General features: G+C 51.7%; 59 protein-coding genes and 2 pseudogenes (1 of these 61 only partly in view). 12 read left to right on the top strand and 49 right to left on the bottom strand.

What is annotated here, in order from left to right:
• From C9914_RS05620 to C9914_RS05390, 47 genes and pseudogenes are all read right to left on the bottom strand, one after another.
• Positions 1–1,241, bottom strand: partial view of a recombinase family protein gene (locus tag C9914_RS05620; RefSeq protein ID WP_106763998.1) — the 5' portion only. Its footprint begins 61 nt before the window's first position; the window shows 1,241 of its 1,302 coding nt (coding positions 1–1,241); its start codon is at positions 1,239–1,241; the stop codon falls past the left edge of the window.
• On the bottom strand, positions 1,226–1,462 hold the full coding sequence (locus C9914_RS05615) for an SHOCT domain-containing protein (protein ID WP_106763996.1): 237 nt from the start codon (positions 1,460–1,462) through the stop codon (positions 1,226–1,228). Before C9914_RS05615 ends, C9914_RS05620 begins: the two co-directional genes overlap by 16 nt.
• The gene (locus C9914_RS05610) at positions 1,455–1,856 is read right to left on the bottom strand and encodes an RNA polymerase subunit sigma-70 (protein WP_106763995.1); all 402 of its coding nucleotides are present in this window, start codon (positions 1,854–1,856) and stop codon (positions 1,455–1,457) included. The genes C9914_RS05615 and C9914_RS05610 overlap by 8 nt, the downstream gene beginning before the upstream one ends.
• A 119-nt stretch (positions 1,857–1,975) precedes the next feature.
• A complete protein-coding gene (locus tag C9914_RS11755; protein WP_158707341.1) occupies positions 1,976–2,923 on the bottom strand; it encodes a peptidoglycan recognition protein family protein in 948 nt (315 codons plus the stop codon).
• Between the two features lies 1 nt (position 2,924).
• Entirely contained in the window at positions 2,925–3,338 is a 414-nt protein-coding gene (locus C9914_RS05600; RefSeq protein ID WP_106763993.1) for a phage holin family protein, read from the bottom strand.
• A gap of 56 nt (positions 3,339–3,394) precedes the next feature.
• On the bottom strand, positions 3,395–5,476 hold the full coding sequence (locus C9914_RS05595) for a DUF859 family phage minor structural protein (RefSeq protein ID WP_106763991.1): 2,082 nt from the start codon (positions 5,474–5,476) through the stop codon (positions 3,395–3,397).
• 12 nt (positions 5,477–5,488) lie between these two features.
• Complete coding sequence (locus C9914_RS11475; protein WP_158707340.1) at positions 5,489–6,571, bottom strand: hypothetical protein; 1,083 nt, start codon at positions 6,569–6,571, stop codon at positions 5,489–5,491.
• A 12-nt stretch (positions 6,572–6,583) separates the two neighbouring features.
• The gene (locus C9914_RS05585; protein ID WP_242972064.1) at positions 6,584–7,741 is read right to left on the bottom strand and encodes a hypothetical protein; all 1,158 of its coding nucleotides are present in this window, start codon (positions 7,739–7,741) and stop codon (positions 6,584–6,586) included.
• A gap of 14 nt (positions 7,742–7,755) precedes the next feature.
• Entirely contained in the window at positions 7,756–9,570 is a 1,815-nt protein-coding gene (locus tag C9914_RS05580) for a phage tail spike protein (protein ID WP_106763987.1), read from the bottom strand.
• 95 nt (positions 9,571–9,665) lie between these two features.
• Positions 9,666–10,574 (bottom strand): radical SAM mobile pair protein B, encoded by a 909-nt coding sequence (locus tag C9914_RS05575; RefSeq protein WP_106763986.1) that lies wholly within the window; start codon positions 10,572–10,574, stop codon positions 9,666–9,668.
• The gene (locus tag C9914_RS05570; RefSeq protein WP_106763984.1) at positions 10,562–11,251 is read right to left on the bottom strand and encodes a radical SAM mobile pair protein A; all 690 of its coding nucleotides are present in this window, start codon (positions 11,249–11,251) and stop codon (positions 10,562–10,564) included. Before C9914_RS05570 ends, C9914_RS05575 begins: the two co-directional genes overlap by 13 nt.
• The gene (locus C9914_RS05565; protein ID WP_009219716.1) at positions 11,248–11,685 is read right to left on the bottom strand and encodes a radical SAM mobile pair system MarR family transcriptional regulator; all 438 of its coding nucleotides are present in this window, start codon (positions 11,683–11,685) and stop codon (positions 11,248–11,250) included. The genes C9914_RS05570 and C9914_RS05565 overlap by 4 nt, the downstream gene beginning before the upstream one ends.
• Before the next feature lie 164 nt (positions 11,686–11,849).
• Positions 11,850–12,584, bottom strand: a complete 735-nt coding sequence (locus C9914_RS05560; protein WP_106763982.1) for a distal tail protein Dit — start codon at positions 12,582–12,584, stop codon at positions 11,850–11,852.
• Positions 12,581–15,064 (bottom strand): phage tail protein, encoded by a 2,484-nt coding sequence (locus tag C9914_RS05555; protein WP_106763980.1) that lies wholly within the window; start codon positions 15,062–15,064, stop codon positions 12,581–12,583. The genes C9914_RS05560 and C9914_RS05555 overlap by 4 nt, the downstream gene beginning before the upstream one ends.
• 208 nt (positions 15,065–15,272) lie before the next feature.
• Complete coding sequence (locus tag C9914_RS05550; RefSeq protein ID WP_106763978.1) at positions 15,273–15,656, bottom strand: hypothetical protein; 384 nt, start codon at positions 15,654–15,656, stop codon at positions 15,273–15,275.
• 15 nt (positions 15,657–15,671) lie between these two features.
• Entirely contained in the window at positions 15,672–16,268 is a 597-nt protein-coding gene (locus C9914_RS05545; protein ID WP_106763976.1) for a major tail protein, read from the bottom strand.
• 3 nt (positions 16,269–16,271) lie between these two features.
• Positions 16,272–16,613 carry a hypothetical protein gene (locus C9914_RS05540; protein ID WP_106763974.1) on the bottom strand — a complete coding sequence of 114 codons (342 nt, stop codon included), beginning with the start codon at positions 16,611–16,613 and terminating at the stop codon, positions 16,272–16,274.
• On the bottom strand, positions 16,610–17,041 hold the full coding sequence (locus C9914_RS05535) for an HK97 gp10 family phage protein (RefSeq protein WP_106763973.1): 432 nt from the start codon (positions 17,039–17,041) through the stop codon (positions 16,610–16,612). Before C9914_RS05535 ends, C9914_RS05540 begins: the two co-directional genes overlap by 4 nt.
• Positions 17,028–17,369: a head-tail adaptor protein gene (locus C9914_RS05530; RefSeq protein WP_106763971.1), complete on the bottom strand. Its 342-nt coding sequence runs from the start codon at positions 17,367–17,369 to the stop codon at positions 17,028–17,030. Before C9914_RS05530 ends, C9914_RS05535 begins: the two co-directional genes overlap by 14 nt.
• Positions 17,366–17,677 carry a head-tail connector protein gene (locus C9914_RS05525; RefSeq protein WP_106763969.1) on the bottom strand — a complete coding sequence of 104 codons (312 nt, stop codon included), beginning with the start codon at positions 17,675–17,677 and terminating at the stop codon, positions 17,366–17,368. The genes C9914_RS05530 and C9914_RS05525 overlap by 4 nt, the downstream gene beginning before the upstream one ends.
• 17 nt (positions 17,678–17,694) lie before the next feature.
• The gene (locus C9914_RS05520) at positions 17,695–18,876 is read right to left on the bottom strand and encodes a phage major capsid protein (RefSeq protein ID WP_106763968.1); all 1,182 of its coding nucleotides are present in this window, start codon (positions 18,874–18,876) and stop codon (positions 17,695–17,697) included.
• A 6-nt stretch (positions 18,877–18,882) separates the two neighbouring features.
• A complete protein-coding gene (locus C9914_RS05515; protein ID WP_158707339.1) occupies positions 18,883–19,626 on the bottom strand; it encodes a head maturation protease, ClpP-related in 744 nt (247 codons plus the stop codon).
• Positions 19,511–20,887, bottom strand: a complete 1,377-nt coding sequence (locus C9914_RS05510; RefSeq protein ID WP_106764304.1) for a phage portal protein — start codon at positions 20,885–20,887, stop codon at positions 19,511–19,513. The genes C9914_RS05515 and C9914_RS05510 overlap by 116 nt, the downstream gene beginning before the upstream one ends.
• Positions 20,888–20,900: 13 nt before the next feature.
• A pseudogene (locus C9914_RS05505) lies at positions 20,901–22,545 on the bottom strand (terminase large subunit).
• 113 nt (positions 22,546–22,658) lie between these two features.
• A complete protein-coding gene (locus C9914_RS05500) occupies positions 22,659–22,886 on the bottom strand; it encodes a DUF7678 domain-containing protein (RefSeq protein ID WP_022127118.1) in 228 nt (75 codons plus the stop codon).
• A 124-nt stretch (positions 22,887–23,010) separates the two neighbouring features.
• Complete coding sequence (locus C9914_RS05495; RefSeq protein WP_022403666.1) at positions 23,011–23,187, bottom strand: DUF5049 domain-containing protein; 177 nt, start codon at positions 23,185–23,187, stop codon at positions 23,011–23,013.
• Complete coding sequence (locus tag C9914_RS05490) at positions 23,180–23,407, bottom strand: DUF4314 domain-containing protein (RefSeq protein WP_022403667.1); 228 nt, start codon at positions 23,405–23,407, stop codon at positions 23,180–23,182. The genes C9914_RS05495 and C9914_RS05490 overlap by 8 nt, the downstream gene beginning before the upstream one ends.
• Complete coding sequence (locus C9914_RS05485; protein ID WP_106763964.1) at positions 23,398–24,078, bottom strand: virulence protein; 681 nt, start codon at positions 24,076–24,078, stop codon at positions 23,398–23,400. Before C9914_RS05485 ends, C9914_RS05490 begins: the two co-directional genes overlap by 10 nt.
• An 87-nt stretch (positions 24,079–24,165) precedes the next feature.
• Positions 24,166–26,358 (bottom strand): DNA cytosine methyltransferase, encoded by a 2,193-nt coding sequence (locus C9914_RS05480; RefSeq protein ID WP_106763963.1) that lies wholly within the window; start codon positions 26,356–26,358, stop codon positions 24,166–24,168.
• Complete coding sequence (locus tag C9914_RS05475) at positions 26,355–27,164, bottom strand: phosphoadenosine phosphosulfate reductase domain-containing protein (RefSeq protein WP_242972063.1); 810 nt, start codon at positions 27,162–27,164, stop codon at positions 26,355–26,357. The genes C9914_RS05480 and C9914_RS05475 overlap by 4 nt, the downstream gene beginning before the upstream one ends.
• Positions 27,165–27,166: 2 nt before the next feature.
• Positions 27,167–28,411 carry a site-specific DNA-methyltransferase gene (locus C9914_RS05470; protein ID WP_106763961.1) on the bottom strand — a complete coding sequence of 415 codons (1,245 nt, stop codon included), beginning with the start codon at positions 28,409–28,411 and terminating at the stop codon, positions 27,167–27,169.
• Positions 28,408–29,193: an S-adenosylmethionine synthetase N-terminal domain-containing protein gene (locus C9914_RS05465; RefSeq protein WP_106763959.1), complete on the bottom strand. Its 786-nt coding sequence runs from the start codon at positions 29,191–29,193 to the stop codon at positions 28,408–28,410. The genes C9914_RS05470 and C9914_RS05465 overlap by 4 nt, the downstream gene beginning before the upstream one ends.
• 291 nt (positions 29,194–29,484) lie before the next feature.
• A pseudogene (locus C9914_RS05460) lies at positions 29,485–30,033 on the bottom strand (terminase).
• A gap of 101 nt (positions 30,034–30,134) precedes the next feature.
• Positions 30,135–30,482, bottom strand: coding sequence for an HNH endonuclease (locus C9914_RS05455; RefSeq protein ID WP_106763957.1), 348 nt, complete (start codon positions 30,480–30,482; stop codon positions 30,135–30,137).
• Between the two features lie 92 nt (positions 30,483–30,574).
• Complete coding sequence (locus C9914_RS05450) at positions 30,575–31,024, bottom strand: hypothetical protein (protein WP_106763955.1); 450 nt, start codon at positions 31,022–31,024, stop codon at positions 30,575–30,577.
• Entirely contained in the window at positions 31,021–31,251 is a 231-nt protein-coding gene (locus C9914_RS05445; RefSeq protein ID WP_106763953.1) for a hypothetical protein, read from the bottom strand. The genes C9914_RS05450 and C9914_RS05445 overlap by 4 nt, the downstream gene beginning before the upstream one ends.
• Before the next feature lie 68 nt (positions 31,252–31,319).
• A complete protein-coding gene (locus C9914_RS05440) occupies positions 31,320–32,684 on the bottom strand; it encodes an SNF2-related protein (protein ID WP_106763952.1) in 1,365 nt (454 codons plus the stop codon).
• On the bottom strand, positions 32,665–32,946 hold the full coding sequence (locus C9914_RS05435) for a VRR-NUC domain-containing protein (protein ID WP_106763950.1): 282 nt from the start codon (positions 32,944–32,946) through the stop codon (positions 32,665–32,667). The genes C9914_RS05440 and C9914_RS05435 overlap by 20 nt, the downstream gene beginning before the upstream one ends.
• 134 nt (positions 32,947–33,080) lie before the next feature.
• Positions 33,081–35,339 (bottom strand): phage/plasmid primase, P4 family, encoded by a 2,259-nt coding sequence (locus C9914_RS05430; protein ID WP_106763949.1) that lies wholly within the window; start codon positions 35,337–35,339, stop codon positions 33,081–33,083.
• The gene (locus C9914_RS05425; protein ID WP_106763947.1) at positions 35,336–35,758 is read right to left on the bottom strand and encodes a DUF7768 domain-containing protein; all 423 of its coding nucleotides are present in this window, start codon (positions 35,756–35,758) and stop codon (positions 35,336–35,338) included. The genes C9914_RS05430 and C9914_RS05425 overlap by 4 nt, the downstream gene beginning before the upstream one ends.
• A 65-nt stretch (positions 35,759–35,823) precedes the next feature.
• Positions 35,824–37,806 carry a DNA polymerase gene (locus C9914_RS05420; RefSeq protein WP_106763946.1) on the bottom strand — a complete coding sequence of 661 codons (1,983 nt, stop codon included), beginning with the start codon at positions 37,804–37,806 and terminating at the stop codon, positions 35,824–35,826.
• Between the two features lie 67 nt (positions 37,807–37,873).
• Entirely contained in the window at positions 37,874–38,092 is a 219-nt protein-coding gene (locus tag C9914_RS05415) for a hypothetical protein (RefSeq protein ID WP_106763944.1), read from the bottom strand.
• A gap of 13 nt (positions 38,093–38,105) precedes the next feature.
• A complete protein-coding gene (locus tag C9914_RS05410) occupies positions 38,106–38,681 on the bottom strand; it encodes a DUF2815 family protein (protein WP_106763942.1) in 576 nt (191 codons plus the stop codon).
• 1 nt (position 38,682) lies between these two features.
• Entirely contained in the window at positions 38,683–39,807 is a 1,125-nt protein-coding gene (locus tag C9914_RS05405) for a DUF2800 domain-containing protein (RefSeq protein ID WP_106763940.1), read from the bottom strand.
• Positions 39,800–40,099, bottom strand: a complete 300-nt coding sequence (locus tag C9914_RS05400; RefSeq protein ID WP_408003189.1) for a DNA ligase — start codon at positions 40,097–40,099, stop codon at positions 39,800–39,802. The genes C9914_RS05405 and C9914_RS05400 overlap by 8 nt, the downstream gene beginning before the upstream one ends.
• A complete protein-coding gene (locus C9914_RS05395; protein WP_106763937.1) occupies positions 40,044–40,253 on the bottom strand; it encodes a hypothetical protein in 210 nt (69 codons plus the stop codon). The genes C9914_RS05400 and C9914_RS05395 overlap by 56 nt, the downstream gene beginning before the upstream one ends.
• Positions 40,254–40,399: 146 nt before the next feature.
• A complete protein-coding gene (locus tag C9914_RS05390; protein WP_106763935.1) occupies positions 40,400–40,900 on the bottom strand; it encodes an RNA polymerase sigma factor in 501 nt (166 codons plus the stop codon).
• Between the two features lie 292 nt (positions 40,901–41,192).
• Here C9914_RS05390 and C9914_RS05385 point away from each other — a divergent pair, with 292 nt between their 5' ends.
• From C9914_RS05385 to mcrC, 12 genes are all read left to right on the top strand, one after another.
• A complete protein-coding gene (locus tag C9914_RS05385; protein WP_106763934.1) occupies positions 41,193–42,083 on the top strand; it encodes a hypothetical protein in 891 nt (296 codons plus the stop codon).
• Positions 42,076–42,702 carry a hypothetical protein gene (locus C9914_RS05380; RefSeq protein WP_106763932.1) on the top strand — a complete coding sequence of 209 codons (627 nt, stop codon included), beginning with the start codon at positions 42,076–42,078 and terminating at the stop codon, positions 42,700–42,702. Before C9914_RS05385 ends, C9914_RS05380 begins: the two co-directional genes overlap by 8 nt.
• A 33-nt stretch (positions 42,703–42,735) precedes the next feature.
• Positions 42,736–42,936 (top strand): helix-turn-helix domain-containing protein, encoded by a 201-nt coding sequence (locus C9914_RS05375; RefSeq protein WP_106763930.1) that lies wholly within the window; start codon positions 42,736–42,738, stop codon positions 42,934–42,936.
• A gap of 32 nt (positions 42,937–42,968) precedes the next feature.
• Positions 42,969–45,263, top strand: coding sequence for an AAA family ATPase (locus C9914_RS05370; RefSeq protein WP_106763929.1), 2,295 nt, complete (start codon positions 42,969–42,971; stop codon positions 45,261–45,263).
• Between the two features lie 72 nt (positions 45,264–45,335).
• Positions 45,336–46,529 (top strand): type I restriction-modification system subunit M, encoded by a 1,194-nt coding sequence (locus C9914_RS11905; RefSeq protein WP_276329543.1) that lies wholly within the window; start codon positions 45,336–45,338, stop codon positions 46,527–46,529.
• Positions 46,483–47,436, top strand: coding sequence for an N-6 DNA methylase (locus C9914_RS11900; RefSeq protein WP_276329542.1), 954 nt, complete (start codon positions 46,483–46,485; stop codon positions 47,434–47,436). Before C9914_RS11905 ends, C9914_RS11900 begins: the two co-directional genes overlap by 47 nt.
• Before the next feature lie 15 nt (positions 47,437–47,451).
• Positions 47,452–47,844, top strand: a complete 393-nt coding sequence (locus tag C9914_RS05360; protein WP_106763927.1) for a hypothetical protein — start codon at positions 47,452–47,454, stop codon at positions 47,842–47,844.
• The gene (locus C9914_RS05355) at positions 47,831–49,117 is read left to right on the top strand and encodes a restriction endonuclease subunit S (RefSeq protein WP_106763926.1); all 1,287 of its coding nucleotides are present in this window, start codon (positions 47,831–47,833) and stop codon (positions 49,115–49,117) included. Before C9914_RS05360 ends, C9914_RS05355 begins: the two co-directional genes overlap by 14 nt.
• On the top strand, positions 49,117–49,860 hold the full coding sequence (locus tag C9914_RS05350; protein WP_106763924.1) for a toll/interleukin-1 receptor domain-containing protein: 744 nt from the start codon (positions 49,117–49,119) through the stop codon (positions 49,858–49,860). The genes C9914_RS05355 and C9914_RS05350 overlap by 1 nt, the downstream gene beginning before the upstream one ends.
• Positions 49,861–49,875: 15 nt before the next feature.
• Positions 49,876–52,842, top strand: a complete 2,967-nt coding sequence (locus tag C9914_RS05345; protein WP_106763922.1) for a type I restriction endonuclease subunit R — start codon at positions 49,876–49,878, stop codon at positions 52,840–52,842.
• Between the two features lie 12 nt (positions 52,843–52,854).
• Complete coding sequence (locus tag C9914_RS05340) at positions 52,855–55,254, top strand: AAA family ATPase (RefSeq protein WP_106763920.1); 2,400 nt, start codon at positions 52,855–52,857, stop codon at positions 55,252–55,254.
• Positions 55,251–56,306: a 5-methylcytosine-specific restriction endonuclease system specificity protein McrC gene (gene mcrC, locus C9914_RS05335; RefSeq protein WP_106763918.1), complete on the top strand. Its 1,056-nt coding sequence runs from the start codon at positions 55,251–55,253 to the stop codon at positions 56,304–56,306. The genes C9914_RS05340 and mcrC overlap by 4 nt, the downstream gene beginning before the upstream one ends.
• A 299-nt stretch (positions 56,307–56,605) precedes the next feature.
• On the opposite strand, the gene C9914_RS11895 is transcribed toward mcrC, so the two are convergent.
• A complete protein-coding gene (locus tag C9914_RS11895; protein WP_276329544.1) occupies positions 56,606–56,941 on the bottom strand; it encodes a LysM peptidoglycan-binding domain-containing protein in 336 nt (111 codons plus the stop codon).
• Complete coding sequence (locus C9914_RS11890) at positions 56,863–57,060, bottom strand: hypothetical protein (RefSeq protein ID WP_181013443.1); 198 nt, start codon at positions 57,058–57,060, stop codon at positions 56,863–56,865. The genes C9914_RS11895 and C9914_RS11890 overlap by 79 nt, the downstream gene beginning before the upstream one ends.
• Positions 57,061–57,084: the final 24 nt, after the last annotated feature.

Raw genomic sequence — 57,084 nt, 5'->3', positions numbered from 1 at the left:
GTCCAGCTTTCACTACGGGAGCGGTCTTTCCATGTGCGTGTGACCTCCGAGCCATCTTTGAAGCAGAAAATTAGAATGTTTCCGTTGCATACCCGAATACTCTGTATCCGGCTGTGCAGCTGTTCCCGTGTAAAAGCCTTTACACCCAAAACTTCGGCTGTAACCTGTTGAAGCGTTGTTTCCGGTATCTGCTTGGAAGCACAGGCGGATTTGCCGAGTGTATTAAAGGTTCCGCATACCCAAACGATGCCCGTTTTGGTGGTCTTGCGGCGGTAGTTCTTTCCGCAGTTGTCGCATACCAGAAGGCTTGTGAATGGGTATGTGGTTCTCGGTGCTGGCTTCTTATTGAACTGAGCCGCCCGCCGTGCCTTCTCGGTCTGAACCGCATGAAAGGTCTTCATGTCAATAATGGCTTCGTGGGTGTTCTCTGCGTGGTATTTCGGCAATTCACCGTGGTTGATGACGGTTTTCTTCGTGATATGGTTCTCACGGAAGGTTTTCTGCAAAAGCAGATTGCCCGTATAGGTGTAGTTACTCAGTATCTTGGAAGCCACAGACTGGTTCCATTTCCCACCGAAGCGGGACGGAACACCTTCCTCAGTCAGCCGTTTGGCAACAGCCTGATAGCCGTCACCGGCAAGGTACTCGTTATAAATGCGGCGGACAAGTGCGGCTTCCTTTGGAACGATCTCGTACCGTCCGTCCTTTAGACGATATCCCAGCATGGCTCCGTTCCACGGCATTCCTTCCTCAAAGTTCCGCTTAATGCGCCACTTCTGGTTTTCACTTGCGGAGCGGCTTTCTTCCTGCGCATAGGACGCCAGAATGGTCAGCATCAGTTCACCGTCGGCGCTCATGGTGTGGATATTCTGTTCTTCAAAGAAAATGTCCACCTCCCAGGCTTTGAAGTCACGGACGGTCTGCAGCAGCGTGACCGTGTTTCGTGCAAAGCGGGAGATGGACTTGGTGATCACCATATCGATTTTTCCGGCATGGCAGTCGGCAATAAGCCTTTGAAAATCCGCTCTGGAATCCTTCGTGCCGGTCTTGGCTTCATCGGCATAGACGCCTGCATAGAGCCAGTCGCTATTTCTCTGGATAAGGTCGCTGTAATGGCTGACCTGTGCGGACAGCGAGTGAAGCATGGCGTCCTTGCCACTGGAAACACGGGCGTAGGCTGCGACTCGCTTTTTACGCTCCAGCTTCGGCGGTTTTGATACGGCGGTTATTCTTCCTGACATTGTGTCACCTCCTTGTAGTGTGACATATTACCTCTGAACTCACCGTATATCAAGTCAATCCCGCGGTATAAACTACACGAAGATATCCCATATTTTTCGGCCATAATTGTATCAATCGTGGCGTAATCCTTCGGGGTTAAAATCCCCATCGACAGCATTTGCTTTGCCTGGAGCATGGAGGCAAAATACTGCTCCAGCCGCTCTCTGTAGGCGTCATTCATCACAGCCACGCTCCCTTCCGAAGCGATCTGCAATATAGCAGGCGTGAGAGCAGTACCTTCTATGATTATTTCCATAGGCAGTAAAATGACGTCCGCAGCAGGCACAGGTGTACGCATAAACAGCTTTTCGGTTGACGCACTCCGGGTGTGACTTCCACCATGCAGTGCGGCAGGCGTCTGAGCAGAACTTTTTCGGCTTCTGCTTAGGGATGATTTTTATCAACTTCCCACACTGCTTGCAGGCAACGGCATTCTTTGCACTGTCACCCAGCCCGCTGCGGCGGCAAAAGGAGCGCACCGTATTATCCGAAATTCCGAGTTGCTCGCCGATTTTCACATAACTGACGCCCTGTAAGCGCAATATTCGTATTTGTTCTCTCTGCCAATCTGTCATAGAGTTTTCCTCCAGTCCGAGGGTTTGCCTCAGTACCGACTGGAGGGAAAACGCCTGTCTGGTCCGCAAAAAAATAACGCCCTCCACGGAAATGAATCCGCAGAGGGCGTATGCAAAGGTTACTTATTCGGGATCTTCAGCTTCATACCGCTGTAGATGACATTGCTTTTCAGCCCATTCAGGCTGACGATTTCCTTATAGCGGCTACCGTTGCCGAGATACTTCTTGGCAATCGCCCAGAGGGTGTCGCCATGCGCCACGGTATGGATACGGTAGTCATCGGCGGGTTTTGTGCTCGCCACGGCAAGTGCAGAGGTCTTGACCGGCGACATGATGGCGTACCTGCCGGATTCATCCTTGTTGATGACGGCACGGTCGCCGCTGACCTCGACCACATACCAGCGGAGCTTCTTCACCCAGCCGGGAATGGCTTTGCCGTTATAGTAGGTGCTGCCCGTGATGGTCACGAGGTCACCAACCTTGATAGACCCGGTGGGCTTGGCGGGTTCGGCAGGCTTTACATCACCGCCGAGAGCTGCCGTGACCTTCTCGGCAAGGTCGCCCATGCGGGAATACATCCAGTTGCCGGGGCAGGACTTGTTGGCGAACCACCTGTGGACGGTCAACACCATCTCGTCGGATTTCGGCGTGTAGTTCAGCGTTTTCGTTTTGTCTCCAAGCCAGAGTAGCTTGGTTTTGCCGTTGCGCTTGCAGATGTCGGTGCAAAGCTCGATGAGCCGCTGGTACACCACATCCTTGAACGCATACGGCTCGGTGTTGTCGCTGGCGCACTCAATGGTGACGGCTCTCTGGTCGTTGGCTGCGGAGGAGGAACACCAGGAGCGGTTCTTCTCTTCCACATACATCCCGACCCTTCCGTCTACACCGATGCCGTAGTTGCAGCTGGCCTGTCTGGAAGTTGGCAGAAAGATATTGCCCAGCGTCTCCACCGAGCACTGACCCACCACACAGTGAGGCGTGATGCGGTCAATGCTGTGGGTGCGCTGTCCAGAGTGGTTGGGACTGAGTTTGGTATAGGACACCAGAGGGCTGTTGGTATAAGCCATATTATTCATCCTCCTTTTCCGCACGGTCATGAAGGTGCTCCAGCACGGATTTCAGCTTCTGCGGAACAGGCAGTCCCAGGTATGCGGCGTTTTCCAACAGGGACACGCCCTCGTTCGACAGGTAGAAGAAAATGACGGCGGTACGCATCACCGAGCCGCTGCCGATGACACGGGTGTCGAGAATATGCCCGATGCCGACCAGAGCGAAGATGAGCACCTTTTTGAAAATGCCCTTGAAACCGACTTCGCTGGACAGCTTCTTATCCACCACAGCGCACATGATGCCGGTGATGTAGTCGATGACTACGAAAGCCAGAAGCGCGTAAAGCAAGCCGTCACATCCTCCCAAGAACCATCCGAGCCAGCCGCCGATACCGGCGAACACCACCTGAATGGTCGTCCAGAATTCTTTCATGTTGTTTGTCCTCCTTTGAAATTAAAAATGGGTATGAAAAAAGTGACGCCGGAGCGTCACGCTTTTCCGATAGCATAGATTGATACTTTGTAGGTTGCCGATGGTACCGTATTTGGTCTTACGGCAAATATCTTTCCGGGGTTGGTCGTTGTAGACCAGCTACTCGAACTGCCTCGCTCCACAAACATAGCGTAATTGCTGTTCTCCGTGGAGATATGGACATGAGGAATTTCCGCGAAGGTAAATGGAAAATTAGGGAGCGCAATTGCGCCGCTCTCATAGAGCACGCCCCATGCCGTCGAAATGGCGGTCGTAAAGGAATACTGACCCCAACATTCCGCTGTACCGCTTTTCCATTTGCGGTAATTCCAGATGCCGCTTGTCCCTTGCTGAATGACAAAATCTGCGAGGGGAGAGCCATCCACACGCATATCCCCAGCAACATCCAGCGTGGCCTGCGGCTCCGGCGTGTTGATGCCGACCTTCTTTTTCCGAAGCGCAATGAGCGGCGTGCCCTGCGGAACAGTAAAATACAGATCCAGACTGCTCAAGGAATAGAGCTTGTCTTGGATCTGCAAATGGAAGTCGTAGGAACTGTTGGCATCCAGATTGCACAGTTCCAAATTGGAGTAGCTGAAAGAAGTTCCGCTTTTTGTCGTGCCGGAATAGATGCTGGTGTAGCTGCCGTAACTGCTCTCACTGGTTTTCTTATACCGATACCGCACATAAACCACGCTGTTCTTCTGCGTCCCGTTTACTGTCACTGCGGAAATAGAACCGCTGAATTTGAGCTGCATTTCCGCTTCGATATCGTTGGTGCGCCGGAGCGTTATCGAGGATATCTTCGGCTTGGTGTACGGAATGACTGTCACCGTCCGTGAAGTTTCGGCGGTGTAGCCGCGGGAGTCCGTGACCGAGAGCGTGACCGTCACACTGCCGGACTTGGCGATCTTTCCGACTGTGATAGCAGACCCAGTTGAATTGGATGCGGATAAACCGTTGCAGGAAGCGGTATAGTTGGAAATGGACGCTCCGTTCTTCGCAGTCGCCGTTCCCGGTGTAACTTTGAGAGTCGAGTAGTCCTGTACGAACAGCTGATCGTTGCCCGTGAGGTTCTTTGTGGTCGTGTAGCTGTCGGCATAAGTGAATCCGCTTATGGTCGGAGCAGAATTGGTTGCCGTGGTCAGTACCGTGGCGGTCTTGCTTGAGGTGCTGCCGATCTGCGTAGACCCGCTGTAAGACGAAACCGCAAAGGTACCTATAAAGGACTTGATGGACGCCATAGCGTTCAACAGCGTTGTCCTCTGCGCCGATGTCAGCGTGACCGTGCGGTTCGCAGTGCCCTTCGACCAGGAAAGCCCGGAGATAGTCAGGATGGTCGCGCTGCCGTTTTTGAGCACCAGCGTATTGGTGTAGGAGGCTTCGTACACGGTCACATTGATGGTAATGGAAACCGTGGCATTGTCCGCCGTCACCGTGTTGACACTATTCACCACAGCACCGCCCAGCGTCTTGACCGTGGAACTGCCGGAAGTGCCGTAGACGTGGTTGTATTGCCGCCTTGCTCTGACTTTCACCGTATAGCTGGTGTTCGGTGAGAGCGAGGACAGTGTTACGCTGGCACTGGTGGATGCCGTCGTTGAGAACTGCGTCCAGCTCGAACCGCCGTTTGTGCTGTACTGCCAGATGTCCGCCGTGGCAGAGGATGTAGCGTAGATTTTGAACCCGTTTGCCGTGACATTCGATGTACTGAAGGTCACGGTAGGTGCGGAACGGTCGATGGTGGTCAGCGTCATACTGCCGCCGTACTCCTGGGGACCGTAGATATATACACGGGTCGAGAATCCGACCGCAATCGTTTTACTGCCGTTGCTGTCGTGCGCAACAGTGATCGTGCCGCTGACCGAGCCCTTCTTCGCCGGGAACACCTTGGAATCCCATGCGGTTCTTGCTTTGTAGTAGACCTGTGTCCCGTTGATGGTAACGGTGGTGGTGTCAATGGTATAGTAAGTGGAAGCACCACCGGCAGAGGTTAGTGTCCAAGAAAGCGTCGAGCTGTTACCGACCACATTCACGCTTTCTGAAATGTCCAGTTGAAGATAGCGCCCATCGTATGCCGCGCTTTTCCAAGTTGCCATAGCTTTCCCTCCTTAATCCAGAATGACGATGTTCAACCCCTCGGATGCCGTCGGCATCGGGACAAACTTCGTTTTGCCCACGGTCAGCTCGCCGTCCACCGTGGTTTTCTTGGTTTGCGTTTCGTCCTTGTTCAGGGTGAAGATCACCTCGTCGTTGTAGTAACCGGCGAACTCCGTGTTTGTGATGACCGTCCGCTGGGACGATGCGCTGTTGGATACCTCGATGCCCCGCTTGTCGATCTTGACCTCCTGCGTGTAGATCTCGTTGGGAGCGGGCGTCCACTTTCGGGGAATCGCTCCTTCGGAAATCATGATATCGGCGAGATAAATGGACGCATCCCGACAGTAGCAGTAAATACGCAAGGTGGGGTCGGTCACATCCGTGAGCGTTACGGAGTAATCCGTCCAGTCAAACGCCGTGGACTTATTGAACAGGTACTTGGTTTTGTTCCCGTTGTAGGTCACATAGAAATACCCGGACATGGTCGAGGATTTCTTTGCCCGAACCGAGATCGTATAGGTGCCGGGAACCACCCCTCGGATGTACTGCGACAACGAGGAGTATGCGCCCAGCACAAAGCAGGAGTCGGAAATGGTGTTGTTCTGGGTATCGGTGGAGGTATCTGTTTTTACCGTACCGGAGTAGCTCCAATCATCCGTGATGCCGTTCAGTCCGGAAGAGTTCTGCACATAGTTGATGCCGCCGATGTACTGCTCCTGCATGGTGACGGACAGTCCATCCACCGTGTGTTCCAATTCCGAAACACGGCTTTCGGAGTTCAGCACCCGTTCCTCCAGGATGCCTTGGTCGTTGGAGACCGATTCCACCGTTTCGGTAAGGGTCGCCACATAGCTGTTCAGCCCGTCGATGGTCTGTTGGAACTGTGCGTCCTTCTCGGTCAGAATGGAAATGGTGGTGCGGATCGTTTCAATGTCGTTCTGCACCACCCATTCGTTCCCGTCCCATATCTTCGTCTCCGGCGGGGTCACGGAGGTGTCCACCCAGAGCTGCCCCTCATAGGGGTTTTCCGGCGGCGTGTCCGAGGTGACCACATCGCAGAGACTGATAATCGTGAACTGTGCTGATGCGATCATCTCACCACCTCCTCAAAGCGCCACAACGACCATAAAGGTTGCCTTGGTATCCACATCGGCGCTGGACACCGACAGGGTCTTGCCGGTCTTGCTGCCGTTGGTTCCCCAAGAGGTATCGACTACACCGTCCTTGTTGTACTTCGTCCAGGTGTAACTGCCGTTTCCGGCTGCGTCCACCTCGGAGCCTGCCTGGTAGCAGACGGCGGTCAGCACGGTCGTGCCCTGGCCGTTCTTGAATACATCACCACCCGTGGAGGTGACGATGATCTGCAAAGGGTCGGAGTTGTCGATGAAGGTCGCCACATCGAAAAACTTCGTGTTATAAGAAGCGGATGCGGAATCCGTATCCTGGGCACAGCACTTGAATACGGCGTAGCTGTCCACCGCTGCGGCGTAGACCGTGAGGGTATTGGTGGCCGTGCCGGTGTACTTGTCAGCAGCGTCCGAGATCTTGCGCCAGCCGATACCGAAGTCTGCATCATAGCCGGTGGAAGAAGTAGCGGTGACGGAAGCGTCCATGACCGCCCACTTGTAGCTGACCTTGGTGGTGTCTACCGTAGAGCCGCGCCACAGCTCGGCCTTGGCGGTCAGACTGGCGACTTCCTCGTTCTTGAACACATTTCCGTTGGGTGTGGTGACCAGCAGGTCGACGATGCCGGAACCGTTGACCACACGGGAGAAGGAAATGGTCAGCGGATGGGTCAGCGATAGACCGGTGCTTTCGTCCTTGTAAGTGATGACACAGCGATAGTCGATGCCGGGCAGTTCCGCCATGACATTGGCCTTGACCGTGAGGATGTGGCTCTTGGCACCACTGAGGGCGTAGTTCGTGCCTGCGGTGATGGCGGTGTTGCTGTCGCCCACATACCACTTGACCGAGGTGACATTGGCGGTGGCGATCTGGTCGGCAGTGGTGCCGATGACATACAGACTGGGTGTCAGAACGAGGTTCTTCGTTTTCCAGTCGGGGGTGTAACTGCCGTTGTCGGGGTTATACATCTGAGTCTTGGCGAGGTTCGAGCCGATGTACCCCGTCAGCGTCAGTGCGTCATTGTAGTCGATGATGGTAAACTGGCCTTGTGCTTTGCTCATGTGAGAAGCCTCCTTTGAAGTTGTTGTATCTGAACCGGACACTGTGCCGGTTTCTGTTGTGGGTTCTGCGGTTGCCATAGTAAATTCCTCCGTTATAACAGGCTCTGCCTGGTCGTGGTGTCGATGAGGTCACAATAAAAAGTGGCGCGGACTTTGACATCCGCACCGGTGATGACCACGGACTTTGCGCCGCCGAAATGCTGTTCATTCCAGGCTTTGTCCGCTTCCGTATCCTCCGACACCCTTGTCCAAACAAACTGGTTGGCATCCAGCGTGTCGGTGATGTCCTCGTCCCAGGAGTAAACCTTGGCGGAAAGCAGCGTTTTCACATTGCCGTTTTTGAAGATGTTCCCGTTGGACGAGATAATGACCAGCCGGAGCATTTTCTGCTTCTCGATGGTGGTGATGCGGTCGCTGACCTCTGTGACCTCCTTGCTGGTGGCGTAGGCACGAAGCACGACCTCGCCGCTCTCCAAATCCCACCAGGACGAGCCGTCTTGCGACTGGATGACACCCGCCTTGATGATGTTCGCCACCAAAGAGCCGGAGGTGATGAAGTCTGCGACGATCTGTCCGTCTGCCGTGATAGCGGTTTCGTAGGGGCCGTTGTAGCCGTTATGGGAAAAGCCCAGGCCGCCCACATTCCACCGCCAGACATTCACGGCTTCGTCAACGGAGGGAGTGTCCAGAATGAGCAGCTCGTAGGGCTGCCCGCTTTCGCTGTCTGTGTTAATAACCACATAGCCGCCGCTCTGGCCGGTGATAAGCCCGGTGGCCTTGCCGATGGCGGTTTGGAGCAGCTTCGGAAAGCGTCCCACCGTGGACTCCACCTTGTCGACCGTGGACTGCACCTCGGAGATAGTGGTGATCATGCTGGACTTGCTCTGCCCAAGGGAGATGCTCTTGTACCGCTCGGCGAGGGTGTCGTACACGGTTTCGATGACCATAGCCGACACGCTGACACCCAATAGCGAGTGTCGAATGGTGACGGTATCGCAGAGGTTGACCCGCTCCAGCAGTGCCGAATACTCCGGCTGTTTCCAGAGCGGCTCAAAGGACACCTTCACCGTGGGGATAGTCGCTCCCAGCGGATTTGCCTTGATGTAACTGTTTGCTTTTGCTCTGAGGGCTTCCTCGGTCACAACTCCGTCAAACTGGTCGGAGAAATCCATGATAAGCGTTTTCGCCCGGACGATCTCCGAGGTCACAATGGGGAGCGTTATCTCCGGCAGCGAGATCACCGTTTCGGTGTCCGAGCCTTCCGGGGTGTACACGGCATACGGGAGCAGTGCGGTATACACGCCGCTGTTGTCCTCGTCCTGCTCCAGGGCGATGAGGTTCTTGCCGTATTCAATGACCACGCCGGTCTTCTGCCCACGGTGCGAATGGAACTTTACCGTGAAGTTGTCCCACTCAAACTCGCCGTGCCATTTGGAGAGCATGGAGCCTTCCGTACCGCCGAGGCAGGCTCGGACGCTCTTCGGCTGCGTGACGGAAAACGCCTTTGCATCCGAGTAGTTCGTCCAGCCCGTAAAGCGGGTATCTCCGGAAAGGAGCTGCGAGAGAATAAGCTGCGGAGAGCGGCTCTCGGTCGAAAACGGCAGCACCGGCACATTGGCAAGGTCATACGAAATATGCTGACCGTAGATCGTGATGATGCCGTTTAAGGGTTTCGTGATGCGGTAAATGCGGAATGCCTGGTCGGCGGCGGTGTCGTTGGGTTTTGCCTTGATAATGCACTCCTTGGTGATAAGCCCATAGTGCTGACTGCTGACAGGGTATTTGAGTAAGCACTCGAACACACCGTTTCGCTCTTCAGTGACTTCGCAGGAAATGGTATCCGTCATCACACCAAGGCCGAATGAGAAAAAGTCTGTTGTGTTAGGTGGATAAAGAACAGGAATCACGAACGCCACCTCCTTCCGGGCATAAAAATACCACCGGGGATTTCTCCCTGGTGGTTGAGTATAAATGATTTACTTGTAGCTCGACAAACCGGAAGTTAGCGATTTCTTTTTCCGGTATTCTCTGTCCCTCGGATTTCCTCATGATAGAAATAATCTACGATCACCGGATGTCCCTGCGGGACTCTGCCATAAGGCATTTCATTATCCACAAAGGGACAATCATACTTCTTAGCCATTTCCTCAGCTTTTACTTCAAGTGCTTCAAAATAACTGCGGTTATGCTTGTTATAGATCTCATCGTAAAGCGGTACAAGATCAAGATATTTTCCGGCGATATAATCCATGATCGTCTTTTTGAAGCCGCCTCGAAGATTGAGGTTTTCGAGCCAGAACAGATCACACTGATCCTTTACCCGCTCAAAGATGGATTCAAAATCCGTGATGCCGGGGAATACCGGAGATACGAAACAGACTGTACGGATACCTGCATCATATACTTGCTTCATAGCAGCGATGCGCCGCTCAATGCTCGAAGCAGAGTCCATATCGTTCTTGAAATTTTCATCCAGTGTGTTGATCGACCATGAAACGGTCACTCGTCCAAGGTTCTTCAGCAGATCAATATCCCGTACCACAAGATCAGACTTTGTGCAGATCAAAATATCTGCGTCACTGCCGATTAACTGCTCCAGAAGTTTTCTGGTATTCCCGAATTGCTCCTCCTGTGGATTGTAGCCATCCGTCACAGAACCGATGACCACACGCTGTCCGGCATATTTCTTCGGATTTTTAATTTCCGGCCAATGCTTCACATCAAGGAAAGTGCCCCATTCCTCCGTGTGTCCGGTAAAGCGCTTCATAAAAGAAGCATAGCAATACTTGCAGGCATGTGTACAGCCCACATAGGGATTGACCGAGTACCCGCCTACCGGCAGACTGGACTTGGTCATGATGTTCTTTGTTTCCACCTCACGAATGAGGATTCCATCGATTACTTCTGCCATGATCTCTGTACCTCTAACACTTTATTGAATTCCTCCGGCATTTCCTGAATCATATTTTCATCCCCTATGATAGGGACAAGGTCTTCCTTCATAAACACCGGAATGCCGAGTGCGTGTGCCTGATCCGTCAGAGACCATGCCCATTCCGGCTCCGTATGAATCTTCCTGCTCTGAGCCCCGGTCATAGTGCCGACAACGATCCAGTTGATTCCGGAAAGGTCAACTGTACCGGGATCGTCGAATAACGGTTCAAAGGTAACATGGTAATGCTTTGCTCTGATGTTTTTCCGAAGGGCGTCGATACGCCACAGTTCGGCTTTCCTCGTCACCGTAACGCCAAACCATGCGTTTTCCAGATCGGTATCAAAATCCAGCAGATCGGGGCGCTTGGTAAGAAACAAGAACTGATGCTGTGGATTTTCACGGATCTTTGCAAATACCTCGTCTCTCCATTCCGGCTTCCATCCGGAGAGATCGCTCATGCCGGTAAGAAGAAAGTTTTGCGGACGTTTCTTTTCCATCATCTTGAGCTTACCCGGAAAGAACTTAGGATCAGCGAAGTCATCGATCATATGCCAGCGTTTCACATTGTTGCGGGCATAGCAATATGCACAACCCACTGTGCAGCCGATGACGAGATTCATGTTCTGAATCTGATCTTTGATACAAATACTCATGACTTCTGCCACTCCTCAAGATTCTTTCTGATGCGGTCGAGGCATTCCTCAAACCGGGTAATTTCTTCCTCTGAAAAACCCTTGTAGTAAATGCTGCCCATCTCATCAGATACAGAATCGTACTCGCCCTTTAAGGCATGTGCTTTCTCAGTCAGAAACAGGAGTGTTTTCCTTTTGTCCGTTTCAGACTGAACACGGCTTATCAGTCCTTGATGTTCCATTCTTTCCAGCATCGTCGTAAGAGATGTTATCGCTAATCCGCATTTGACCGAGAGTGACCTGATCGAGATTCCATCCTCCTGCCACAGCACATAAAGAATGCGCCCCTGGGCTCCATTGAACGCATCAATATTCTTTTCGCTGAGAATCTTCTCAAAAATCCGGTCCCCAAGCTGTTTTATTTTGGTGACAAGAAATCCTCCATTTGTTTTCATGAAAAAGCTCCTATATAGTAGTTTATCAAATTATACTATATAGGAGCTTTATTGTCAAGAGCTTGTATGTTTGGATAGAGGTAAATTCCGACTTGTCGTTCTCATTTAAAAACATTATACCATACTTTTTTGAATTTTTCTACCGCTTACAATCGGGAACGACCTTACAAACAGCACCACCTCGGAATGACCTCGATCCGCTGCACATTTCCTGCACAGGCGATGGTGGTCGTTCCCGGCTTGAGCATAGGAAAGCCGTCGCCGGTAACGGTATCGTTTTTGAGGGTGGTATCCTTAAAGCAATTCATGAGTTCGCTGTCGATTTCGATGCACTCATCGACCTCTGAAATCGTCCACAGGCTCGCACCTTCGCCTTCCGGCTGAACCATGAGCCGAATCAGACCGCTACCATAGATTTTCATATATGGTCGGCTCTCAAAAGCGGTCGGATTGGTAATCGTCAGTTCGGAAGCGTCAGCCGACACCGTCTGCTGTCCCGCAAAGCTGTATTTGAAAGGCTTGCAGTTGAAGGTCACGGTGAAGCAGCCGATTTTATTCAGTTGCTCCTCAATATCCAGATTGCCGGATATGACTCCGTAACGGAAATACTCCGCATCGTAGGAGTCGGTGAGTTCGTGGTATCTGTCCGGCTCGGAGTACAGCCAGCCCTTGATGTCCCGCAGGACAGCGGCAAGTGCGGCTATATTCTTCCGTGCGAGGAACACCGTGTAGGTCACTTTGATGTTGGCAAAGCGGCGGTTCGGATTGATGATGTCACCGCTCCTGCCGGGAATGGAAATGAACTCCGCATCGTATTCCGGTGCGGAGAACACGTCCTTCTTCTCGATATGCAGACCGAAATCAGCGGAACTGCGGCCGTTGTAGGTAAAATAGGTCATGCGAATACCACTCCTTTCCGCTGGGCAAACTGGTTTGCCGTTTCCATGACTTCGGAGGTGAGCTGACGGATGTCCTCGCTGCTGTAATTGTTGAAGGTGGCGATGTTCAGAGCGATAGTGAAAGCGGACGCCGCCTTGCCGACCACGCCGTCCACCGCAGAACGGATCGAGCCGTTCACATCAAAGTCGATAGGCAAAGCCGTCTGCATATCGTGGGCAAGGTCGCCCATGACGCCGTTGATGTCCTCGGCCATTCCTTCTGCGGCTTTGACCGCTTCATCGCCGTTGTCGTCAATGGAGCCTGCAAGACCCTTGACCAGCATTTCACCGACCCATGCCATCTCCTTCGAGGGCGAATGGATACCGAAGAAATCGCAGATGCCGTCCCAGATGGAAGAGATCCACCCGGACACCTTGTCCCACAGCCACGAGGCAAGCTGGGTAATACCGCTCCACAGTCCCTTGACGATGTTGCCGCCGATTTCTACGATCTTATACATCAGAGAGCCGAAGGCTTTCACGATGCCCGCAATGATCTGCGGCACGGCCTTGACGATTTCCACGATGATGGTGGGCAGGTTTTCAATCAGCGCAACGAACAACTGAACGCCTGCCATGATGATCTTATCGATGTTCCCGACCAGTGCATTGACAATGCCGGAGATGATCTGCGGAATGGCCTGCACGATGGTCGTGATGATCTGCGGTAAAGCCTGTATCAGCGAGATCAGCAGGTCGATGCCCGCTTGGATGATTTGCGGAATGGCGTTAAGCACGGCGGTAATAATGCCGTCTATGATTTTCGGGATAGCTTCCACGATTGCCATAATGATATCCGGCAAGGCAGTCACCAGCGAGGTCAGAAGTTGAATGCCCGTTTCAATGATCTGCGGGATGGAATCCAGCAGAAAGGTAATGATACCGTTGATGATTTCCGGCAGGGCGGCGATCAGTACGGGCAGCGCATCGAGAAGTCCTTGCGCCAGTCCTGTGATAAGCTGCAGCGCGGCATCCAGAAGCATCGGCAGACTGTCCACCAGACCTTGTACGATGGTAACGATAGCCTGCACCGCCGCCGGGATGAGCGTGGGCAGTGCATCCGCAATGCCTGTCACCAGTGTAGACACCAGCTGAACCGCAGCCTCAATAAGCAGGGGCAGATTCTCGATCAGCGTATTCACGATGGTCATGAGCGCGGACACCGCCGCCGGGATAAGCTGCGGAAGCAAAGAAAGCAGCGTTTCCAGCACCTGCGAGAACAGTTCGGTGACTGCTTCCAGCAGTGTGGGCAGCAGTTCACCCACAGCCGTCAGCAGGGCATCCAGCGCCGCCACGATGTTCTCAATAACCGGGGTGATGTTCGCCACCACGGTCTTGAAGGCATCCACCATGTTGTTGCACAGCAGCTCCATGTCAGCGTCCGCATCACCAAAGCCTACAATGAGGTTCGAGACGGCGGATTTCAACGCATTGACAGAGCCGGAAATGGTGGCTTCCGCTTCTTTTGCGGTCGTACCGGCAATGTCCATGCTCTCCTGCATGACATGGATGGCTTCCACCACATCTGCGTAGGAGGAGATGTCGTACTTGACGCCGGATATCTTCTCCGCATCGGCAAGCAGTCGCTCCATTTCCTGCTTTGTGCCGCCGTAGCCCAGTTTGAGGTTGTCGAGCATCGTGTAGTTCTGCTTGGCAAAACCCTGGTAGGCATTCTGAATGGAGGACATATCCGTACCCATCTTGTTGGCGTTATCGGACATATCCGTAATTGCCATATCCGCATACTTTGCGGCTTTCTCGGTATCACCGCCGAGAGACTGGATGAGGCTTGCGGAGAAGCCCGTGACCGTTTCCATGTACTCGTTGGCAGAAAGCCCTGCCGTTTTGTATGCGTTGGCGGCGTACCGCTGGATCTCCTGCGAGGACCCCTTGAACAGAGTGTCAACACCGCCGACCAGCTGCTCATAGTCCGCATAGGCGGCGATGACTTCTTTGCCGAGCTTCACGGCGGCGGCTCCTGCGGCAACAGCCACGGCACCGAGTGCCACACCTACGGTTTTGAGAACCTTGCCGAAGCCTTCAAACTTACTGCCGGATTCCTCCGCAGCCTTGCCGCCCTCCTTGATGGCTTTCTCGTTCTCGTCCAGCTCACGGTTCATATCGTTGAGGGCGGCTTCGGCATTGTTGAGTTGGATCTGCCAGTTCTGGGTGCGGCGGTCGTTCTCTCCGAAAGAGGTGGCGGCATTCTGCAGAGCCTTGCGAAGGGTGTCGATTTTTGTTGTCTGCTCATCGATCTCTTTTCGCAGCACCTTGTTCCGTGCGGCGAGTGCCTCCACGGATTTATCGTTCTTATCGAACTGAGAGGTGGCGAGCTTCATTTCGGAGCCGAGCACCTTGAAGGATTGGTTGATATCCGCCAGTGCCTTTTTGAACTCCTTTTCTCCCTCAAGGCCGATCTTCAGTCCGAAACTATCTGCCATGTACCGTCACCTCCTTAAATGCCGTCCGGGATAATATCGTCAATGTAGTGTTCGTGAGCAGGAACAGCCTGTCCGTTATACTGCTTGTGACACTCCCATAAGTCCAAAAGCAATCCAAACGGCATCAGCCACACCTCATCCTGGCTGAGATGAAGGTGGGCAAGGCCGTAATAAAGAAGCCGGGTAAACAGTTCCGCATCGGAAACCGTTACCCGACTTGTGCGTTTTTTGAGTCTTTCTCGCTTTCCACATTCCGCTTGGTGCCCTTATAGAGAGCTTCCGTAATGGCGGTTTTGTATCCGGCAAGATCGAGCGGCGTGGTCAGAAGCTCCACCACATCCTCCGTGAGCAGCTCCTTGGGATGCTCTTTATCCTTGAGGTTGTGGACAAGAATACTCTGATTCGCCAGAAGCGTGATAAGCCACACAATCTCTCCGATGGCCATTTCAAAGTTCTCGGACTTCATCAGCTTCTCGCCGAGGTTTTCCAGTCCGCCGTAGCGACCGGCGATCACCTTGGTAGCCTTGGTGGTAAGCAGGAGTGTGTATTCCTCGTCACCGATGGTGATGACTGCGGTTCTTTCGTTATCCATTGTGCGTTACCTCCGTTAACCCTGTTTTTCGGGTGCCGTGGTATAGGTCGGCTCATAGACTTCCTTATACCAGTTCGTGATAGTCGCAGCGGTCACATCGCCCTCCAGTGCCTCCGCTTTCCACGGGTGCTTGCCGCCTGCGTCTGCCTTGTTGCGGCGCAGAATGGTGCCTTCAATGGTCGGCGTAGAGAAAGTAATGCTGTCGCCCTTGGTGGCAAGGTTCGTCGCCGGAATACCGAATTTCACTCGGTACAGCCAGTAATACTTGTACTTGCCGTTGGACTTCTTGGCGCGGAAGCCCACCGCCACAGGGTCGCCGCCGTCCTCAGATGCGGAAATCAGCACCTTGTTTTTGTCGATGGTTGCACCCGTGAGGTCGGATGCCGCCGTAGAGCCGATATCGTCAATGCCGAGGGAGAGTGTGCCGGACTTGAATTCCTTCACAATCTCCGAAGCACCGTCGTCGGCGTAGAGCGTAGCTTCAGCCAATTCCACCGAAAGGTCGGCGGAGATGGCTTTCGCAAGCTGGGACGGCGTACCGTAGGTTTCCTCACCGGCATCGTTCTCGGTGATTTTTGCGTAATACAGTCTGTCAAGACCGATGGTAGCCATAACTTATTCCTCCAAAACGTAGATTTGCGCCACGTCAATGGCGTAGTGATGGTAGCCGGTCTCGGTCTCAAAGCCGATGTACCGGCGGTCGGTAATATAAAAATCTGCACCCAGCAAGGCACGGACGAGTGCATTTTTCAGTTTGGTGTAGCTGCCCTTTGTGAAGAGGGACAGCCGTGCCTCCTGCGTTTCGCAGCCTGGGGCGTTGTCGGCGTGAAGCTCGAAGTTGTCCGACAGCGGCGTGATGACCAGATAGGTGTCCGGTGCTTTGCCGGAGAACACACCCGTTTCCACTGGAACACCGCAATGCTCGGCGATGGTTTGCAAATCGGATAGCAGGCTCACAGCTTTTCCACCTCCTCATCCAGTGCCTTGGTCATGGCATCGATGCATTCCTGCCGGGATGCCGTTTTCGCAGGCTTCAGAAACGGCTTTGCAGGCTGACCGTGCTTGCCGTATTCGATGATGTTGGCCAGCTTGGCATTGCTGCTGCCGTCCGAGCGGGGTTCTGCGAAACCGACCTTGATGTCGTGGTTGCCGTCCCGGTTCAGCTTGGAGGGAGAAAGGCCGAGTGAGCCTTCCAGTTCGCCCGTGGCGCGGGATTTGAACTTTGTCCCTCTGCCGATAACGGAGGAAAGATTGCTCTTGACTCTCTTTAGCACGACCTCGCCGCCTGCCTGCAGGACGGTATCTGCCACACCGTCAAAGTTGCTGCCGAGCTTGGAGATCTTCAGCAGGAAATCCTCTGGCATTTTCATTTCAGCTTTTGCCAATGGTGGGTTCACTCCTTTTCGTTAAAACCTCGATGTACATCCCACGACCCTTTACATTTTCAACAGAGATGATATTAAATCGCTCTCCGTCACAAATGAGAAAATGATCGGTAGTGACCGTCAGCCCAGGAATACACCGAAAGCGGAACAGGTCGGTCGCTTCACTGAACGAAGCGAGGTTTGCCCAACGCTGAGAGCCGTGCCGACCTTCCCGGTACACACGGACGGAAGCGAGGACTTCATCCTCGGAATGGGTGAAGCCCTCGCTGTCCTTGACTTGGCGGGTTTCCACGATGTCGGCAAAGCCGTTCATCTTTCCGAAACTCATACCTGCCACCGCCTATCCAAGCGTAGCAGCAGATTGACCGTGTTCCACACCTGCTGTGCCGCGCCGGTGTTATCCGCAAAGAAGCCGCCCGTGCTGCCGTCCCGGCTTTCGTAGAAGTGGGACGACAGCATGATGACGGCTTGCTCTGTGGTGGGAGGCATGGGGTTCTCCGTGTAATAGCCCTCCGGGATGTGCTGGTAGCTTTCGGCGTAAGAAACAGCGGCGGTGATGTAGCTTTTCAGCAAGGCATCATCCGCCGTGTGTTCCAGTATGAGGTTGGCTTTCACTTTGGAAAGAAGCTCGTCCATCACCGCCGCCTCCTTCCTTATTCGGTTTTCAACTTGAGGATCTGAACGGCTTCGGGGAGAATAAGTTTGCCGTCCACACGCTCTTTAGCCACGAAACCGATCATACCGTTGCCCGCGAACAGCTCGTTGAGCTGCTTGAAGGAACGGGTGCCGCGGTCGCCGATGTTGTAGTAGCTGTAATCGCCGAAAGCGATAGCATTCTCCGGAGCATACGCAGAGGTGTGAACCGTGTAGCCGAGAATGCGGTCCGGTTCGCCTGCCTGATAGGAAGGCTGCCAGATATACGCACCGTTGTTGTCCTTCAGCTTGCGGATCTGCGCGATAGTCTTGTCGTTCATGATGAAAGAGGCAGACTTGCGGTAGGGACGCTTCAGCGCATGGATGAGGGTGATGAGGTCATCGCTCTTGAGTGCCGCAGTAAGCGTTTCTGCCACATGACCGCCGCCGGTCTCCGCAAACAGACCGAGGGGCTGACCGACACCGGTACCGTTGAGGAATGCGTCCTCCTCGGCATTGGCAAGTGCCTTGCCGAACTCGGTGAGAATGTAATCCTCCAGCTTGAACGCATTGTCGTAGAGCAGTTCCTCGGTCACCTTGATGGCAACATGGAGCTTGTGCGCGTCCAGAAGGATCTGTGCAAAGGTTGCGTCACCGAAAGAGAGTGCACCGCCTTCCTCAATCCACGCAGCGGCAGGCGCAGTCGCTGCAATGTTGATTTTATGCTCACCGGATGTGGTGATGGTGTGACCGAGCTTTCGCATGATGTTTTCCTCGGAAAGCGTCTGAATGAGGCGGGAATCATACTCCTCGGGTACGAGGTAGCCGCCGTCAGCGTCAACACCCTCGCGAAGGACATCGCTCACCTGGTGGAAGTTGCTGCGAAGGGCGGTAAGCATTCCGGTGCGGTAGGCATCGGAAGCACGGCCGGTCTTGGGCTTCTCGTCAGCGGTGGACTTGCCGTTCATGGGCTTCTCAGTAATGGGAGAAGAAGTGGGCTTATTCAGCTGTGCTTCCATTGCGGACATGGCTTCCATGCGCTCAATTTCGGCACCGTAGTCCTGCACCTTCTCTTCCATCTGAGCATAGGTCTTGGCATCCTCTTCGGAAAGAAGGCCGTCCTTGTCGCGCTTGGTTTCCACAAATGCCTTTGCAGCGTTCCAAGCCTTGTTGCGCTTTTCACGCAGTTCGTTGATAGTCATATTGAATTACCTCCAGTTTTTAATGAGATTGAGCCGCTCCATAAGGTCATCGGCTTTTTGTGTACGGTTGGATTTCGGGGTGATGGCGCATTTTGCGGCGATCTTCTCCATGAGAGAGTTCACCACATTCGCCTTGGAATACAGCATGGAAACGGCAGGCGTGGGTACCTCTTCGGATTCCGAGTTTCTCTGCATGATTTCGTCCGCAAAGCCGAGTTCCACAGCCTTGTTTGCGTCCATCCAAGTTTCGGCATCCATGAGGTGCGAGAGCTTGACACGGGACAGCCCCGTCTTGATCTCATAGGCATTGATGATGGAATCCTTAACGCTTGAGAGCATCTCGATAGCTTTCTGCATCTCGTCCGAATTGCCGAATGCCGCTGTCATGGGGTTGTGGATCATAAGCATGGACACCGGGGACACCAGCACCTTCGTGCCTGCCATAGCGATGACGGATGCTGCGGATGCCGCAATGCCATCGATTTTCACGGTCACATCACCCTTGTAGTCCATGAGCATATTGTAGATTTGCGCTGCAGCCACGCAGTCGCCGCCGGGAGAGTTGATCCACACGGTAATATTTCCGCTGCCGGACATGAGCTCGTCCTTGAAAAGCTGCGGGGTGACATCATCGTCAAACCAGCTTTCCTCGGCGATGGTCCCGTTCAGGAACAGGGTTCTTTCCTGTATCTGTTCCTGCGTCTCCTGATTGGTCACCGTTCGGGTCTTCCAATTCCAGAATTTCTTCATCGGATTTTTCCTCCTTTCCGTCATCGGTAGGTGTATTTGCAAAAGCCCCGGCATTTTTCAGCGGGAGCATATTGCCGTTAATGAGGTACAAATCGCCGCCATCCTCTGCCGGGATACGGTCGAGGTTTTCCAACTCTCGGATGTCGTTGGCGGACATCCAGCCGTTCTGCCGCCCGATGGCGTACCCGTTCATGCGGCTTTGGTAATCGCCGCGAAGCAAGCCTTCCAGATTGAACTTCACGAAATACACGGCTTTTTCGTCCCGCGAAAGGAGTGATCGCTGAATGGACTGCTCCCAGCGGATGACCCAGGGGTCAAGGGTGTATTTCACGAACTCCAGGGACTGCTGCTCAATATTAGAAAAGCTCGACTTTTCCAGGTCGCCCACCATGTGGGGCGGGACTCGGAAAATTCGAGCGATCTCATTGATTTGAAATTTTCGTGTTTCGAGGAACTGCGCCTGCTCCGGCGAGATACCGATGGGCGTGTATTTCATGCCTTCCTCCAGCACAGCGATTTTGTTCGCATTGCCGCTGCCGCCGAAGGTAGACTGCCAGCTCTCCCGCACACGCTGCGGGTCTTTGATGGTGCCGGGGTGTTCCAGCACGCCACCCGGTGCGGCACCGTTGGCGAAGAATTTCGCGCCATACTCCTCACAGGCAATCGCCATGCCAATGGCATTCTTCGCCATTGCAATGGGACTATAGCCCACCAGACCGTCAAAACCCAAGCCGGGGATATGCAGCACATCCGAGGGCTGAAGCGTTACGGCGAACTCCTTGTTCTTGATAGCCTCGTCTGTGCCACGGTAATAGGTGTAGTACAGCCGACCGTTTTCGTCTCTGTCCACCGACATCTTGTTCGGCATCAAAGGGTACAGGGCAACGATCTCGTTCTTTCCGTTTCGGATGATCTGCGCATAGGCATTACCCCAGAGGAGCAGATGTGTCATGAGTGTTTCCCGGAACACGAAAGAACTCATCTCCGGGTTCGGCTCATCGTGGAGCAAGCGGTAGAGCGGATGGTCGAGCGCCATTGCCTTGCCGCCGCTGTCCGTGTATTTGTATAGGTGCAGCGGCAGCCCCGCGACAGCCTCCGATAGAATTCGAACGCAGGAATACACGGCGGTCATCTGCATGGCGGAGCGTTCCGTCACCGCTTTACCGGAAGTAGTACCGCCGAAGAAAAAGGCGTAGTTGCTGCCCGTCGTGCGGTTTTGAGGCTTGTCCCTGGATTTGAACAGCCCTGAAAAGATACCCATAGTAAAACTCCCTTCATATAAACAAAATGCCTCGGTTATCATAAACCGAAGCACCATTATCGTTGCCGCAGCGGATAGCGCGGTCAAGTGCCATAATCGTTGCCACAGCCGCAGCGGATAGCGCGGTCAAGTGCCATAATCGTTGCCACAGCACCATCGATTTTCTCTGTGGATTTTTCCTTGTCCGGCTTGATGTTGCCTGCCGGGTCGGTGCGGATGAAGATGTTGTCCATCATCCAGCGGAGAACCGGATGCCCGCCGTGGGCAATGCGCTGTTCCAGCACCAGTTTCATCAGTTCCTTAGTGGGCGGGGACATATCCTTGAAGCCCTGTCCGAAAGGAACGACCGTGAAGCCCATGCCCTCAAGATTCTGCACCATCTGCACAGCGCCCCAACGGTCGAAGGCAATTTCTCGAATATTAAAACGCTCACCCAGGCTTTCGATGAATTTCTCGATGTAGCCATAGTGAACGACATTGCCTTCCGTGGTCTGTAAAAAGCCCTGCCGCTCCCACACATCGTATGGCACATGGTCACGCCGGACTCGGAGGTCGAGGTTGTCCTCCGGTATCCAGAAGTACGGAAGGATGATGTATTTGTCGTTCTCATCTTCCGGCGGGAACACCAGAACGAATGCTGTAATATCCGTTGTGGAGGACAAGTCCAGACCGCCGTAGCAGACGCGACCTTCCAGATCATCCTCGCAGACAGCGAACTCGCATTTGTCCCACTTGTCCATCGGCATCCAGCGTACCGCCTGTTTGACCCATTGGTTGAGTCTCAGCTGTCGGAAGGAGTTCTCCTCGCCGGGGTTCTGCTTGGCAGATTCGCAGGCATCCTTTACCTTGTCGATGCCCACCGTGATGCCGAGGGACGGATTGGCTTTCTTCCAAACCATCGGGTCCGTCCAATCATCCGATTCCTCCGCACCGTAGATAACGGGATAGAAGGTGTGGTCGATCTTTCGACCCTCGATGATGTCCTTTGCTTTCTGGTGAATCTCATAGCAGATGGACTTCGTATCATTGCCGGCCGTGGTAATGAGGAAATATAGCGGCTGCATTCGGGCATCGCCGGAGCCTTTGGTCATGACATCAAAGAGTTTGCGGTTGGGCTGGGTGTGCAGCTCGTCGAATACCACACCGTGTGTATTGAAGCCGTGTTTGTTGCCGACATCGGCGGAGAGCACCTGGTAGATACTACCCGTTGGCTGATAAATGAGCCGCTTCTGGGAATCCAGTATCTTGACCCGCTTGGAGAGCGCAGGACACATCCGCACCATGTCAGCCGCCACATTGAAAACGATGGATGCTTGCTGACGGTCGGCGGCACAGCCGTAGACCTCGGCGCGTTCCTCTCCGTCACCGCAGGTGAGCAGAAGCGCCACGGCAGCGGCAAGTTCCGATTTGCCTTGCTTCTTGGGGATCTCGATGTAGGCGGTGTTGAACTGCCGATAGCCGTTGGGCTTGAGGACACCGAAAATGTCCCGGATAATCTGCTCCTGCCAGTCAATCAGCTCAAAGGGCTTTCTCGCCCAGGTGCCCTTGGTATGGCAGAGGCTCTCGATGAACATCACGGCATAATCCGCTGCGTCCACATCGTAGCGGGAGGTTTTCTCCATGAACCTTGTCGGCTTGTAGTTTTTCAGCTTTCGCAATTTCTCACCCCCTCCGGCAGAGCAATAAAAATAGCCGCCACCGAAATCGGTGCGACCTTCCGTACAACGAGCAGCAGCCCCTTTCGGAGCCGTTGCTTTGAAATTTCGGTTTTTTACCAGTTCTCGCTGTGGAGCAGAAGCTCCAGCGCAAGCTGCGTGTTCTCATCGGTGGGCTCAATGTCCCAGCCTCTGTCGTAGTTGCAGACAATGTATCCGTCCCGCTTGAACATTAGCTTGGAAATGCGTCCGCCGTCGATGCCCCACTCAGAACCTTTGTCGTACTGCTTCATCCAGTAGTGAAAAACCTCGCCGTTTACCTTGATGCTGCTTTCTTTCCACATAACCGTGTACCTCCGTTTGTTTTGTTGTGACTGTATATTACCGTCAATTAGAGGATATATCCAGTCATTTCGGAGATATAAACTACACGATCTTTGGGGCGGGAAACTGTGTATCTTACAGATTTTACATCTCGCCGGTCAGAATGAAACGCACATATTCTGAGCGATGCTCCTCCAGAAAAATTACCAACTCATAGAACTGCATTTCATGGGCAATACGCAGAACGACATGGATGTCAAACATATTCGTTCTGCCCGTTGCGCGGACGGCAAAAATCTGCTGACGGATTTTCTCAGTCATGGTCGCACCTCCGGCAGATATCCTCGCCGTAGGCAACGCTTAAGCCACAGCCGTTATCCCAAGCGACCATGATGGAGCCGATGTCGTCCACACCCAGTACAGTGCCCTTTGTGCCGATGGGCGGCGCCTGGGGATCGTCCATCTTCACGAGCTCGACCCGTGTGCCCTTCGGAAACCGCCCACGGAGGGCTTGTAAGGCTTCTTTTGAGATCATTCGCATGGTTCAGCCTCCTTTGACTGGCCGCTCCTAAAAGCGGAACTGCCTGTCAGGTTGCGGAGCAGGATTTTTCTTGCCTCTTTGTACTCAGCGCCGATGAAGCCCAGCCGCAGCAGAAAGCAGCGGAATGCGTACTTCTCATTGTCGGTGGGCTTTTCGGTGGCAGAAACTCGCTTTTGCGTCCGTGCCAGTTCGCACAGCTTGCAGATGAAGGTATCGTAGGCTTTCAGTTCCTCCGGAGTAGGTGTTGCTGGGAACCAAGGGAAGGAAACCTTCGTGTCCGTGATTTCCAGTGGCAGGTCAGCGACTCCGAGGGCTTTCTTGATAAGACCACCCTTGGCGGCAATGAGTGCCTTGAGGTTTTCCAGATTGCTGTCGGTGAACAGACTCCTCGGCATGGAAATGCAGACGGCGCAAGGCTCGTCCCCGTCATCAGTGTGGCTCTGGTCGATGTCAAAGCCCTCATCGTAGATGTGCTGCAGCAGGCGTTCAATGACCTCACTGTCGGTACGGTCATCAAAGGAAAGGCTGCCGTTTCGGTCGATGGTGAAGTAATCCACCTCATAGTTGAATGTGGGTGCGCCACAGTACTTTGCGGGGACACCGAGCCAGTCGGAGATGGTCTGCACCAGCCGCTTGCGCTCTGCGCCATGTGCATGGATTGTAATCGTCATGTTCGTGACCTCCTTGTTTTATGGTAGTCACATATTACCGTCAGGCTGGGCACTTATCCAGCTATATCTGCACATTTCCTGTATAGATTATATCGGCGCATTATCGCCGCCGGACTGTGCATACCACACGGTCCCGCACAGAACGAACCATACGCACGGGAGTGCCACGCCGTTGCCCCACATCTTATATTCCGCACTGTCGGAATACGGATCTTTCAGCCACTTTGCGACCTGCTTGTCGGATTTCATTTTGCAGCCGGTCACTTCGGAATAGGTCTTGAATACCTTGTGCCAAAAGTACATTTCCTCATCGGACGGTTTTTCCGTACCGAGGTCGGCACACCAGTTGTCTGGGAAGCCTTGGAGTCTGGCGCACTCGGTGGGTGTCAAACGGCGGACGGTGTATCCGCTTTGGATAGCGCCTGGTCCTTTTGCCACCAGTGTCGGCTGAAGCTCCTTTTCAAAGGTCGGAGCGAACTTGGCGTTCTGCCCCTGGTTGAAGGTGTCTCTGCCGATGCCGTAGCAAACGGCGGTGGGGTCTTTGTAGTCACGGGCAAGGACGGTAGGAGCCTTATCTTCGGAAACCTGGGTGAAGCTGCCCGTGGTCATGGCATAAACGGCATGGCGGTCAACGGTATTTAAGGTAAAGCTGACATCCTCGTTGATGCCGTCGCCCTGGGGACCGTTCTTGTCCTCACGGCCGATCATGGAGCCTTGCAGCACATAGGTCTGCTGTTTCGTCCCTGCGTTGGCGCACACCACAGCGGAGCGGTCGCCCAGGTCACGAACTTCATCCCGCTGATTTTGCGTGAAAGCAACCACGGCGATGCCGCCCTGATTGCAGGAGGGGTTGCCGCCGTTGCCGTCCAGCGTCCGTGCGGTTTCGGCTTCGTAGATGCCGCTGTGGGGATTATCCGACTTCATGGCATTGGAGTCCTTGGAGGAGATCCCGAAGGGCTGAAGGACGCAGGTGAAGTTGTCCTTGTCCGGCATACGCTGATTTCCTCCGGCATTCTGCTTGGTGAGGGTCGGAGAAACCTGTCCGCCGTCCCAGCCGCAAGGCTCGAACAGCGTCTGGTCGTTGTTGCAGGACAAGGTGGCGGACTTGTTTTCCTGGATGAGCGGTCCCTTGCCGCCACCTTCACAGCCGGAGCGGATCTTCATCACAAGCGGCACATTGTTGCCACCTGTACCCATGCGGGAAGTCAGCGTCTGCACATTGCCGTCCTCGGAAAGTTTGACCCTACTGTCGGTTGGATGGTTTTCCAGTGCCACCGCCGCAGGAACAACGCCTGCACGGAGCGTGGGTGAACACTCTTCCTCATAGCCGATGGTGCGGCTCTTGGCAGAATGCTCGGTGCAAAATCCTGCCGACTCCATCACGCAGGGCGGATGCCCGTGATTTTCTGCTCGGAGCGTTGCCGCAACATCCTCGGAAACTTCCATGCGGCTGCCGCCCTGGTCATTCAAAACAATGCCGTTACGACCGGTACTCATTCCGCAGTTTACGCCGAGGGTGGCGGAAGTGTCGTCCGTCAGATTGCCGTTGTATCCATCGAAGCCTGTCGCTCCAGCGCAAGGCGTAGAACTTCCGGCAGCTCTTTGCCACGAGCGGAAGCCCTCCGCAGAATACCCAGACAGGCCTTCTGACTCAAATAATATTTTTCCGGCACTTCCGCCTGCAAGATCTGCGACAAGGTAGATGCGGCGTCTTCGCTGGGGAACTCCCCAGTATTGTGCGTCAAGAGTTCGGTACGCAACGCTCCATCCATCTCCCATGTATAGGTCGGCGTAGGGCCATCGTGCCTTTTCAGGCATAGGTACCTCGGCATTCGGCTCGGCGATGCCGATGACCGCTTCGAGGACGGCTTTGAAGTCCTCGCCCTTGTTCGAGGAGAAGGCGCCGGGGACATTCTCCCAGCAGATCCATTTTGGATATTTGCCATCTGTGGCATACCTCATTTCTTTGATAATACGGACGGCTTCATAAAAAAGACTGGAACGGGAACCGTCCAGACCGTCTCTTCGGCCTGCCACGCTCATGTCCTGGCATGGGCTGCCGAAAGTGATAATGTCCACGGGTTCGATTCTGCCGCCGTCCATAGCGGAGATGTTCCCGTAGTGCTTCATAAAAGGCAGACGCTTGGTGGTCACCCGAATGGGAAACGGCTCGATCTCCGAAGCCCACACGGGAGTGATACCGGCAAGCAGTCCGCCCAAAGGAAAGCCCCCGGAGCCGTCAAACAGGCTTCCGAGGGTCAAAGGCTTTTCAGTTTTCATCTGGATGCCTCCAATCGTTCTCTCAGCGCAGTGTAGAACGCTCTGCTTCGGATAGACTTTCCGGCAGCCGTCCACTCGCGCTCCAGCAAAAAACGAACCTCCAAATTCTCCACGCTGTAGTCGGCACGGAAGTTTCGCCAGGTTCGTTTATCCCATGTTTTCAGTTGCTCCCAAAGCCCTGGAAAGTGCTGATGCAGCTCCCGCAGCTCCGTCAACGATTGCAGCGGACAGCACCAGCAGGACACGCGCTTGAAATGCTCATACAGGCCATCCCAATCATATCCACGCTCATAGCAATACCGCAGGCAGTCGCGCTCCGTCCAGCCCCAATCTACCAACGGGTGTCGGTGGTTGGGATTCTGATTGTTCGCTCGTTCCAGGCGATATTGCTCATCGGCGGCAATGCCGACATATTCAATGACCTTATACTGTTTCCGCAGTTCCCTCAGAAAACGCTCTCGCGGCATCGCCTTGAGCCGTGTGGTACACCACCGCTGCCGAGGGCCAGGCCATCCGTAGCCATTCAATTGCACTCCGTATTGCCGGACGACAGGCGAATCTGCACTACGCCGTACCGGAACATCAAACATGAGTTCCTCATAGGTATGCTCGGCTCTGACGCTGGTAATTCTCCGACCTATGTCCTTTTCAACCTTTGCGATATGATCATACATAGCAGGAAATTCAAGCCCTGTATCACAGAAAAGAATGCAGTCAATTTTCATGTCGCGCTCCAGCATCCCAAGAAGCATGGCGGTTGAGTCCTTGCCGCCGGAAAAGGAAACAAGGTGATATTGCTCTTTCACGCTCACACCTCCGGTGCGGTATTTGCCACCTCAGTGAAGGGCAGTACTTTCCCATCCCGCAGAACGCTGACCTTTTCATCCGAGCCGACCTGCTCGATGTACCGTTTTACGATGACGTCGCAGAACTTCTCATCCAGTTCGATGGTATAGCAGATGCGGTCGGTCTGCTCACAGGCAATGAGCGTAGAACCGGAGCCGCCGAAGGGGTCGAGCACCACGGAGTTTGCCATAGAGCTGTTCTGAATGGGATAGGCCAGAAGCGGGATCGGCTTCATGGTAGGATGGTCGCCGTTTTTCTTGGGCTTGTCGAACTCCCAGATGGTGGACTCTTTGCGCCCTGTGTACCACTGGTGCTTGCCTTTCTTCTTCCAGCCGTAGAGGCACGGCTCGTGCTGCCACTGATACGGAGAGCGTCCCAGTACCAGCGACTGCTTCTTCCAGATACAGCAGCCGGAGAGGTAGAACCCTGCGGCATCAAACGCCTTTCGGAAGTTCAGCCCCTCGGTGTCGGCGTGGAACACATAGATGGAGGCATCGTCCGCCATGACCTTCTCCATATTGGAAAAGGCATCGAAGAGGAAGTCGAAAAACTTCTCCGATGCCATGTTGTCGTTCTTGATTTTCCCGGCGCTGCCCTCGTAGTTCACATTGTAGGGCGGGTCGGTGATGACGAGGTTTGCTTTGCGGCCGTCCATGAGAGCGGTGTAGGTTTCCCCCTTGGTACTGTCGCCGCAGATAAGCTGATGCCGCCCCAGCGTCCAGATGTCGCCGGGCTTCGTGAAGGTAGGCTTTTGCAGCTCGGCATCCACATCGAAATCGTCCTCTTTGGCTTCGATTCCATCGTCAAACAGCTTTGACAGCTCTTTTTCGTCAAAACCTGTGAGGAGCGGGTCGAAGTCTGCCGCCTGCAAGGACTCAATCTCCACACGCAGAAGTTCTTCATCCCAGCCTGCGTCCATTGCCATGCGGTTGTCGGCGATGATGTAGGCCTTCTTTTGGACTTCCGTAAGGTGGTCGGCAAAGACGCACGGCACCTCAGAAATGCCTTCCTCCTTGGCGGCAAGAATACGACCGTGACCGGCAATAACGCCATAGTCACGGTCGATAATAACGGGATTGATGAAGCCAAACTCACGCAGTGAGGAGCGGAGCTTGTTGATCTGCTCCGGGCTGTGTGTCCGGGCATTGTTGACATACGGTACCAGCTTCGTGATGGGGACAAGCTGCATTTCGGTTGTTGTTTTCATCGGGCCAGCCCCCATTCCGCAAACTTCTCAAAGCCACCGACCGAACGGATATAGTTTCGGGCAATCTCCACGATTTTCTCATACGGTCTGCCGTCTACGGTGTCATCACCAATGGCACAGCAGAGCGTTACGGGCTTGCCGGTTTCCTGGGCTTTGAGGAAAGCGTAGATGTTGACGGACACATCCGCCTTGGACAGATCCTTGCCGTGCAGACCACCTCCTGTCACGGAGTCGGCCATATCCGAGCCGAGTTTGCGGTTGGTAGCGCCGGTGTCCACATCGGTGCCGCCCGTCCAGTCACCGAGCGGGTTGATCTCCGCATTGGGGTACAGGTTTCGGAGCGCATCCGAGGACGCATTGCTCTGACAGAGAATGAGACGGTCGCCGTCCAGAATATATTTCCCGTCATAGGGATACACGGAGAAAATGTCCCGTGCGATCTGCGAGAGCTTTTTCTGCTCCTCGGTCATGGGCATTCCCTTGAAAATGCCGTTATCTCCGCAGCGGACGCCGTTTGCCTGGTTGTCGGCGAGGTGACCGTCCTGCGGCACTTCTACATAGTCCACGGCGAGATTTCCGGCAATGCGGTGGACGGCGGCGGTGACATCTGCCTTGTCCAGCATGACGGAAGTTTCCGCAATGATGTGGCAAACGCCATGGCCGATGAGGACTTCCACGGCAATGCGGGGATCGTTTTCTTTTCTGTATGCCAGGTCAACGAGCGCACCGGCAATTCTGTCCGCCACCTTGTCCGGGTGGCACGGATTTACTTTTTCAAACATGATGGGTACCTTCCTATTGAAATTTTTCGTAATCCTGTTATAATTGAAATGGGTCGATGTCTACTCCTTCCCGATCCACCAGACCAAGGGTCCGCAAGGACAGCAGCAAACGAGAAAGAACGTACCAAAGGAAGGAGAGTGCATATGAGTAACTTTTTAACGGAAATCACGGAACTGTTTCGCTACGCAAAAACCTATAAACTTTCAACCGTAACCTTGAAAACGCCAATCATTGATTTCTCGTTTGCTCCTTCGACTATTCCGCAGCCTTCTTAATGAGGGCTGCTTTTTTTACCCCTTTCTCGCACGAAGCAGGCGCTCCATAAGGTCATCCTGCGGCGTAGACTCGCCGTATTCCGTGCTGCAGTTTTCTTTCACGATCTGGAATATCTCATTCCAGAGCCGAACCGCCTGGTTCATGTAGTTGATGCCGATGTTGATAAACGGGGACGGAATCGGCTTTCCCGTGGTGGGGTGCTTGGAGAGGAAGCCCATACGGTTGGTCATTTCCTCGCACTGCACCCAACGGGCGGAACACATGGCGTAGCGCTCCAAAAGCTGCGGCGACACCTTTGCGGCGCAGCCGATACCTTTGAGCCATTGCCAGGTTTACGTGTAGATCTCCTGTGCCTGCAGGACGCTGCCGTCGCGCTGCTCGGCGGAAAGAAAATCATGGGGCTTCGGCATAGCAACACCCTCGACTTCGGGAATATCCAGCACTTCAAGTTTTCTGCCGCCGGGATTCCCGTTTTCGGCTTTCTCCTTGACTGCGGTTTTTTTCCTTCCCGCACCGGGTCTTGCACCACCGCGCCCGCCTGTGTTATTTGATTTTGTGGGCATCCGAGTTCACCTCCCTTAATTACCCTTTTGATTTTGCCTTTTTCGCACACGTGACCCCGGGCCGTTGCCCGACCGAAAAGGTCCCGAAGATTTTCATCCCCCTACCGGTCGCCAAGGTCGTGGTGGATCTTGGTGTGGCAGGACTGACAGAGGCTCATCAGGTTGTCCCTTGCGTGAGTGCCACCCTTGGAAACAGGCAGGATGTGGTGAACTTCCTGTACCGGGGTCAGCCGACCTTCCTTGAGGCACATCTCACAGAGGGGATGCTCCGCCGCATAGCGGTCGCGGATGCGTTTCCACGCTCTGCCGTACTTTTTATTGATGTCTGCGCTGCGCTCGTATTTATCGTATTTGCGGCGTTCCTCTGTGCGGTGCTGCTCACAGAACTGTCCGTCACAGAGGTTCGAACAGCCGGGGTGAGAACACGGTCGCAGCGGTTTCTTCGGCATCGTTTCACCTCCTTGGGCATAGGAAAAGCCCCACGGGATTGCTCCCATGAGGCTGTCCTTGATTCTTTTTCGCTATTATAATGATACTACATTTAGGGCGGGAACTCTACGGAACTATCGTGTACACTTTTTGCTTTCAGAATATCGGCCACCACATCCAAGGCGCGGTCGTGCAGTTTCTGTATCCATTTCCCGCTGTAGTGCATATCCACAGCAATCTGCTCCCAGGTGTGGAAACACAGATATCGCTTCTCCAAAAGAATCTGATATTCGGTATTGTCTACAGACTTTATAACCTCTACAATCTCACGCTTCAGATCCACGAGCCGGTCGATGTCCCTGTTGATTTCTTCCTGCAGGTCAATGATCTTGCATACGGCATCTGCCATTGTGGAGCCTCCGTGGTTAGGATTTCTCGGCATACCTGTCAGCGTGGCGGTGCATTTGGTGGCAAGTTCATTCAGTGATGCGACCTGGGCGATTTTTGCGTCAATGCGCTGGTCAAGGTGGTGCGCCTGCGAGAGATACTCTTTTGCTGTCATGCCGCTACCTCCTTATGCACCATACGGCGAACACCCGTCATAAGATATTCTCCGTCCAGGTCGGTAAGCGTTCCATACCAGCCGGAACGGAAGAAACGCTCCAATGCATTCACCTCGGCTGCGAAATCCTCGTTATCCGGGAAGCGGTAATGCTGCTTGAGTGCTTTTTTGTAGTCTTTTACGGCCAGTTCTACAATGGCGTTGGCTAATGCCTGATAGGGGTTCATATTCGTACCTCCGATGTTTTAAGATCCTCGGATTGGCACGGATTGTCGTTATTTGTCGAACTGTTGTCTCAGATTCTCAGATTTGCCTTGACTGCAGCTATCAAGGCCGACTGTGTTTTATCTTTGGCTTTCAGCGCACACAGAATCTGCTCATCAATGGTGTCATCCGCTACAATGTGCTGCACCACCACGGTTTTGGAGGTCTGACCTTGCCGCCACAGACGGGCTATTGTCTGCTGATACAGTTCCAAACTCCATGTCAGCCCGAACCAGACGATGGTGCTGCCGCCGCTTTGGAGATTCAGCCCATGTCCGGCAGAGGCGGGGTGGATAAGCGCCACGGGGATCTCGCCGTTGTTCCACCTTCGGATGCTGTCGGAAGTATCAAGGCGGGAAAACGGAATGTGCCGCTCATGAAGCCGCTTCATAATCCGCTCCAAATCATGCTTGAACCAGTACGCCACCAGAAGAGGTTTGCCGTTGGCAGCTTCGATGATGTCCTCCAGTGCATCCAGCTTGCGGTCATGGATAAGGACTGTATTTCCGGCATTGTCATAAATTGCGCCGTTCGCCATCTGGGACAGCTTGCCGGAAAGCGCAGCGGCGTTTGCGGCACTGATCTCTCCGTCGGGCAGGCCCAGTATGAACTGCTTTTTCATTTCCTCATAGGCATCCCACTCGTCCTGACTTAGATACACCCGGTATTCGCTGGAGATCAGCTTCGGCATTGTCAAGTGGTCGGTTGATTTCATGGAAATCGTGATGTCCGATATTTTGCGGTATATTTCCTGCTCCGCTCCCGGCTTGGGGCGATAGCTGTAAACGATCTGACCGTTCATGGCGTCCGGCACGAAATATTCCTGCCTGTAATGCGTGATGAATCTGCCGAGGCGTTTACCGAGATCGATAATCTTGAACTCCGCCCACAAATCCATTAGGCCGTTGGAAACGGGAGTGCCGGTCAGTCCGATAACTCGCTTGATTTTGGGTCGCATCTGCATCAGAGCCTTGAACCGCTTGGACTGGTGATTTTTAAAGGAAGAAAGCTCATCAATGACCACCATATCGAAGTGAAAGGGCATCCCGCTCTTTTCTATGAGCCACTGTACATTCTCCCGATTGATGATGTAGATATCGGCCTTGCGCAGGAGCGCCGCTTTGCGTTCTGCTTCACTGCCGACCACCACCGAATAATTAAGGCTGTGGAGATGATCCCACTTTTGCAGCTCCGCACTCCAGGTATCACGAGCCACTCGCAGCGGCGCAATCACCAGCACCCGGTGTACCTCAAAGCTGTCGAACAGCAGGTCGCCTATGGCAGTGAGGGTGATGCTTGTTTTGCCAAGACCCATATCAAGCAGCACTGCGGCGAAGGGATGCGTCTTGATGTAGTTGATGGCATATTTCTGGTATTCATGCGGTTCGTATTTCATCCACTATCCCTCCAATCTGCTCCGGGTCATCAAGGACATACACCTTGAAGCCCAGCCGCCGCAGCAGTCCGTGTCTGGCAGCCTGCAGCGGTCGCGGTTTCTTTCCCGGCGCCTTGACCTCCACAAAGCCGAATTTGCCTTCCGGCATCAGCACCATACGGTCTGGCATTCCGTCAAAGCCGGGGCTGACCAGTTTCGGTGCGATGCCGCCAGCGTTTTTTACGGCTTTTATCAATTTCTGTTCTATCGTTTTCTCTCTCATAAGTGATCCTCCATCAGGAATTAGGTGGGTGGTGACAGTCGATGACAGTTATTTCAGTAACTTCTCTTAGGACTTGTTTTTTAAGGCTATAGGAGAAGTTCCTGTAGAGAGTGTCATCGACCGTCACCCTATGCTCAATTCAGGAAATCCGACTTAAGCTGCAGGCCGAAAAGCATCCGTGCGGATTTGCTTCGTTTCCTTTCAAAACCGGCGCATTCCAGCGCAGTGTAGAAATCTGTCGTACTGCGAACATAGTCACCCACCTGCGCACAATAACTGCGGTATGCGTTGTAGACATCGCCGGATTTCGCGGAGAAAGCGTCGCCAACCTCGCAGCATTCGTCCAGAAACTGCGAGAGCCAGTCGTTGTTGTCCTTGTATTTTTTGATGGCTTCCTCCACCACGGCAGGCTTGACGATATGATAGTCGTTGTCGATCACACGCTTTGCACCGACCATGATCCATTTCAGGATTGCGCCGCCGGCCTTATCGAACAGGAAATCGGCATAATTCTTGACGTCAGATTTCCCTTCAATCCTGGCATTGAAAGGGATCACGATCAGCCGCCGCCAGGTACCGGCGTCGATTGCGCCGACCTTCGGCAGATGGTTGGTATAGAGCACCAGCGTGTGGCTTGGCACGTAGCTGAAGGGGTCTTTGTACTTCTTTTCGGCGTAGATTTCGTCCGTAGAGCACAGCTGCTTCACGTTGGAAGTGCTCAGCCGCATACCTTCCTCCAGTTCTGCTGCGATAATCAGCCGCTTGCCCTTGGCTTCAGCCAGTTCCGGCTTCACATTTCGCTTGCAACCCACGGTCAGCGTATCAGCGGACATATTTCCGCTGTAGGAGCCAAGCACACGGGAGAGTGTGTTCCAGAAGGTGGATTTACCGTTTCGACCTTCGCCGTAAGCAATAATCAAGGCTTCGACACACACTTTTCCGATGGCGGACAAGCCTGCAATCTCCTGCACATAGCGAATCAGATCCGCATCGCCGCAGAAGAGTGTTTCCAAGGCGTCCTGCCAGATATCCATGCCTTCATCGGCCGGGTCAACGGTGGTTTGCTTGGTGATGAAATCCGTCGCTGTATGTTCCCGTGCGGATACAAGCCCCAGACGGAGGTCATAAGTAGAGGTCGGGGTATTCAGCAGAAACTCATCCGAATCCAACTGCCGCTGGTCGATCTCCAGCATGGGGTGCGACTCTTTTAATGCAGCGGAGATGTATTTGGAGTCACGGCGCTTGATGGCGTAGTTGCGGTAGGTCGTGGCATTCTCGTATTTCTGAAAAGACCGCGCCTGTTCCGAATTAAAAGCCGCGGTTGCTTTCTTGGGACCCATCGATGCCAGCAGTTCCCAAGCACCGTTTTTCATCATCTCAGCGGTGGTTTTTCTGATTTCGGTCTCTGCCTCCTCAAGCTGGCGGGTCGTCAGCTCCTGCGCTACGGCCTGTGCCTTGGGCTTTGACTCTTCCCAGAAGCCGCCGTTGTACACGAGAAAATCGGTAGATGGCGTATAGCGGAGCTTTGCCTCGTATTCCCTGGAAAGCACGGTGGCCTGTCCCACATCGGAATAGTCGGTCGGCTTCAACTTAAGCTCCTGGTTGTACTGCTCCGGCGGAATGTAGCTGTCCTGCGCGGAAATCTTTCCGTAAAATCGTTGTGCGCTGCGCCAGATGCTGTCCAGTTCCGCCTGCTCCAAGGGCGGCTGACAGCAGGCGGCGACCTCCGTGAAATGATTGTGCGCTTCCTCGGTATTTCCGAAGCGTTTCAGAATGCGCCCAGCATAGTGCGACATGGTGGCGTTACGGCTTCCTTCGGGAATAATGATGCTGCCGTAGCTGCCGGAGTCCATATTTGCGTCGAAATCATCATCGGCCAGAAATGTCGTCAGCGTCATCGGTCCGTCAAAGATGTCGACCTGCGGAGCTTTCGTGCCGAAGAAGAATCTGGCGGCATCAAGTGCTTTGGTGTCAAAATACGGAAAGAGGGTGTTGACCAGCTTTTTCAAATCGCTGTACTGCGCCGCATCCGTCAGTCGGCCAATGGGAAACAGCACATGGAATTTAGGTCGCGCTTCCTTGCCGTTTTTCACCTTCATATGGTTGCGGCTGTAGTGAACCGCAAAGGCCACACCGGGAAATGCGGCGGCAACATCGGAGGGATAGACCCAGTCCTCCGGATCGTCGCTGTGGTCGTTGTCGCAGTCGACCGGGAGACAATCCACTCCGAGGAAATTGTCGTTGTTGCGGTAGTTGCCTCTGTATTCGGCACAGACATAGTCATAAGACACAGCCTGCAGCAGCGTGTTTTTATCGGACACCTCGACCTTATGCGGGTAGATGCAATTCTCCGGCATTCCCAAGCGGTCGGCGCGGTACAGTGTAAATTTCATCGTGATACCTCCTTGCAGGTCTCGCTGAAATATCGAATCCGATAGCCCTTCCATGTGGCTCTTTTGATTTCTGCCTCCATACCTTCGGAGATGTGTTCACCGAAAACCCACATTTCCGCACATTTACTGAGAATTGCGTTGCCGAAGAACAGCCCAAGCTCACGTTCCTTTGTCTTGTTGTCGTCAAGGAACTGCGGAAAGAGCAGATGCGGTGCAATGGGAATGTATCCGGCTTCCACCGCAAAGCGGCTGTAGCGTCTTGCGGCGGCGGTGTTGTTTTCGACATCTCCGACATACGGACTGCAGATATACACGATGGGTCTGAATGCACGGAGTGCCTTTTCTTCTTTTTCAATGGCACAGAAAGCACCGTAAGCCGTAGGGTCGGCATAGCCTTCTGCGTTTCTAAAATCAGCCATGACAGGCTCCTCCAATCTATAGTTTTCACTACCCACTGGAGCGTTCCGTGGGCAGTGGTCCGGTTTTAGTCCTTTTTGTAGAACATGGTTTCATATCCGTCAGCGCGGAGTTTCAGCCCGGCAGCCCACGGCGGGGTGCGTCCCATTTGTTCGCAGACGGCGTTAAGGTCAACCTCCGGTGCGGCTTCTATCACCAGTTCGTCGTGAATGTGCATGGTGATTAAGCAGTGGGACAGTGTCTGCATGGCATAGCAGAGGATATCGCGGGAGGTGGCTTGGACGATATTTTCAACCAGCTTCGGACCGTAGGTCTCCAGCCGCTCCCATTTCTTCGTGCCGCCGATGCCCTCGTAGGTGATGCATTCGCCGCCGAATTGGTTAGTGCCGAGTTTAGGCTTCACATAGGAAAGTCTCCTGCCGGACGGAAGCGTGATAAAAAGCATCCCGCTCCGATAGGCGAACTCGATGCCACAGACCTCACCATCCAGATGCTGCTTTACGGCATTCATAGCGGCGCGGTCGATGTCCCACCAGAATTTCACGATATTCTGGTTCGAATTTCGCCACGCAGTGACCAGCGGCTGCAGTTCATCTTCGGACAGACCCATCTCCAGGGCACCCATTGCTTTGAGTGCGCCGACAGAGCCGCCGTAGCCAAGGGCGAGTTCAGCGATTTTGCCTTTTTGCCGCAGGTGTCCGTTTACGCCGTGCTTTTCCACCGGAACTTTGAACATCTGTGACGCAGACGCACAGTAGATGTCGCCGCCTTTTTCAAAAACCTCCTGACGCCAGTTTTCTCCCGCAAACCATGCCAGCACTCTGGCTTCAATGGCGGAAAAGTCTGCAACGATAAACTTGCAGCCGCTTTTCGGCACAAATGCGGTGCGGATCAGCTGCGACAATGTATCCGGCACATCTTCGTACAATAGCTGTACGGCGTCAAAGTCGCCGGAGCGGACAAGACTGCGAGCCTCGGCCAGATCAGGAAGATGGTTCTGCGGCAGATTTTGCATTTGAATAATGCGTCCTGCCCAGCGACCGGTCCTGTTGGCTCCGTAGAACTGAAACATTCCACGGGCACGGCCGTCTGCGCATACGGCTTTCTCCATCGCCTGGTATTTACGGACGGAGGATTTCGCAAGCTGCTGCCGGAGAAGGAGAACCTTTTGCAGCTCTTTCGGTGCAGTTTTGAGCATTTCCGCAACTTCCTTCTTGCCGAGTGAAGCGACCACCAAGCCATTATCCGAAAGCCACTGCTTCATCTGCTGTACCGAGTTGGGGTTATCCAAAGCGGTCAGCTTCTTCATGGCATCGGTTAGCTCTTTGCGGGAACGGGTGTCCATGGCAATTGCCTGATGCACCAGCTCCATATCCAGTGCAACACCTCTGTCGTTGATTTCCTGGTCAAGGTGATACTGGTTCCACACAGCTTTCGGCACAGGGAACTTGGCGAGTTTTTCCTGGATGGACATTTCGACCTCAACATCACGGACGTTATATCGCTTGAAGGCAGACCATTTGTCCAGCGCGTTTTCCGGCAGATTGCGGGTCCGACCGCCGTTGGCCTTCGTCGGCGCACAGGGCTGACAGAAATACTTGATGAGTTCTTTGCCTTCGGTCAGCTTTTGCTTCCCAAGCCCCAGAACGGCACCGACGCCCTCCAGTGAAAGCGGAAGCCCCATATATGCAGACCAGATCATGGTGCATTTCCAGGAGGCAGGGTCGAGATAATTTCCCACGGTATCCTCCGGGATGCTGTAGCCGGTATTATCAAAGTTGCCGTTTTTTCGAAGCCAGCGTGAGAGGCATATCCGCTCGAACTGCGCATTAAATGCCCACTTTGTGACAGAGGTATCCGTCAGGGCGGCGATGATCTCTGATGGGATCGTCTCACCGCAGGCAAGATCGACCACCTGCACGGGACCGCCGTCAACGGAATATCCGAAGAGAAGGATGTCAAAATCCGACGCTTCGGTGTATTTGTAGACGCCACACTTGGCAAGGTCAACGCTGCTGTATGTTTCAATATCGATACTGAGTGTTTTCATATACACGAATCCTTTCCATAGCCCGAATGGGCGGCAGGAACATTCCCACCGCCCACGGGATCGGAGATTACTCTTTGTTGAGTTCTTTCATACGAGCTTCGTGATACTTCACCTCACGAAGGGCGTGTTCCTTCTCAAGCTGCCAACGTTCTTCCTCCCATTCCGCATTGTGCTTATCGCGCTTACGGTCATCGACGGCGTCTATGATGGATCTGACGATCCAAAACACTGCCAGGAGCAGATACAGGGACAGAAGCAGAATGCAGAGAATCGTGGTAATACTCATGCTGCGCACCTCCTCAAGACAGGAAATCTTCGTCCACATCAGTGGCGAAATCGGATGCTGCGCTGGACTTGCCGCCGAGAGGCTCACCGTCACGGATCTTCTGAAGGTTGTTCAGCCCGCAGGCGACACCCTTGTTGCCATTGCTGTTGAAGGAGTAGAAGTTGATGCTGGCACGACCGTACACGCCGGAGTAAACCTCGGAGCGGGTCAAGATCGGGTTGCAGTCGGCGTCCACGATACCGGGAGCGGTGGCGGAGTTGGCGTTGATAAAATAGCTGTTGGCATAAGCGGGATCATCCGGGCGCTCGGTGTCCCCGTCGCGGAGGGGCGTTTTAATGGCAGTCAAAGGCGGAACGGAGCGACCGTTGCCCTTGAGCTTCGCCTGACCTTCTTCATAGGCTGCCTGGATAGCTGCCTTGATCTTCTGGACGGTCACGGTGTCAGACTTCGGAATGATGAGGCTGACGCTGAACTTCGGCGTGCCGCCGTTGATGGATTTTGCTTCCCAGACGTTGGCGTAGGACCAGCGGGTATCTTTGCCGGTAATGACCTTCATGGGGTTTACGAGCTTAGTGGTAGAATTCGACATATCAGTTGTCCTCCTTAAAATCATCGATAATGGTTGTCATTGCCGGTCTTTTATCGCTTTCCGGCACAAGCGTGGGTTTGCCTTGCGGCTTGGTAATCAAATCGCCAAGAATAGCATTGAATTGCTTCTTTCCGAGCATCGCGGTCATAGCGGTAATGCCGAGAACTTTGTGTTCGTAAGGGTCGAACCCTGCGGCGGTCACGGCGGAGATGACGGCGTGTTCGTCTGTGTACTTTCGGTTGGAGCGTCCCTCGACCAGCTTGTAGCCGGGCCACTGTTTTCCGCTGATGGCCGCCTGCAGCGCATAGTCCTTGATATCGGCCGCCCAGGTGGTCAGCCCGTCGATTTGACCGAGGATATCTTCGACCTCCTCATCTGTGAGCAGAGGCGGCTGCCGAAACTCATATCGGGCAAGTTCCATGTTGGCTTTGGCTCTCTCGCGGCAATCCGCTTTTGCCTTGCAGAACTGGCACCATTCGCCGCAGTGATATTCACCGCTGCCTTGGAAGGCCAGCTCTGCGGTCGGCGTCAAAACCTTGTCCGCCCATTCGCAAAGCTCCTGCTTTGGAATGGTAAAGGTGCTGACATTGGAGCGCCTGGGCTGATAGATGGTCATACTGACGGTGTCGATGTCGTAGATGCAGTCGAACAGCTCCAGAGCACCGAGAGCGTACAGCTTCATCTGCGGATTATCGTCGGCTTCCACCAAGACTCCACGCCCATGCTTGTAATCCACAATATGTAGCGTCCCGTCTGAGATGATGACGCAGTCACCGGTGCCGAAGCCTTCTTTTACATATCTGGAGTAGTCGAGCCGCTGCTCAATCAGCACGACAGGGTCGGTGCAGACCTTCTTGGCTTCTGCGACGAGTTCCATTACAAAAGCGACATAGCCGTTGGCGCAGTCCTCCATTTCGGTGCTGTACCAGGTTAGGCTTTCGGTCGGGTCCGCTGCCGCCATACCGAGTGCTTTTCGCAGCTTATACTCGCAGAGTGCGTGGGCATCGGTGCCCTCGGCGGCAAAATCGCTGCCCCTATCGTCGTAGCTTTCGCAGAGCCTTGCCGAAGGCGGGCAATTGAGCCACCTGTGGGAGGAGGATGCGGAAAGCAGAGCATGATTACCCATTGCCCAGCACCTCCGCATCCGCCACAAGCCCCCCGTACCGGGTGGGGTCTACCTCGGAAAGCTTGGTTGCTCCATACTTCTGAAGAAGGTCACGAATCTGAGCGGTGAAGCCATCTCTTGCCTTTTCTGCCAGAATTGCTCTGACTTCTTCAAGCGAATATGTCTTTGCCGGGGCGGGTGCAGCCTCCGTGTCGTCAGTGCTGCCGAACACATCGGTCAGCCAGTTGGCGATGTCGTTAATAGAAGATGCAATATCCCTTAATTCTCGGATGGTCGCTTCCATTTCGCTCATTTTGCTCAACGTGGTTTCCTCCTTCCTCTGATTGACTTGTCTGGTTCAGCTGAATCAGCTTTTTTGCCAGACGCTTTGACACTACGCTGATTGCCGTAAGCACACCGATCAGTTCCTCATCGCTCACGGGCTTGGTGTTTGCGGACTCGTTCATTGGCGGTTCCTCCTTTCCGAGGTGCTGAGTTGTCTTGCTGTCCTCAGTACCCACTGGAGGGAAGCTGTCGAAGCGGTCCGCATTTTGCCGAAAAAAGATTTATCCCTTCGACCGCAATTTCGCAGCCGAAGGGATGATGGAAGATATTAGATGTAATAGCCTTTGAGTCTGTCCTGGAGCACCGCACGGATTTTTGCCCAGTGCCGCTTAAAAGTGGAACGCGCCATACCCATGATTTCTGCAGCTTCGCGCTCCGAATGGTGCATCATCAGCGCGCAGATGCGCTTGCCCTCCGGGTCAAGACGGTCGAGTTCGTCATAGAGTGCTTTGAGCAGTTCTTCGTCCATTAGAATGGAATCCGCAGTCGGCGCATCGTCCGCCAGCGTGTCGCCGAGGGTCAGATCGTCATCCTCGCCGCCTATGGCCGTGTCAAGAGACACTTTCTTTCCGGCAGCGTAGAACGGGCATCCGGGGCAAACTCCGTCGCACTTCCAGATTTGCGCCTTGGTGCAGCGGCACTCGCCGTTCTTCTGGGCATGGTAGCGAGTGTTCCAGATTGGGCGGTAGTACGCCCGGTAGACTTCTTCGCTGACTTCGATGGGCATCCCGTCAATGGGGATAAAGTAACGATTGGCTTTCTTTTGCATGATTGTTTCCTCCGTTGGTTTTCAAATTTGCGGAAACCACCGAAGAAAAAAGCTCCTGTGGGGTTTCCACAAGAGCTATCCAATCGTTTTTTAGGTCAGCTGCCATAGTTGATAAGGTTAATAAGGTCAGCAGCCAAAAAAGATTTCACAATCCCGAAATGATGTGTTCATCGCATGGGATTGTATTTTGGAGTTTTTTGTGCTATAATATGTTTTAATAGGGTTTGATGGGTATTCAAGTGCCCCACACTATTAGAATTCAAGTAAAATATGCCAAGCGGAGGAAAACACAGTGTCAATAGATGATTACCCTCGTTTGTGCGGAGGCACCTTCTTTACGCTGGTGCTACAAGCTCTCCGCCAACGAATGAAAGCAAGAGAGCACTATGCCGGGGACAGCGATGGATTGTCCGATTCAGAAGTAATGGTAGGTCTGATTAAGGTAATCAACCTCGATTATGTAGATCCTGGCAAAGGAAAACTTAAAACCATCGTTAATAACTACAAAAGATGCGAAACATCAACAAGTGCCTATCTTCCGTTTGGTGATGATCAGGTCGTTGCAGCTTTTGACGATATGGTGAGAACTGACTATCAAACAGCCTTGAATGGGATGATCGGATTTGTAAATGACTTCCTTGACATGAGCGAAGCAGTTCATAAAGATGTCAATCTGGTCAGAGCCCTTATTGATTTGATTCAGCAGGATCAATCTATTAAAGCCAATGACGAGTTCTATACCGAGCCAAATGGCGAAAAAAAGAAAAAGGCCGCACTTGGCGACCTTAAAAAAGTATGCCTGCCAGCGTTCTTGCTCGGCATTTGGCATTATATCGTTATAAACCGCAAGGATAACTCTATAGGGCAAAAGACCTACGAGGCGTGGTGCCCCTCCAACGGCAGAGCTCAAAGAAAATACACTGCCCACATGGGCGAAGGAATCCTTAATGGGCTGACTACCTATACGATTGATGCAAAGGAAACGATAGCAACGGAGATTGTTGACGAGCCTACTGAAGATAAAGAATCTGACACTGTCAATTCTGATACTCCGCCTATAACCCAGCAGATGGTTAACAATAATCCCACGTTTTTCAATATCAATATCTCAGGTGGCAACAACAGTTTCTATCACCATGTTGACAAGCTAACAATAAACAACGGAGGAAAACAAGATGAGTGAGAATTTACCGATTAATGCCTCCGGCATTCTCACTGAGCCGGGGAAAGCTACAGAGATTACCGTATCGGGAGGTAAGAATAATTTTGTTGCCCATGCTGATACCGTGGAAAACAACATTACAGTCATGCTGAACGATCCCAGATCAAGGCGCGGTGAGAACAGAGCGCGAATAACATTCAACACGGATTTCTACCATCTGTTTGTGATTTTAGGTGAGAAGTTCGAGGATAATTACTTTCTGGTTCCAAAGGATCGGGCCTTGACTGAGAGTACAAACGAGGATTTAAAAAATAAATATGCATCTCTCACACCAGAAGCTGTTGAAGATTTAAGGCGGTATCCGGCCATTTTTGCTGACGAAAACCACTCATACGGAAAGACAGATGATGCCCAAGACGCTTATTTCGGGTTTGTAAAGGATGTAAAGATCCAGGATAACGGAATCAAGATATACTACACGGTTATTACGGCAATTCCACAGCAGATTCTAAATGAAGAGTGCTTCGAGCTCGGAATATGCGGTGCCAGATCATTCAATGAATTGAATCGCACACATTGGGCACTGAAACAAATCAATCTCATTGAAGCGTTACAAAAGGCCGGGGTTCAGATTATATAATCGTATCCCTTGTAGAAAAATGGAGGTAATACGATGAGTCGTGAATATGAAGAAATGCAGGTTGAAAAATGGGTCAATCTGGAGGATGTCGCAGAGCATTTGAGCATCAGCCAAGATACCGTTCGCACATGGATCAAAGAAGGAAAACTCCCCGTTTATCGTGCCGGAAAAAGATATAAATTTAAAATTTCCGAAGTTGATGAATGGGTTCGTAAAGGGAAAATTCAAGAATAAAGAACACTTTTAAGGATAGGATGGTGAAATGAATGCAGCGCAAAGTTCCTTCAGCAATCGAAAACATTACACTCAATAGAGCAACATTCACGGATGTGCCAGTTGCCGATCTCACATTCGTAAACTTCTTCTATGGGAATAACGGAGCGGGCAAATCCTCAATTGCCCATGCCATTGAGGAGGACGATGGCGTTGTCTGGGCAGACGGAAAGTCTGCGGATGATTATGATGTGCTTGTTTATAATCAGGATTTCATCAATGAAAACTTTGTAAATTACGGTGATTTAAAAGGCGTATTCATCTTTGGTGAGGAAGATATCGAAGCAAAGAAGCGAATTGCTGAGCTGACCGAAGAAAAGAAGAAAAAATCCGATGCAAAGGTGGCCGCCGGTGAAGATTATAAGCAGAAAACCGCCGGGGTTGACGCTGCGCTAACTCAATTTCAGGACGCCTGCTTTTCCAAGACTGCTGATATTCGCAAACGATTTGAAAAGTGCATGGACGGCAAAAAGCAGAAGAGGAATTTTGCAGAGGCTGTTCTTGGAGAGAAAACTCCCAAGGAGCATGATCTTCCCGAACTGGAACGCCTTTATGGTGTTGCTTTTGACGATACTGCCAGAGCTTATGCCGAATTCAAGAAAGCCGGTGCAACGACCTACGGCAGTCTCCCCGGAAAAGAAATGCTGGATAAGGTTATCGTCAGCAGCAGTGATACACCGTTCGCCCGTTTCCTGAAAGCCCTTGGCAGCACGGCTTCAGATTGGGTTCGTGATGGGCACACGCATTTTTCTGGTTCTGCCGGTGGGAAGTGCCCATATTGTCAGCAAAAACTCCCGGCAAACTTTGAAAATGAAATTGCTGCCACTTTTGATGCACAGTATCAGCAGGACATTCGGGACTTAGGGCAGTTTCAGAGTACATACGGCAGAGAAACCGCGGATATTGTGCGCGTGCTGCAAACCAACACCACCGATGCAATGCCTTCTCTTGATTTGAGGGCGTATCAAGAGAAGCTCTCTCTGCTGGAGAGTAAGTTCGAGGTCAATCGGCAGCGTATTGCCGAAAAAGTTAAAGAGCCCTCCAAAACGGTGTCCTTGGAAGATACCGATACGCTTCTCCTTGAAATCGGCGCAATGATCGATGGCATCAATAAGCTCATTAAAGCGAATAACGATGTTATTGCTGCCAAGAAGAGTAGCAAGGAAAAGTGTAAAACGGAAATTATGCAATACCTTGCGTTTATGCTTGCCGATGAGGTGACAAGTTATAAAGACGAGGTTGCTCGACTGGAAAAAGAAATCAAGGAAATCACCGAGCGAGGGACTCTTCTGAGAAAAGAAATCAGTGAGCTCACAAGAGAAATTTCTGAACTTAACAAACACAATGCCAACACCGAAGCCGCCATCGACAGCATTAACAAAATTCTGCGGGACTCTGGGTTCCAGGGGTTCAGCATCCGAGCCAAGGATGGTGTTGAGAATGTGTATGAAATCGTTCGTGAAAACGGAACTGTTGCAGAAAACCTTAGTGAGGGTGAGCGCAACTTTATCGCATTTTTGTATTTTTACCACAGAGTGCGCGGCAGCATGAACAGCGAAGAACTGAAAGAAAAGATCGTTGTTATTGACGATCCCGTTTCCAGCATGGACAGCACCGCACTTTTCATTGTTAGTGCCATTGTCCGCGAAATGATCAATGTCTGCCGAAACAACACCGAATATCTGAATCCGCAGGTACCAGGTGATTACATCAAGCAGCTGTTCATCCTGACACACAATGTGTATTTTCACCGGGAGGTTACATATCAGCAGGTCGGGTACTACAACTGCACATCATTTTATATGATTCGCAAAAATGATAATGTATCCACCGTTAAGCTCTGCAAGCGGCAGAACAAGGAAATTCCGAGCGAAGAAGAAAACTACAATCCCGTGCAGAATTCCTATGCCGCTTTGTGGGATGAGCTCCGTGATCTTCATTCTACGATTCCGGCGCTGAATGTAATGCGCCGCATTCTCGAATACTATTTTCTTCAGCTTTGCGGTTATGAGGGCAGCGACCTGCGCTCTATCGTGCTGGAGAAAAAGGAAAACCGGAAAAAGTTCATCAAGCAGGTTGAGGGCGAAAAGCCGGATATGACCGACTACCAGCTGGCTTCTTCTCTCCTGACCTACATCAACAATCCCAACGGCATCAGTGACGGCTTGAATTATGTGGAGGACTGTGAGGACGCTGAAGCATACAAGCGTGTGTTCCAGATGATTTTTGATGCACTCGGTCAGAGTCAGCATTATAAAATGATGACCGGACAGCGCACAAAGTCCTGATTATGGGACAGTAGCGGGTGTAAAATAAAGGTAGTATGGCACTACAAGAACGAAAAGTGAGGTAAACGGCAAATGGCTGATAAGCAGATTATAGACGCAATGTGGGATGATTCTCCCGTTGATGTATCCACTGAAGTAAATTTTATCTGGTCCATCGCAAATAAACTGCGCGGACCGTACCGCAGCGACAAATATAAGGATGTCATTATTCCGATGACGATCATCCGCCGCTTTGAGTGTGCCCTTGCGCCCACTAAGCAGAAAGTCGTGGAGCAGTTCAAAGCAAATCCGAATTTCCCGGCAAAGGCGATGTACCGCATTTCCGGCTTTCAGTTTTATAATACCAGCGAATTTGACCTTGCCGAACTTGTAAATGACGCAGACCACATTGCCGCCAATTTTAAGAGTTATCTGCAGGGTTTCTCTGCAAACGTGCTGGAAATTCTGATGTCCAAGGAGCGTGGTCTGAACTTCGGTGAAGAAATCGACAAGATGGATAAGAACAACCGCCTGCTTTCCGTCATCAAGGCGTTCTCCGAGCTTGATCTCAACCCTCGCACCATCGACAATGTGAAGATGGGATACATTTTTGAGGAACTGATCCGTAAGTTTTCTGAAAACGCCGAAGCCGGCGATCACTACACCGGCCGCGACATCATTAAGCTGATGGTCAATATTCTGCTTGCTGAAGGCTGCGATGATATCTTTGACGATGGTAAGGTCATCACCATTTTGGATCAGGCCTGCGGAACGGGCGGTATGCTCTCTACCGGCTACAATTTCATCAAGCGCTATAATCCTTCTGCGGATGTGCGCCTGTTTGGTCAGGAGATCAACCCGGAATCTTACGCTATGTGCCTTGCCGAAATGCTCATCAAGGGACAAAATGCTGAAAATATCTGCTATCAGGACACCATGAAAGCCGACCGCTTTAAGGGAACCAAGATGCGCTTTGTTCTTGAAAACCCGCCGTTCGGCACTGCATGGGGCGGCAAAGATGCAGCGGAAGGCGTCGAGGATGCCGTCAACGCAGAGTATCAAAAAGGCTTTGACGGTCGCTGGGGTGCGGGGCTACCCGGCTCCGGTGATATGCAGATGCTGTTTTTGCAGTCCGCCATTGATAAAATGGATGATAACTTCGGCCGTTCCGCCGGAGAAAAACGGCAGCCCGCTTTTCTCCGGCGGAACGGCATCTGGCGAGAGTCAGATCCGCCGGTGGATGCTGGAGAACGATTTGATCGAAGCAATCATTGCGTTGCCCACTGATCTGTTTTATAACACCGGCATCGCTACATATATCTGGGTGCTTTCCAAGAATAAGCGTGATGAGCGCAAAGGAAAGATTCAGCTGATTGATGCATCCTCTTTCTTCCACAAACTGCGCAAAGCTCTGGGCGATAAGAAAAATGAAATTTCTCCCGAAGACCGCAGTGCTGTAACGAGACTCTATGCAGACTTTACAGAAAACGAATACTGCAAAATTTACGACAACGAGGAGTTCATTTACCGTGAATATACGGTTATGCAGCCCCTTCAGCGCAGCTATGCCATTACGGGGGAACGCGTTGAAGCCATGCTGTCCAAAGGTGCGCTTTCTTCTCTCTATGACCAGACCAAGGTGGACGAGCTGGAAAATGCTGAAGAACTGACCGGCAAGGATCAGAAAAAGCTGGAAGCCTATCAAAATAACCAGCCTGTTTATGAAGCAATCGTCTCTGCATTGAAAGCGGCGGTTTCGGAGCAGGTTTATAATTCTCCGACGGCATTCATGCCGGTGCTGACAAAAGCCCTCTCCTCCGTGACGGCAGATAAAAAGTTGATTGAGAAAATCGCAGACGGGCTTTCTGTTATGGATAAGAATGCTGAAATTCAGCGTGACCGCAAGGGTAATATCCTCTACGACAAGGAAACCAAGGACACCGAACTGGTGAAATGGGAAGAAAGCATCGAGGACTATATGGCTCGTGAGGTTCTGCCGCACATTCCGGATGCCGCCGCATTCTTCGAGGAAAACCTTGGTGCAAAGAAGCCCGTTATCAAAACCGGGGCGGAGATTCCGTTCACACGGTATTTCTATAAATACCAGCCGTCTACACCGAGTGAGGAACTTGAAACCAGATTTAAGGAACTGGAGCTTTCCGTGACAGAGCGTGTGGCGAAGTTGTTCGAGTAAAGGAGGTCTGCGAGGGTGTTTAAGTTTATATTCGAAATACTGACCGACCCTTTGGGGCTCCCTATAGAATGGTACTGGGAGTATCTGATTTTGGCTGTGATCGGTGTCGTTGCGTATGCTGTTGCTTACCGTTGCGTTGGCGATATGTACAGCGGTGGGATGATTGACGGCAGCACAAGCGGCTCTTTCTTTCATTGGCTCATTCGCCTGATTCTGTTTGTTGCCCTGTGGGCAGTTACCTACGGAATCATTGCAGCGGTAAAATGGCTGACGGATAATTGGGTACTGGTTCTGTGTATCATGGGTGGAGTTGTCGTTGTTGTGGGTATCGCCACAGTTATTGCAATAATCATACGCAAACGTAAAAATAAAGCGGGATTGGAGGTGCCGACTAATGAGAGCAACTAAAGATAGCGGAATCTCATGGTTGGGCGAATACCCTTCCGATTGGGAACTTAAGAAAATCAAATACTGCTTACAAGAACGGGTTGAGAAAAATAATCCCGTAAGAACGACCGAGATACTTTCTCTAACTGCCAAACAGGGCGTTATTCCATATGACCAAAAAGAGGGTGGCGGCAACAAGCCAAAGGAAGATGTTAGTGCATATAGGCTGGCTTATCCCGGCGACATCGTGATGAACAGTATGAATATTTTGTCCGGCTCTGTAGGCTTGTCACAGTACTTTGGGTGTGTCAGCCCTGTTTACTATATGCTACGTCCCTGGAAAGCAATAGAAGATGTGAGATATTATAACTACATCTTCCAAACGACGATGTTTCAGCGCAGCCTGTTTGGACTCGGCAATGGCATCCTCATAAAAGAATCTGGTAATGGAAAATTAAACACAATTCGAATGCGCATACCGATGGATAAGTTTGGCGGACTTTTTATTCCTGTTGCTTCAATTGATGAACAACACCGCATTGCCGATTTCCTTGACGCTAAATGTGCTGAAATTGATGCGCTGACCGCCGACATCCAAACCCAAATCGACACGCTGGAGCAGTACAAGCGGTCTATTATCACCGAAACTGTCACCAAAGGGCTGAACCCGAATGCGGAGATGAAGGATAGCGGAGTCCAGTGGATTGGCAATATGCCCGCACACTGGGATGTTATCCGTGGCAAGTACATTCTTCGCTATATGCAGAAGCCCGTGCGTGAGGATGACGGTGTAATCACTTGTTTCCGTGATGGTGAGGTTACTCTTAGAAGTAACCGCCGTGAGGACGGCTTTACGATGTCCGACAAGGAAATCGGCTATCAAGGCATTGATGTCGGTGATTTAGTTGTACATGGTATGGATGGCTTTGCTGGCTCTATCGGTATTTCTGATTCAAGGGGCAAGGCGTCACCTGTCCTTAATGTTTTGGAGACCGACCAAAACAAACGGTACATCATGTATTATCTGCGCAGCATGGCTTACAGTGATGTGTTTCTTGCTTTGGCGACCGGTATTCGTGTGCGTTCCTGTGACCTTCGGTGGAACAAACTGGCGGAGCTTTCCTATCCGGTACCGCCGCTGAATGAGCAGAATGCCATCGTAAAGCACATTGATTCTGTGCTTTCAAAAGCAGATGCTGTTATCGCTGATAAAAAAGCACAGCTTGCAACACTCGACGAATACAAAAAATCTCTGATTTTTGAGTATGTAACCGGCAAGAAGGAGGTGATTTGATGGCAACTTTTGAAGAACAGCTCGATTCTCTTTTGGAACGGGCAAAAAGCATCGTGCCACCGAACAAGTTGAAAACAGCCGCTGAAAAGCAACCGGCCGATAAGTGGATGAACGATGTACAGATTTTCTATGATACATATCTGAAAAATCATGCGTTAGGTCAGCGTATAAACACAATACTGTTTCATCGCTCAACCGGTGCATTCGAGGAATTGGTTTCTTGTTTGGAGAGCGTTCGCAGTGACAAGGCTTTTGTGGATGAAAAGAATGGAATTTCCACGGTTAATATCCCCAGATACCGCGCGAAAGACGTGCCTGAATATGATGTATTTATTTCCCATGCCAATAAGGATAAGGAAAACCTGATAGAGGAATTGTACAGCTCACTCAAAACTCTTGGCGTAACAATTTTCTACGATAAAGAGTCTTTGGAGTGGGGTGATAATTGGAAAGATCGCATTCTGAACGGTACGAAAAAAGCAGAATTTGCAATTATCGTTATTTCAGAGAACTTTTTTGACCGAGAGTGGACCGAGCGAGAATTACATGAGTTTTTGAACCGGCAAAATCGAAGCGGACAGAAGTTAATTTTGCCGATTTTACACAACATCACGGCTTCGCAGTTGCAAGAAAAGTACCCATCTGTGGCGGATATACAAGCGATTGACTCATCTAAATATAGCTGCGACCAGATTGCTTTGCTTTTTGCACGGCAACTAATCAAGCGCCTGAAAAGCGAGTAAGGAGGTAGATGGCATATGAACAACATACTGACCGAAAAAGAATATCAGCATTTCATCATGGACAGGCGCTCGCAGGACAACGGTTACATCGTCCGCAAAGCAACAAGTTATGACCGTCTTTTTGCTATGGACCGGGAGTTGCTGTTTCAGTTTCTGAACGATACCCAGCCGGATGAGATGGCGGCACTCCGCAAAATCTACAAGTCCGACCTGGAAGATACCCTCGTCAGCTTTATCAATGCTGAGGTGACCAAAACCCGCGGCAGTCTGCTGGATGTGCTGAAGCACGGTATTGAGATTTCCAACATGAAGCTGGAACTGATGTATACGAAGCCTGCGACCACCTTCAACCGTGAATTGTTGGCGAAATATGAAAAGAACATTTTCTCCGTCATGGAGGAAGTCTGGGCAAGCGATGATGAGCGCATTGACCTGGTAATTTTCCTGAACGGTCTTGCCATCATGTCCTTTGAGCTGAAATGTAATGCCGCCGGTCAGTCCTATCAGGATGCCATCTATCAGTACCGTGTTGACCGTGATCCCAAGACCCGCCTGTTTTGGTTTAAGGCAGGCTGCCTTGTGAACTTTGCGATGGACTTAGAGCAGGTTTATATGACCACCAAGCTCGCAGGCAACGCCACCTTCTTCCTGCCGTTCAACATGGGAAACGGTGAAGGTGTCAATGCCGGTGCGGGCAATCCTACCTTCAAAGACAAGTACAGCGTGTCCTATATGTGGGAGGATATTCTGACAAAGGATACCGTCCTTGACCTCATCAGTAAGTTCATCTTTATCGAAACCAAGGAAAGTAAGGACGAGCTGACAGGAAAAACGAAAAAGTCCGAGAATGTCATATTCCCTCGGTATCATCAGCTCGATGTGATTCGCAAGCTGCTGGGTGATGTCCGTGACAACGGCACAACGCAGAATTATCTGATTCAGCACAGTGCAGGCTCCGGCAAAACCAACTCCATCGCATGGCTGGCGCACCGTCTGACTTCACTGCACGATGCAGATAATAAAATTATCTTTGACAATGTCGTGATTATCACCGACCGAGTCGTAGTTGACCGTCAGCTACAGAAAGCCATTATGGGCATGGAGCACAAAGCAGGACTTATCCGTGTTATGGACGATAAGTGCAACTCTGCCGACCTTGCCATTGCACTGAACGGCAATACGAAAATCATCGCCACCACGATCCAGAAATTCCCGTATATCGTGGACAGCGTTGCAGGGCTGAAAAACAAGCGTTTTGCGGTTATTATCGATGAGGCACATTCCTCCACCGCAGGTAAGGACATGGCAGCGGTCACAAAGTCGCTTGGTGCCGGAGAGCAGGAAGCTGCCGATGTGGAAGATATGATTACAGACGAGATCCGCAGAAACGGCAAACAGGCCAACGTGTCCATGTTTGCTTTCACTGCCACACCGAAGCCTACGACCATTCAGCTGTTCGGTCGTTTGAACACAAAAGGTCAGCGTGAAGCGTTCCATATCTATTCCATGAAGCAGGCCATTGAGGAAGGATTTATTCTTGATGTGCTTCAGAACTACACGACTTATGACACTTTCTATCAGATCAACAAGGAAATCGAAGAAGACCCTCGGTGCAAAACAGTCGATGCAAAGCGACAGATTGCCCGTTTCGTGGAGCTGCATGAAACGAACATTGCCCAGCGGGTGGAGGTCATCGTGGAGCATTTCCGCACAACCGTAATGCCCGAACTCGGCGGCATGGCAAAGGCAATGGTCATCACCGCATCCAGACAGGGCGCTGTGAAGTACCGTCAGGCTTTTGAGGACTATACCAAGAAGAAGGGATACTCGGACATTAAGGCTCTGGTGGCGTTTTCCGGCAAGGTAAAGCTCCCGGACGATGAAACCGAATATTCCGAGGCTTCCATGAACGGTTTCCCGGAAGATCGTTTGACGAAGGAATTTGACAAGGACGAATACCAGGTGCTTTTGGTTGCAAACAAGTATCAGACTGGGTTTGACCAGCCGAAGCTCTGCGCTATGTATGTTCTCAAAAAGCTGAAGGGTGTGTCTGCCGTTCAGACGCTCTCCCGCCTGAACCGTATCTGCCCGCCGTTCGAGAAGAAAACCTTTGTGCTGGACTTTGCAAATACATACGAAGATATCAAAGCGGCATTTGCACCGTATTATACGACTACGTTGCTCTCCACTTCCGTAACGCCGACGGCGATTTACGATCTGGAGGCGCAAATTGATGCGTACACCGTGCTTGACCCGGATGATATCGAAAAAGCCAACGAACTGCTTTACAAGGGGAATATTTCCTCCAAGGATAAGCAGAAACTGACTTTCTACTTCAAACGGTCGAAAAACATGATCGAGCAGTATGAGCCGCTCAAGCAACAGGAGATCGTATCTCAGATGCGGCATTTTGTTCGTTTCTATGAATTCCTGTTGCAGGTGTCCTGCTTCGAGGATACCGACCTGCATAAGAAGTACAATTTTATTACTTATCTGCTGGCATACATCAATATTAAGCATCCGGGCGGCGGCTATAATCTGGACGGCAAAATCAAGGCTACGAATTTCGTTCAGAAAAAAGCCGAAGAACATACCAATCCGAAGCTGGTAGCACAGCCGGTTGTAAAGCTGCCAACAGCGGAGAGTTTTGGATTGACCGAAGCAAAAGAGGAACGGCTTTCCCAGATCATAGCCGAAATCAACAGCCGGACTGGAAAAGCCTACGACAACGATGTTGCGGTCAAAGCCATGCTGCAGATTCGGGATATTCTGATGAAATCCGATAAACTGAAAACCAGCGCCCGGAACAACACCGTCAAAGACTTTGAGTTTTCGTACTTTGACGATATCGACGATGCACTGATTGAGGGACTGGAGCAGAATCAGGATTTCTTTTCTCTGCTGCTCAGTAATGATGAAATAAAAAAACAGGTTCTCGGTATCTTCACGGAAGAGATATACAAGAGCCTGAGAGAAGCATAAAGGGGTGGTTTCATGTTTGATCAATTTCGATTGAAGGATGTACTGGCACAGTACAAGCAGAGCTTTGTTTCCACGCAGTGGGGCAACGAAAAATACAAATGGGAAGCCGTCAAATGGTTTCAGGACAATTGGGATGTGAATGCGTCTGATTTTCCCGAAATGCTGAGCCGCTCCCTTGATAAGACGTTTAACCTCCTGGCATCAAATAATAATTTTCCGAAGGGCATGATCGTGGGCTTTGCGAAAGCCGCCCCGGAGGAAGTGCGGGCTATGTTTATCGCCCTGTTTGACGAGAGTCAAGATGTGTTTGAGAGAATGAATGCATTCAAAATGCAATCGTCCATTCTTCTCGAAAAATACGGAAACGGTGCGGCGCAGCACTACCAGTACGAAAACGCTATCAGCACATACCTTTGGCTGCGCTATCCGGACAAGTATTATATCTACAAATTCGGTGAGGTAAAAACGGTCTCCAGCGAACTGGAGTCGGACTATCGGTTCAAAAAGGGCGCCTATGCGGACAATATCCGTAATTTCCTGCGGCTCTATGATGAGATCAGTGCCGCACTGAAAGAGGACACTGAACTGGTGAATCTGTTCCAGTCGCAGCTGACGGATACCTGTTATCCCGATCCCGAACTGAAAACGCTGACCATTGATGTCGGTTTCTATATCAGCCGCCTCTATTCGCAGGAAAATGCGGAAAAAGCGGAAGCGGCAGCATGGTTTCCGAGCGATTACACACCCGGATTGACCGAAGAGGACTGGCTTGCCCTGCTTGGCGATGACAAGGTGTTCACAACGGGAAGCCTTGAAATCATGAAACGCATGAAGGATTACGGCGGACAGGCGACCTGCACACAGCTTGCGGTCAAATACGGTGAAACAAAAAATTTCTATTTAACGGGTTCAACCGCACTTGCCAAAAGAGTCGTTGAAAAAACGGGTTGTCCGGTTTTAACCGACGATAAAAATGAAAACTCAAAGTGGTGGCCTGTTCTGTACATCGGACGATATGCAACGAAGGACGAGCAAGGCAGCTATATCTGGAAATTGCGTGATGAACTGTCCACCGCTCTCGACAAAACCGATTTGAGCGGTATTGAACTGTATGTCGCTGCCGCTCCGGGCGAAGAAGATCGTGGATATTGGTGGCTGAATGCCAATCCGAAAATCTGGAGCTACTCCGATATTGCTGTTGGCGAGGTGCAGTCCTACACGCTATACAACGAGAACGGAAACAAGCGCCGCATATTCCAAAACTTCTTGGATGCGAAAGCCGGAGATATGATCATCGGCTACGAATCCAATCCGGTAAAACAGATCGTTGCCATTGGTCGTGTCAGCGCAGAGCAGGACGGCGAAAAGCTGTTTTTTGAAAAAGTAGAAGGACTGACCTCTCCTATTGATTATGCTACGCTAAAAGAATGCCCTGGACTGGAACGCATGGAGTATTTCCAAAATCCCCAAGGCAGCCTTTTCAAGCTCACCAGAGGTGAATATGACTTCATTCTCGATATGATTCGGGAAGAGAATCCGGTATCCACGGATGCAGCTATAGATGCGTACACAAAAAGTGATTTTCTGGATGAGGTCTATATGACCGAAAAACGCTACGAGAACCTTGTAGCTGTTCTCCGCAACAAGAAGAACATCATTCTGCAGGGTGCCCCCGGTGTTGGCAAGACCTTCGCTGCCAGACGGTTGGCATGGTCTATGATGGGTGAACAAGACGACAGCCGCATTGAATTCGTTCAGTTCCACCAGAATTATTCTTACGAGGATTTTATGATGGGCTATAAGCCTGTTGAGGATGGATTTGAATTGAAATACGGCATCTTCTATCGGTTTTGCCAGAAAGCTGCAAACCAGCCGGATAAGGAATTCTTCTTCATCATTGACGAAATCAACCGAGGTAATATGAGCAAGATATTCGGCGAACTGCTGATGCTGATTGAGAAGGACTACAGGGGTACCAAGGCGACGCTGGCGTATAACGGGCTGTCTTTCTCTGTTCCCAAAAATCTGTATATCATCGGCATGATGAACACGGCAGACCGCAGCCTTGCGATGATTGACTACGCTCTGCGCCGTCGATTTAGCTTCTTTGAGGTGGAGCCGGGATTTGATTCCGAAGGATTTATCCATTACCAGAACGGCTTGAACAACGAAACGCTGAATGAGCTGATATCCAAGGTAAAAGACCTGAATCATGAAATTGCACTTGATAAATCTCTGGGTAAGGGATTCTGCATTGGACACAGCTATTTCTGCGGCAGGGATATTTGTACAGATGAGTGGATGCACTCCATCGTTGATTATGATATTCTGCCAATGCTCAGCGAATACTGGTTTGATGATCCGAACAAACTCCAGCGTTGGGAAAATATTCTGCAGGGTGTGTTTCAATGATTAAGGATAAAAGCATCTTCATCAAAAACATATACTATATGCTTTCGTATGCCTTCACGACGCTCAATCAAGGCGGATATGAGGATGTTGCTACCGAAGAGTTTGAAAACATACACAATCTGTTTGCAGCCATCCTCGCCAAGGGCATAGGTCGGCAGTTGAAGCAGGGCTTATATCGTGAGTATCTGAATCGCAAAGAAGATGTAGCCGTTGTTCGTGGCAAAATCGATATGCCGGGGACCATACAGAACCGTCTCGCCAGAAAGCGGGTATTGACCTGCGAGTATGATGAGCTTTCAGAAAACAACCTTCTGAATCAGATTCTGAAAACAACTGTTATGCTTCTGCTCCGCCACGCAAGAGTGAGTCAGGAGTATAAGAGCGATTTGAAGAAGGAAATGCTGTTCTTTTCGAATGTTGACACCATAGACCCGTCTGCAATACGCTGGTCTGCCATTCGGTTTCAGCGGAACAACAATACCTACCGTATGCTTATCAGCCTTTGCCAGCTGATTCTTGAAGGAATGCTGCTGACAACGGACTCCGGCGAATATCGGTTAGCTTCTTTTATTGACGAACAGCGCATGAATCGCCTTTATGAGAAGTTCATCCTTGAGTATTACGCCAAGGAGTGCCCGCAGGTGACTGCAACGGCATCTCAAATTCCGTGGGCATTAGATGATGGCATCGGCACAATGCTTCCGGTAATGCAGAGTGACATCATGCTGACCAAAGGAAGCACTGTGTTGATTATAGATGCCAAGTATTACACACATACCACACAGGCTCAGTACGATGTCCACACCTTGCACTCCGGGAATCTATATCAGATTTTCACTTATGTGAAAAATAAGGACACCGAGTTCGGAACTCAACCGCATACGGTTTCCGGTATGCTCCTGTATGCCGCAACAGACGAGGCTATTCAACCGAACAACAGCTATCAAATGAGCGGCAACAAAATCAGCGTAAAAACGCTTAACCTGAATAGAGATTTCTCGGAAATTGCCGCACAACTGAATGCAATTGTAGATGAGTATTTTTCGGATTGAACCTTTTAATTATTCCTACACCTTTTAATGGTGGGTGAACCTTTTAATAAAAGGTCAGTGCCGTGTGCATTTGGTATCAAAATAGGTCTTTACTTTCATATGGCTAAACCTCAGTATTTATGCGGATTTTTGCATTTTTACTGAGGTTATTTTTTATAGCTTGTATTATGTAAAATTGCTTTAAATATTGCAAAATATTATACCAATGTGACACTAAATGTGACACTAAAAATAACTTACAAACAAAAAAAGAGCCGTACCCACGAGAAAGTGTAGATACAGCTCTTAGTCGTTTTATGTTATTTTACTCTAATTTTCTGCCCGACATAGATTAAATCTCGGTTCTTGATGTTATTAAGCAATACAAGCTTGTCTACGGTTGTGTTGTATCTGTATGCGATGTAGCTGAGTGTGTCGCCACTCTTAACTGTATAATAAACCTTGTCAGACTTTACTGTTGAGGTTGTACCGACTTTAGCAGTGTAATCTAAGCATATCCAACCACCATACTTGCCAACATAACCCCAGTTTGCAAGCCAGATGTCGTACTTATTTATCAGCTTGTCTTTATGCAAATAATTGCATAGCCAATTCGGGTTGCAATAGAGCATTGGACGATAGCCAGCAGACTTGATTCTATCGCAGAAGGCAATAACAATGCTTGTAAGAGTGTCTTTGCCAAGATGAGCTTTGCGAGATTAGTTGCTCCAAGCGTCAATATCCTTTTCAGCAATCTGGCTATTCTTTTCGGCAATCTCAGACTCATAAGTACTTACTT

Source organism: Pseudoruminococcus massiliensis, from assembly GCF_900291955.1.
Classification (GTDB): Bacteria; Bacillota; Clostridia; order Oscillospirales; family Acutalibacteraceae; genus Pseudoruminococcus; species Pseudoruminococcus massiliensis.
This window is presented reverse-complemented; position numbering and strand designations above follow the sequence as displayed.

Bases quoted from the DNA above. Each gene is read 5' to 3' on its own strand.
- C9914_RS05615 (WP_106763996.1), bottom strand. From the start codon at position 1,462: ATGAATGACGCCTACAGAGAGCGGCTGGAGCAGTATTTTGCCTCCATG.
- C9914_RS05610 (WP_106763995.1), bottom strand. From the start codon at position 1,856: ATGACAGATTGGCAGAGAGAACAAATACGAATATTGCGCTTACAGGGC.
- C9914_RS11755 (WP_158707341.1), bottom strand. From the start codon at position 2,923: ATGGCTTATACCAACAGCCCTCTGGTGTCCTATACCAAACTCAGTCCC.
- C9914_RS05600 (WP_106763993.1), bottom strand. From the start codon at position 3,338: ATGAAAGAATTCTGGACGACCATTCAGGTGGTGTTCGCCGGTATCGGC.
- C9914_RS05595 (WP_106763991.1), bottom strand. From the start codon at position 5,476: ATGGCAACTTGGAAAAGCGCGGCATACGATGGGCGCTATCTTCAACTG.
- C9914_RS11475 (WP_158707340.1), bottom strand. From the start codon at position 6,571: ATGATCGCATCAGCACAGTTCACGATTATCAGTCTCTGCGATGTGGTC.
- C9914_RS05585 (WP_242972064.1), bottom strand. From the start codon at position 7,741: ATGGCAACCGCAGAACCCACAACAGAAACCGGCACAGTGTCCGGTTCA.
- C9914_RS05575 (WP_106763986.1), bottom strand. From the start codon at position 10,574: ATGGCAGAAGTAATCGATGGAATCCTCATTCGTGAGGTGGAAACAAAG.
- C9914_RS05570 (WP_106763984.1), bottom strand. From the start codon at position 11,251: ATGAGTATTTGTATCAAAGATCAGATTCAGAACATGAATCTCGTCATC.
- C9914_RS05565 (WP_009219716.1), bottom strand. From the start codon at position 11,685: ATGAAAACAAATGGAGGATTTCTTGTCACCAAAATAAAACAGCTTGGG.
- C9914_RS05560 (WP_106763982.1), bottom strand. From the start codon at position 12,584: ATGACCTATTTTACCTACAACGGCCGCAGTTCCGCTGATTTCGGTCTG.
- C9914_RS05555 (WP_106763980.1), bottom strand. From the start codon at position 15,064: ATGGCAGATAGTTTCGGACTGAAGATCGGCCTTGAGGGAGAAAAGGAG.
- C9914_RS05550 (WP_106763978.1), bottom strand. From the start codon at position 15,656: ATGGATAACGAAAGAACCGCAGTCATCACCATCGGTGACGAGGAATAC.
- C9914_RS05545 (WP_106763976.1), bottom strand. From the start codon at position 16,268: ATGGCTACCATCGGTCTTGACAGACTGTATTACGCAAAAATCACCGAG.
- C9914_RS05530 (WP_106763971.1), bottom strand. From the start codon at position 17,369: ATGAGTTTCGGAAAGATGAACGGCTTTGCCGACATCGTGGAAACCCGC.
- C9914_RS05525 (WP_106763969.1), bottom strand. From the start codon at position 17,677: ATGGACGAGCTTCTTTCCAAAGTGAAAGCCAACCTCATACTGGAACAC.
- C9914_RS05520 (WP_106763968.1), bottom strand. From the start codon at position 18,876: ATGACTATCAACGAACTGCGTGAAAAGCGCAACAAGGCTTGGAACGCT.
- C9914_RS05515 (WP_158707339.1), bottom strand. From the start codon at position 19,626: ATGAAGAAATTCTGGAATTGGAAGACCCGAACGGTGACCAATCAGGAG.
- C9914_RS05510 (WP_106764304.1), bottom strand. From the start codon at position 20,887: ATGGGTATCTTTTCAGGGCTGTTCAAATCCAGGGACAAGCCTCAAAAC.
- C9914_RS05500 (WP_022127118.1), bottom strand. From the start codon at position 22,886: ATGTGGAAAGAAAGCAGCATCAAGGTAAACGGCGAGGTTTTTCACTAC.
- C9914_RS05495 (WP_022403666.1), bottom strand. From the start codon at position 23,187: ATGACTGAGAAAATCCGTCAGCAGATTTTTGCCGTCCGCGCAACGGGC.
- C9914_RS05490 (WP_022403667.1), bottom strand. From the start codon at position 23,407: ATGCGAATGATCTCAAAAGAAGCCTTACAAGCCCTCCGTGGGCGGTTT.
- C9914_RS05485 (WP_106763964.1), bottom strand. From the start codon at position 24,078: ATGACGATTACAATCCATGCACATGGCGCAGAGCGCAAGCGGCTGGTG.
- C9914_RS05480 (WP_106763963.1), bottom strand. From the start codon at position 26,358: ATGAAAACTGAAAAGCCTTTGACCCTCGGAAGCCTGTTTGACGGCTCC.
- C9914_RS05470 (WP_106763961.1), bottom strand. From the start codon at position 28,411: ATGAAAACAACAACCGAAATGCAGCTTGTCCCCATCACGAAGCTGGTA.
- C9914_RS05465 (WP_106763959.1), bottom strand. From the start codon at position 29,193: ATGTTTGAAAAAGTAAATCCGTGCCACCCGGACAAGGTGGCGGACAGA.
- C9914_RS05455 (WP_106763957.1), bottom strand. From the start codon at position 30,482: ATGCCGAAGAAACCGCTGCGACCGTGTTCTCACCCCGGCTGTTCGAAC.
- C9914_RS05450 (WP_106763955.1), bottom strand. From the start codon at position 31,024: ATGACAGCAAAAGAGTATCTCTCGCAGGCGCACCACCTTGACCAGCGC.
- C9914_RS05445 (WP_106763953.1), bottom strand. From the start codon at position 31,251: ATGAACCCCTATCAGGCATTAGCCAACGCCATTGTAGAACTGGCCGTA.
- C9914_RS05440 (WP_106763952.1), bottom strand. From the start codon at position 32,684: ATGAAATACGAACCGCATGAATACCAGAAATATGCCATCAACTACATC.
- C9914_RS05435 (WP_106763950.1), bottom strand. From the start codon at position 32,946: ATGAGAGAGAAAACGATAGAACAGAAATTGATAAAAGCCGTAAAAAAC.
- C9914_RS05430 (WP_106763949.1), bottom strand. From the start codon at position 35,339: ATGAAATTTACACTGTACCGCGCCGACCGCTTGGGAATGCCGGAGAAT.
- C9914_RS05425 (WP_106763947.1), bottom strand. From the start codon at position 35,758: ATGGCTGATTTTAGAAACGCAGAAGGCTATGCCGACCCTACGGCTTAC.
- C9914_RS05420 (WP_106763946.1), bottom strand. From the start codon at position 37,806: ATGAAAACACTCAGTATCGATATTGAAACATACAGCAGCGTTGACCTT.
- C9914_RS05415 (WP_106763944.1), bottom strand. From the start codon at position 38,092: ATGAGTATTACCACGATTCTCTGCATTCTGCTTCTGTCCCTGTATCTG.
- C9914_RS05410 (WP_106763942.1), bottom strand. From the start codon at position 38,681: ATGTCGAATTCTACCACTAAGCTCGTAAACCCCATGAAGGTCATTACC.
- C9914_RS05405 (WP_106763940.1), bottom strand. From the start codon at position 39,807: ATGGGTAATCATGCTCTGCTTTCCGCATCCTCCTCCCACAGGTGGCTC.
- C9914_RS05400 (WP_408003189.1), bottom strand. From the start codon at position 40,099: ATGAGCGAAATGGAAGCGACCATCCGAGAATTAAGGGATATTGCATCT.
- C9914_RS05395 (WP_106763937.1), bottom strand. From the start codon at position 40,253: ATGAACGAGTCCGCAAACACCAAGCCCGTGAGCGATGAGGAACTGATC.
- C9914_RS05390 (WP_106763935.1), bottom strand. From the start codon at position 40,900: ATGCAAAAGAAAGCCAATCGTTACTTTATCCCCATTGACGGGATGCCC.
- C9914_RS05380 (WP_106763932.1), top strand. From the start codon at position 42,076: ATGAGTGAGAATTTACCGATTAATGCCTCCGGCATTCTCACTGAGCCG.
- C9914_RS05375 (WP_106763930.1), top strand. From the start codon at position 42,736: ATGAGTCGTGAATATGAAGAAATGCAGGTTGAAAAATGGGTCAATCTG.
- C9914_RS05370 (WP_106763929.1), top strand. From the start codon at position 42,969: ATGCAGCGCAAAGTTCCTTCAGCAATCGAAAACATTACACTCAATAGA.
- C9914_RS11905 (WP_276329543.1), top strand. From the start codon at position 45,336: ATGGCTGATAAGCAGATTATAGACGCAATGTGGGATGATTCTCCCGTT.
- C9914_RS11900 (WP_276329542.1), top strand. From the start codon at position 46,483: ATGCTGGAGAACGATTTGATCGAAGCAATCATTGCGTTGCCCACTGAT.
- C9914_RS05355 (WP_106763926.1), top strand. From the start codon at position 47,831: ATGAGAGCAACTAAAGATAGCGGAATCTCATGGTTGGGCGAATACCCT.
- C9914_RS05350 (WP_106763924.1), top strand. From the start codon at position 49,117: ATGGCAACTTTTGAAGAACAGCTCGATTCTCTTTTGGAACGGGCAAAA.
- C9914_RS05345 (WP_106763922.1), top strand. From the start codon at position 49,876: ATGAACAACATACTGACCGAAAAAGAATATCAGCATTTCATCATGGAC.
- C9914_RS05340 (WP_106763920.1), top strand. From the start codon at position 52,855: ATGTTTGATCAATTTCGATTGAAGGATGTACTGGCACAGTACAAGCAG.
- mcrC (WP_106763918.1), top strand. From the start codon at position 55,251: ATGATTAAGGATAAAAGCATCTTCATCAAAAACATATACTATATGCTT.